Genomic DNA, 44,737 nt, shown 5'->3' with positions numbered 1-44,737 from the left:
GCTACCGCTTTCGGTCGTGCGATGATTCGCTTCGAAGCTTTCCTTATCCTGTGGCTGGCGGGTCTAGCACATCGTGTGCCTCGGAGGGCCTGACAGTGAAGTCGTTCTTTGACTTCATTGGCAGGAACGAAGCGTCTCGAGGAGTTAGGAGCCGCAGCTAGACAAGCGACTCGAGGGGCTAGGTGCTGGAGCTGGATTAAGAAAACTTCATAGAGTTATCCACAACTTAAGAAATTTTATAAATTCCTTAACAAAAATAAAACCCAGCCCTGCAAAAGCAGGTGCTGGGTTTCTACTAGTCTTAATTTTTTACCGAGAGTATTGCTTCCCAATCGATTGTACCGTTTTTGACTTGCTCACGTTTTTCTTTATCCATGATGTCTGCCGGTCTCCCCCCTTTCGGCCAGTCTCCCTCATGTCCTTTGAATTCTGGTCGGTCATGCGAAAGGATAAATGCGGCCAAATCGATCGCTTGCTGGTCAGATAAAGTTCCTCCCTGTCCTTTAGGCATGTTCTTCTGAACGTATCCCGCCATTTTGGTCATTCTTGACATACCTGCACCGTCGTTGAAAGAATTTTCTCCCCATACAGCAGGTCCTGTGTTTGTTCCAGTACCTGAGCCATCAGCAGCATGGCAGCTTGCACAAGATTGTGCGTAAAGCTTTTCTCCGTCCTCAACGCTAGGAACGGGATATTGCTTTGGCTCTTTAGGCGCTCTCCACGGAAGGTCTGCCCCAGCAGGGACACCTTCTGACATGTATTGCAAATAAGCAATCATCGCGCGCATTTCTTTGCTGTCAGTCGGGAACATTTTTCCATTCATGCTTCGGATCATACATCCATTGATACGATCTTCCAGAGTGTAAACCTCACCTTCGCGCGGCCTGTATTCTGGATAGACTGCAGCAAGCCCGACCATCGGTGCCTCTTCTTTCACTGTACCCCCATTTGCGTGGCAGCTTGCACATGAAAGATTATTGCCAACGTACTCATCGGCAACTGTATTCGTTTCCATGACTAGCTCATGTCCATATTTTATACTTTCGCCTAGAGGACCATCGGGTACATCCTCCATGCTTGGCGGGTTAAATTCAATTTCTTTGCTTGCACTCTCAGTTTGCGGCTGAGGCGCTGTTGCTGTTTCAGCCGGTCCCAGGTCCTGGCTGATTTTCCAGCCAACAAATAATGATCCTACGATTAAAAATCCAATAATAATAGCAAGACTGTTTTTCATAATGATTTCCTCCTTATGTAGATTATTCAAATTGCTATCCAATTTCCCTATACCCATTCTAGTATATATAACACAACTATTTTTATATTAAATATGTAGAAATAGTGAAAACTATAAGAATAGGAAAAAGGAGCTGGATTTCTCCAGCTCCTACTTTTCCATTCCTAAATAATATAGAAACCACACGGCATGGTTCTGCTCATCATAAGCTGCACGCCTGAAAACTTCTTTTACGACCGGGTCTGCAGCTTCATCTGCTACTTCATGATAAAAATCAGTTGTTTTTTGTTCATCCTTAATAGATGCTTCGAGGCCTTCAAGATACGTGTCACCGCATTCTTCAGTCATTTGCAGCTCCGGCCGCTTCCCTGTCAGTGTTGTATAAATCTGAGTAAACTGACGCAAATGCTTTTTCTCATCATTCAGAATTTCATGGATTTGGTTCCGCTGATCCTCATTCGGCGCCATCTCTGCAAGCTTAGCGTAGCATTGTGTCGCACTGTATTCTCCATTTATAGCTTTCGTCAGGTCACTGACAAGCTTTTGGTTCTGTCTGTAATGGTCATAATATGGATACATGTCAATCCTCCCCAAATTCTTTGTATCAGTGTATGGAGAGGAGTGAAGGGTGTGCTTGCGTCCGTTTATTCTGGATTAAGCCCCTCATACTCAACAAAAATACCCTTTAAATACTTCTTTTCTTTTATCACTTTGATTCCAGATTCCCTCATATAGCGACCTGTATCACGATTTAAGTGGCAGCCATCACACAGCCGTTTCCACGCGGGTGTCAGGACATCCTGCAGGGCCGCAAGCGCTTTGGATTCCGTTCTGACATGCTCAAAAAGGACAATTTTCCCGCCTTTTTTACACACTCTTCGCACTTCCTGAAAAACCTTTTGCGGCTCACTTACGGAACAAAGAACAAGCGTGGCCACAACAGTATCAAACTCACCATCCTTGAATGGAAGTGTCTCTGCCATCCCCTGATGGAACTCGACTGGCAATCCTGCTTCCTTCGCTCTAAGAATTGCCTGACCAAGCATATGAGGAATGGGCTCCAGTGAAACAACATTTTCAACCTTTTCCCTGGAATAGTAAGGGAAATTTGCTCCTGTACCTGCACCAATTTCAAGGACATTTCCCTCTAAATCTGAAATTATTTTTTTCCTGACCCTCGCGATCCATTTCTTCTCAAGTGGTCCCATGAGTTTATCATAAGAAAAAGCAAATATTTTTCCCAAAATTAGTGCTCCTAACTATTACCGTTTTTATCATTATAATCAAAAAGGCCCTGGAAAAGCTAATGCTTAATCCAAGACCTTTCTATATGACTCCAAGGTTAACTATTGCCTCTATTGAGCTTTGGTTATGCACACCCAAGTACCTTAAGGCTTCAAAATCACCTTGATACAGTCGTCTTTTCGATCATTGAACATTTCATACCCTTTTGCCGCATCTTCGAGCGGAATTTTGTGAGTGATGATGTCAGTTGGATCGAATTCTCCGTTTGAGACCATATCAAATAGTTTTGGCATGTAATGAATAACTGGAGCCTGCCCCATTTTCATCGTAATATTGCGTTCAAAGAAACGGCCAAGCGGGAACATATTGTATCTTAAACCATAAACACCTGTAATTTGCACGGTTCCGAATTTCCTTACTGCTGTATGGGCGATTTCCAGCGCGGAAAGAGTTCCTCCCTGAAGCTTCAGTTTTTGTTCTACCTTTTCCACGACGGATTTCTTTCCATCCATTCCTACACAGTCAATTACGACATCCGCTCCGCCGTCAGTCAAGTTTTGCAGGAACTTTCCTGGATCATCTTCCTGTGTAAAATCAAAGATTTCAACATTGTTGTTTTTTTTGGCATGCATCAGCCTGTAGTCGAGGTGGTCGACAGCGATGACACGTTTCGCCCCTTTCATCCAGGCAAATTTCTGCGTCATCAATCCAATCGGTCCGCTGCCAAGCACAATAACAGTATCTCCTTTTTTTACACCAGCATGCTCTACACTCCACCATGCAGTCGGGATAACATCTGACAGGAACAGCAGCGACTCATCCTCCAGCTCACATGATTCAGGCACAACAAATGATGTGAAATCAGCATATGGCACCTTTAAGTATTCTGCCTGTCCACCAGGATGGTTACCGTATTGTTCGGTGTATCCGAAATACGCCCCCGTATCCTTGTATTCATTTGTGTTATCACATTGACTTTCCATCTGATTCTGGCAGTAAAAACACTCACCACATGAAACGTTGAAAGGAATGACCACACGATCTCCCTTTTTCAATTTTTTCACTCCAGGTCCCACTTCTTCGACGATCCCCATTGGCTCATGTCCGATGATATAGCCTGGACGGAGAGGCATATTGCCCTGATAAAGATGCAGGTCTGATCCGCAAATTGCCGTTGAGGTAATTTTCACAATCATATCTTGTTCATGTTCTATTTTTGGAGCTTCTACATTTTTTACTTGTACATCCTTTGAACCTTGATAAGTAACTGCTTTCATGATTCTCCACCCCATTCCTATTAACTACATTTTATTTTTCCCTGCAAGTAATCAGAGAAAACACTTATGGAAGAGTTTCCAATAATTAGCTTTGTACATAAATTACTCTTCAATAATGCAAGTTATAAAATGGAGGTGTAGAAAAATGGAACCTAAACAGCCCGGAAATAAAAAACTCCCTGATTTCAAGGAAATGACTGACCGAGTTATCGCCGAGCCTGCCAATGGGCCGCAGCTGGTGATCAAAACAAATCTGGATCCAAGTGATGCAACTGAGGAAAATCCTTATTTCAAAAATGATCAAATGACTGATTCCGAACAATTCAAAGAGTACTTTAAGGAGTAGACAATGGAAAAAACACAGGCTTATCTACGTGAAATCATATCCAATTACACAGAGACCTATCCGCTTAGCAAGAAAATCTATCATCGGTTAGAACAGGGCGATTACCCGTCTGAGGGTGAATTTGTCAAAGACCTGACTGCCGAAGAAATTGAGTTTTTGAACAAAATTCTGCCTGATGCCATTGAGTATGCAAAAAATGAACTGGACGATAAACGTGCTCAGCAATTGAATGAAGTATACGAATTACTCTATTGAACATCGGAGGGAATTTTCCCATTCCACTATAAAGAGAAACAAAAAAAACAGCAGATAATCTGCTGTTTTTTTACTATGATCCTTTTCACAAACTGTTTTGCTGTCTCTAAAAAAGTACAAATGATAATCTGCGTTAACTATTCACTGATGCTGCATGCTCTTCGACTGGCTCTTCACCCGTTTTGTCCCTGTGGTAAATCGCATTGATTTCTCCTCCAAGTACAAGGGCAAGCCCTGTCAGGAATAGCCAGAGCATCAAGACGATTACCCCGCCGATGCTTCCATAAGTGGCTGAATAGTTTCCGAAATTGCTAACGTAAAAAGAAAATCCCAATGAAATCAGCTGCCATACGATTGTTGCGAAAATAGCCCCTGGAATTACATGCTTGAATGGATAATGTTTATTTGGAGCTACTCGATATAAGCCAGCCAAAACTGCGGCCATAACGACAATTGCTACAACCCATCTTACAATGTTGAACACAATATCAAAAGGCTCTGGAATGTGGACGATTGATTCTACAGCATCCAAAATCACTTTACCGAATACCGGCAAAAGAAGCGCCACTACAAACGCCAGAATCAGACCGAATGTCAGCATTATCGAAACAAGCCTTGCTTTAATGAATGATCTCGTTTCCTTTACATCAAACGCAATATTCATTGCTTTTATAAACGCGTTCATGCCGCTCGATGCTGACCATAATGTTCCTATGATACCAAAAGTAAGCAGACCGCCGTTTCGTTCACTTACCAATTTGACAACATTATCTCTTAATAATTCGGCTGATTGCGAGGGTAATAATGTATTTACAACATTTATAGCTTTCTGGGGATCGATATTCAAGTAAGGAACAATTGCTATCATTAGAATCAGCAATGGGAACAGCGCCAGCATATAATAATACGCCTGTTGAGCAGCCAAACCCGTTGCCCGGTCTTTTTTCAATTCCCCCAGCAGGCTTTTACCATAGTGTTTAAGTTTCTCTTTCAATTAGGACTCACCTCTCATGGACATTTAATTATGCTTGTCTTTTCCCCGCCAAGAGAGTTTTTAATCATGACAGGAAATCCTGTATAATCACGCAAACAAAAAAGACCATCTCTGGTCTTTTTCATCGAATTACTTATCGTCCTCTACATATGGGTCATGTTCGTAAGCAGGAAGGTCGCCAAAGGATGTCATAATCCCCTCTTCATCCAGCTCATTTTCGTATTTCTCATGTTGTTTATTTGGGTAAACGGTGATTTCTGTGCCGGTGATATCGTTGCCTACAAAATTCTCGAAGTCCTCAACATAACCTACATTCTCTTCTGACTCAATATAGACGTCATTATAATGATTCTGTGGCGTCATAAAATCAGATGGAGTTTCTGAAGTTCCCCAGCTCGAAACCTCCTGCCAGGAATCTTCTGCGTCAAAAGCGACATTTTCATCCTTGTTGTCAAGATCAAATTTTCCGAAAGGCGGCATCAGCACCCCTTCTTCAATAGGCCGATTATGGGAAACCGTACGGTCAGGTGTATGTTCAATACAAAATGTCGTTTCGGGTACGGCTTGAAGTCGCTCATATGGAATCTCGCGCCCGCAAACCTCGCATTTTCCATAAGTTCCTTTCTCAATTGCCTGAATGGCTTTATCTATGCTTTGGAGTTGATATTCTACGTGGTCATTCAGTGCAATATCTTTCTCTCGCTCATATAACTCTGTTCCTTCATCCCCTGGATGGTTATCATAGCTTGAAAGCTCCCCTGTTGACTCATGCGCATGTCCACTTTTTAGATCAAAATGGTCATTTGCGTCAAGGTGGGAATTGAGATCTTTTTTATTTTTGAGAAGCTCTGCCTTGAATGCCGACAGCTGGCCTTTTGTTAGCATATCAGCTGCTCCTTTCTTAGTGCAGTTTTTATTAGCTTGCTGCAATCTGCCCCATTTAATAAAAGGTAATAAGTGTTATCTAGCCGCAAGTACCATTATTGCGGCACAAGTCATAGTATATATGACAACTTATTATCAGGAGTGATGCCTATGTCTTTATTTGTTAATGGATATGTTTCTCCACAGGTTTTTTGCAACACCGACGATCTCAAGGTACAGAGCAACCAGGAAAAATTCCACCTCAATTATTTACAAGAAATACTTAATGAGCAGCAAAAGCTTAATAAAGATTTGACAGGCAGCGTAACAAAATTCGATCAAACGTTGGAGCACAACCGACAAGAACAATTTTCACAATTTCAGGAAATGGTTTCGTTTCTCTCTAAACAGGAAAACCTTTCAGAAAGGGTCATGGAAAACATCTCTGAGCAGAAGGAATCCACAACAGAAATCGATGATAAACTGATTAAACTTGAAGAGATGCACGAACAATTTTCGAAGGCTCTTTTGAATCGAGAGCTGACAAGCGAGGCAATACTAAATCAGCTGGCCCATCAGCAATCAATGATACAGGACTTGAACCGCAAGCTTCTCCAATACGAAGATGTCACGAAAGCTCTGGTCATACAGGCTCAAAAACAGGAAGAACTGCAGGATATGCTGGCAAAACATGCCGATTTGCAGGGTATTTTTCATGAAACAGTCATGGAACGACTCGGAAAACAGGATGCCGTTGGTGAAACAATTAATGACCAGCTAGGCGAAATCAAAACTTCATTATCGACAAAAGCTAACGCGATCCTTGAAAAAGTTGAAGAACAATACTCCAGATTCACACAATTTTTCTTAAGTCTTATCATGCCCAATATCACTCAAAAGAAAATTATCAGAGGTAAAACGTTTAAGACAAAAGCAAAACAGGAAAAATAAAAAAAAGCGCAGCGCCTTGGTCAGCCCCGACGAGCGTTGCCCGCCATAAAGCGCCACGTCCTGTGGCTGGCGGGTCTAGCACGGAGGGTCGACCGAAGAAGTCGCTCTTTGACTTCATTGGCAGCACCGAAGCGACTCGAGGGGCTAGGCGCTGGAGCTAGACACTCATCTAAGTGGAAATATTTATACTTTCTTATCCAGTAAAAAAAGCATTGGCAAATTGCCAATGCTTTTCCAGACACCGTTTAGTCCAAAATTGTCACTTTCACTTGCTTTCTTCCCCATTGAAGGGCCCCGCTTTGAGTAGGGATAAAGACATCAATGCGGTTTCCTTTGATGGCTCCGCCAATATCTTCGGCAGTGGCATAGCCATAGCCTTCAACATATACCTTAGATCCAAGAGGAATAACTGTTGGATCAACAGCAATTACTTTTGCATTTGGATTAGCTTTCAGGTTCACACCTGTCTTTGTAATTCCAGAGCATCCTGTACAAGATGCTGTATAAGCCGTCGCTTCAACGGTAATCTGGTTTGTCGCTGCTGCTGGCTTTGCTGCAGCGGGTTGGGCTTTTACTTGGTTAGCAGGCGCTGCTGCTGGTGTTGCTACCGGAGTTGCAGCCGGTTGTGCAGAGTTTGTTTTTTCCACTTTCATTTCAACTGGCATATTTGTGTAAACTGCCAGACTCATCCCTGGATGAATAAGGTCAGATGATAATTTATTCCAATCTTTTAGATCATTTACTGTTACACCATAAGCTTTGGCAATACTCCAAAGTGTATCTCCTTTTCTTACTTGCGCATGCTTAATAGGAGATACTTCTAGTAAATCGTTCGGATGAATGACATCACCAGTTAAGTTATTCCATTTTTTTAGTGAATCTACTGTTACGCCGTATTCCTTTGAAATACCCCAAAGTGTATCCCCCTTATGTACGACGATTTCCTCTGCCTGTGCTTGTGTGCCGGCAGCTCCAGAAATTGCCGCTGCTGCAACCAAAGATAATAATGACTTTTTCATTTGTTTGCCTCCCATCGGCTAATTTTTATCACGTGAATTATCGTAACATAGAATTTCGGTACAAAAAGAACAAGCATATTTAAATTGGATTACGAGAATAACAGAAATATAACGAGAACATGTCATATATACTGAATATTCAGTTAAAATAAAACTTTCGTAGGAATAATTTCTAATTGATTTGAAAATTATTCTAGTATTTTCATGTCTACCCATAATTTTCTTGCACCCTCGAGTTTCACCTTTTAAAATTTTCGCTTTTCATGACATTAAACTTTAGTAGGTCAATCACGAGCAGGAAATGGATTGTTTTATTTCAACATGCAAAAAAGCTAAAATCCCTGAGCGGGATTTTAGCTTTTATACTTCCTATCCGATTGTTTCAATTTTCACGGCACAAGCCTTGAATTCGGCGGTACCGGAAATTGGGTCATATTCATTCAGTGTAAGTACATTGGTCGGAACCTCGGACCAGTGGAAACTCATGAACACGAGTCCAGGAACAACCTGAGCAGTTATTTTTGCTTTTACGTCAAGCGTGCCTCGTCGTGAACTCACCCTGACGAGATCTCCATCATTGATATGAAGGCGAAGTGCATCTTCTGGATGAATATCAAGGGTTTCCTCTGTCTGTTTAATTTTCACCCCTGCTGTGTAGTGTCGGGTTTGTGTATGAGTATTGTATGACTCATACCGTCTGCCGGTTGTCAGGGTAAAAGGATAATGTTCATCGGGCTGTTCCAAGGGTGGTGTGAATTCAACTGGTACAAAACTGGATCGTTTTTCATTTTCACTTTCAACATGGAACCTTTCGTGAAGGATTTTCGTGCCTGGATGAGTCTCATCAGGACACGGGTAGTGGATGCCATACTCTTTTTCAAGGCGTTCATATGATATGCCCCCATACATCTCCCAAGCAAGTTCCCTTACTTCATTCCAAATTTCTTCGCTTGATTGATAACCCATCGGGTAACCCATTTTCGCCGATAGTTCACACAATATCTCCCAGTCTTCTTTCACTCCAGGCTGGGCATTGACTGCAGTGCGTACACGCTGGACTCTCCTGTCTGTATTGGTGTAAGTCCCGTTAATTTCGCCCCATGACTTGGCTGGCAGCACTACATCTGCCATTTCGGCCGTTTCTGTCATGAAAATATCCTGGACGATGAGTAAATCGAGTTTTTCCAATAGGCTTCTGGTATGGTTCATATGAACGTCTGCGACTAGCGGATTTTCCCCTATACAATATAATGCTTTGATTTCACCTGTATCAATTTTATCGAAGGTCCTCGTCTGGGTGTCACCAACTCTTTTGCTGATTTCAATATTCCATAATTTCTCGAAACGTGCACGGTATTCGCCGTCCAATATGCTGACAGCACCTGTAAGCTGGTTCGGCAGGCATCCCATGTCCCCGGCTCCCTGGACATTATTCTGTCCTCTTAAAGGCATGATGCCTGAACCTTTTTTGCCAATCTGGCCAGTCAGCAGAGCAAGGTTAGCGATATCGAATACATTGTTCACTCCACAGTGATGTTCAGTAATACCGAGTGTGTATGCAATCATCCCCCTGCTGGCCTTTGCATACAGGTGAGCAACCTCAATGATATCTTCTGGCGCCAAACCGGTGATTTCTGCAGAATATTCTGGTGTATAGCGTTCGACCTTTGACAGCAATACATCAAAATCCTCAGTATGCCTGCCAATGAATCCTTGGTCATACAGCTTTTCTTTGATAATGATTCGAATTATCGCGTTGATCAGCGCAATATCTGTACCGACGTTAATTTGCAGATGTTTATGAGCGAACTTGACCATGTCGATTTTTCTTGGGTCAATGACAATTATTTTGAGACCGCCCTTGGCAGCTTTTTTTATTCTGTTTCCTATGATTGGATGTGCTTCCGTCGTGTTGGAACCCATAAGTAAAAGCACTTCTGCCTCATCGATATCTTCCAATGTATTTGTTGGGAAACCGCTTCCAAAAACAGTCGCCAGACCGGCGACACTAGGAGCATGTCAGGTTCTGTTACAGCCATCAATATTATTGCTTCCGATAGCAGTCCTCATGAACTTCTGGGTAACGTAGTTCGACTCATTGGTAGTCCGTGCGCAGGCAAACATCGATATGGATTCTGGACCAAAATCCGTCTTGATTCCAGTCAATCGGCCTGCTATGTAATTATACGCTTCCTCCCAGGTAGCCTTTACCAGCTCTCCTGCTTTCTTGATCATAGGTGTATTCAATCTTTTCGGAGCATGGACATATTGATAGGCAAAAGCACCTTTTATACATGTTTGTCCTTTATTTACAGGTGCGTCCTTATCTCCTCTGATTTTCACAATTCTATTATCTTCTACATCCAATATTAAACCGCAGCCTGTTCCACAATAACCACAGACCGTCTTTACATGGCTAATCGATGACATAGCTTCCCCTCCGGCATTCTATTTAATATTCCCCTTAGTTTCATAGTAGTCTAAATTATCGTTGCAATGTGAAAAAATCATCATATTTCTTGTCATATTTCTGACAATTCACCGACAAATTTAGCTAATCAGACAAGAAGTTGTTAATTAAAGGCTCTTTTCTCGAACTTTGTTGCTATTGACTGCAAAATAGGGTTGAATGACCAATTTTTCTTCGCTAAGTTGACTCTTTTATGAGAAGAGCATACAAATTTAATACCGACCAGCAAATGGCTTTATATTACGTTAAAATTGGCTTTAGGATTTTAACAATCTTTACGAAAACAGCTTAATTATAAAAAAATAAGGCAGGAGTTAACTCCTGCCTTATTTTCGTAATGAACGCTATGCAGTTTTTGCCGGGAGCATAATTTTGAAAGTTGTTCCTTTGTTTTGCTCGCTTTCGATATAAACCTTGCCATTGTGGCTTTCAATGATCTTGAAGCTGACCATCAAGCCGAGTCCATTTCCATTTTTCTTGGTGGTATAAAACGGCTCACCAATCTTCTTCAAAGTTTCTGGAGGAATTCCTACACCGGTATCTTTGATGGAAATGAGGACATTGTCATCCTGTATTTCAGTTCTTACTTTTAAATCTCCGCCTTCAGGCATTGCTTCGATTCCGTTCTTTATAAAATTCAGGAATACTTGCTTCAATCGGTTTTCATCACATTCGATCTGGATAATTTCCTCGGTAGCAGCAAAATCCAGTTTGACATTCCTTTTTCTTGCTTCGAATTTCAGCATAGAAACTACATTTTGGACAATCGGTATGATATTATGTTCCTCAAGCTCCACAGCCTTAGGTTTTGCAAGTACCATGAACTCTTCAACAATATTATTGACTCTGTCAATTTCGTCAAGGATGATTTCAATAAACTCCTGGCGTTGCGGGTCTGTTTCATCAAGCTGCAGGAATTCTGCATATCCTTTCATCGATGTCAGCGGATTTCTGATTTCATGGGCAACACCAGCCGCGAGCTGGCCAACAGCAGCAAGCTTATCCTGGCGGTGAAGCATTTCCTCAGATTTTTTCTTCTCTGTGATATCATTACGTATTGCAAGGTACTGATATGGCTTCCCATTCTCATTTAAAAAAGGAACAATGGTGGTAGCCACCCAGTAAAATGAACCATCTTTTGCCCTGTTTCGGATATCCCCTTTCCAAACCTGACCAGATCCAATGGTTTTCCACAGGTTTTTAAAGAACTCTTTGGAATGCAATCCGGAATTCAATATGCTGTGGTCATTACCAATCAATTCTCCCCTGGTGTATTTAGAGATCTCACAGAATTTATCATTCACACTTTTGATAATCCCCTTTTCGTCAGTAAAAGCAACAATAGAGGATTGGTCGAGGGCAAAATTGATATCACTGACCTCTTTCAGCGTTTCTTTTAGGCTCGCCTCTGCCTGCTTCCTTTGAGTTATATCTGAACGAATAGAGACATATTGATATGGCTTGCCTTTACTATTCAAGAATGGAACAATCGTGGTATCAACCCAATAATAAGAACCATCCTTCTTCTTATTCCGGATTTCACCCTTCCATACCTCACCGGAACCAATTATTTTCCACATATCCTTAAAAAATTTCTTCGCATGAAGTCCAGAATTCAAGATCGAGTGATTTTGACCTAATAGTTCTCCTTCACTGTAACCTGAAATCTCAATAAACTTTTCATTAACATAGGTGATATTACCTTTAGGGTCTGTAATGGCAACAATCGCCGATGAATTAAGAGCATCCGTAATATCTTTTAAGTTTGTATCAGAAACTGCCAGCCTTTTGCTGATCAACGCACTTGAACCGATTAGACCAGCAAGGATGAGCACAGAGATAAAAACAATTAAATAACTGATTAACGACTCTGGGATCCCGGTCTGTTCTACTACCCCGTCCCTCATATTAATTGAGGAAGCCCTTGTTAGGAGAAAATGACCTTCAACAATTGCAGCAGTAACGACAAGAGCGCTTAATGGTTTAATCCATCCATGATCTCCTTGAGTGAAGCTTTTCGAAAAGAAAAGCATCCAAAAGGAAAAATAGAATGATCCAAATACAAGAAGGAGGGCAATCAGTAAAATGGAAGGCTCATAACTGAAATCTAATTTCATTGAGTACATTCCCAGGATATGGACAACCAGGACTGCAAGCATCATGAACAAACTTCCTGCAATCAAATTGATCTTGTTTATTGTCTTGCCAGTCATTGTATAGAACGCCATTGCTGTGAAAGAAATAACCAGGATAATCGATAAGACTGTTATTGAAATACGGTAAGAGACCGTGCCATTGAGATTCAGAGCAAGCATTCCAAAGAAGTTCATAACCCAAATCCCTATACCAAGCGAAAATGTCCCGCCTAAAAACAGAAATCGTTTATTTCGATCGGAAGACTTGATCAGACTGAATAAATCGAGTGCTGTATAAGATGACATGACTGTCAATAAAATGGCTACTAGCAGCAGTATTGGATTGAAGGATAATTCCGGATTATCCATTTAGGCATCATTCCCCATTTAAAGTTTCATTTCGATTGTATGTTAAATCAGAAAAGAATAAAAGGATTTATTAAATAAAATGTAATAATTTTGTCACTTTTATCTGTTGACTCTTGAATTTTTTGGAAAAGCCTCTTCTGTGACTGCTCATGGCGCAGAATTCCAAATAAATATTTGATTTGCCTTTTATTAACCAATACCCCCATTTGATTATATGAACAAACACCTATTTTTTAGTTTTTTCAAAAAAAGGCTACACAATTTTTCAAATTATGTTTATACTGTACTATAACAGGTTAAGTAAAACATAAATTGTACTATAAAAGGAGGAGTTTTATATGATGAGTCCGGTTGAGTTTTTTCGTAAGTTACCAAAGAAGGTGTGCCCTGAATGTGGTGAGGGAATGCAGGAACAAGCAGAATCATATTTAATGGAATGCGACCGTTGTTTATCGAAAAAAGAGGAGTAATATGAAAAGGCACCTTCAAAGCTGAAAGGTGCCTTTTTATATAATCCAGAAAGGACTGCAAAGAAAAAAGAAGCTCATATCGAGCTTCTTCTTTAACATCTTAGGAGACCCAACCAGCATCAGCCCAAAACATTTTTGGAACTATTGAGTTGTATGATCCTCTTACTATAGCCGATGAGTGCTTGTTCCGCATTAAGGGTGTCTTTTAAAAAAGGTTTCCCTGTTTTATGACGTCCCTTTACAAACACATTTTTCGGTATAATCACCGAGAGACTCATTATTCGCTAGTGTGTTTGCGTCTTTTCTCCAATTAGGTCATGCATCCCTACTGACCACTCCATTTGAATGGCAGCTGCTATGAAGGAAATATTCTACTACGACTGTTTCACCTGAAACTTGTTGACTTCCTAATAAGCTGGCACCTTTCCAAGTAACTATTGATACTCTGTTGGTAAAAAGCTTCTTTCCAACGTACATTTACTATAGGCTGGACTCTTGCTTTTTCCCTTTTGAATTGAACCATCGGAAGGTCAAGAACTTTCTTTAGGTTAACTTCGTGAACAGGTCCTTTTCCCTTTAGCTGGTGATGCTGACTTTTTGAAGATCAGCTTCAAACACTTTAGGAATAACCACTTTTCGTTCACTACGGAACGAACACAATTGGTTGAGCCTCCTAAGATGTTAATCACTTTCTTTCTACACTTTTATTATACCACCATATCCAAATGTAAACCCTTTCATTTGTGACAGATTAGTGTCCTTTCCAATAATTATCACTCAATTAAATTCCCAGTATATCCTCACTCTCAATACAAAAACTACCCTTATCAGGGGGTGAGAAAATGGACATTCATAAAGATGATTTAAAAAGGGATAAAGATTTACTCAGCTCGACATATACTCCAAATCAACGGTATGTACCCGGCGGATCAGTTGACGAGCACAGAGATTTTGAAGCGGGAAATATCATTCTGACGGGCGATGAAATAAAACAGCAAAATGAAAATTTATAGCTTGCCTACTTTATTTAAACTATAGTCCCTGCAATATCAAGATTTTTACGGTTCATAAAACCCTCGGTTCTGGATAAAACCGAATTTTGAATAAGGTAAGCATAACCACTTATAAGACTCATCGAAAGGGGTATTCAATTGGATTTAATCGATCCGAAAAATTTGAAGTTTGGTGATGAAGTTTTCGTTATCTACCGTAACCCGCATGTACCATCTGTATCTAACATTAAAGCAGGTGAAATTGTCCAGCATCCTAAAGATCCTAACGCGTTCGCCCTGTTCCTGAATGATACCTTGCATGTAATTGAAGATGATGATGCACTCTTTGCTACTCAAGAGGCGGCCGAAAATGCATATTTTGATGCAATGGATCCGTATCATTCTTAGCCATCATCCTTTTTATATAAGGTTTTAACAGCTTTTCATACGGGTAAATTCAATTACGCAAGCCAATTCCAATTAGGAGGGATGAAGATGAGGGTTTTAACAGCATCTTCTAAGCTCGTCATTGGCTCTGCACTCGAAGGAGGATTTGTCTACCTAAAGAAAGGCACCCTTACCCCCAACAAAGTGATACGACGCGGAAAGCTTTAAATGAGCAAATCCTCTTTCCTCTAAAAGCACACCCACAAAGGGTGTGCTTTTTTGCAATTTTTAGAAATTTAAAGGGTTTTACCTTTCTTTACTCGAATTTAGTAAGCAATAAAAATGTTTGGGGTGACTGTATTGCTTCAATTAGAAATTGAACCTGCAATAAAACTCAATGAAACCCGCTTGCAGCCTTCCTACAGAATGGACCTCAGGAGTTTTTCCGAAAAGGAATACAATAAGTTCGTAAAAGTGAATACAGTTAATGATTGGAGCCAGCTTCGCTGGAAAGATGCAGGAAGGCCATACGAGGTAACATCCTTTGCGCAGGAAAAAAAGGAATGGGAGCAAGTCAATCAACAAAGTCTGCCCGCACACACCTCCTGGCAAATGTTCAACAAATCGTTTCACGAGTGGTTTGTTAAGGATGTTCCTGCAGAAATGGACAATTCGAAACAAAATTTCATGGAGAGCTTAAAGGGTTTCAAACTGAATGAAACAAAGTCTGCATTAGGTGAACTGATCAGAATCCACCTGTGGAACTACGCTCACCGGATTGAGGACGGCATCTGGGACCCAAGGGGCAAACGCGCATTGTTCGAAGGACTTGATTTAATAAAGCCAAGAATCCTCTTCCTGGGAGCCGCTGAAGGTTACGAAGCAATGCAGCTAAGTGCCATGTATCCAGGCGGTGACATTGTGTTTGTGGATTATGATCCTTTCTGCAAGGATACGAGGTTTAGGGATTTTCCTGACACTTATCCCTTTCTCGGAACAAATCCCTCAACAGGAGGCAATAAAGTCTATCATAAAAGTGATTTTGAGACTGAATACATTGTTGAAGACATTCGCAACCTTCCTTTTGGCCATGAATTTGATATCGTCCTCAGTGTAGGGTTGCTTGAGCACTTCCCGGATACATTAAAAAGCGAAGTCGTGGATTGGCATAAGAAGTTCCTGAAAACAGGTGGATATATTATCATGACCACGCCAAGAGCTCAGTTAAAATCCAAACTGTATTATGAAATCATGGCCGATGTCATGAACCACACTTACAGGGAACTGATGACCGTAGAGCAGATGGGGCTGTATTTATACGAGAATGGTTTGGATATCTTAAGACATGGTTATATAAAAGTCCATAACGGGATTATCGCACGTCCCAGATAAAAACAGGCCCTTTTCCAAAAGGGCCTGTACGATTTACAAATCTGATCTCTTGACCGGTTCTTCTTCGTTATTCGTCTGATTGCCAGTGCTAGAAGTATAGCCAACTCGATAGACAAAATCCTTCTTTTGTTTTAACGCATCCGGCATTTTGTATTGATCTCGATTGGATTGAAATTCACCTTTATTCGACACTTAGGACACCTCGTTTCCTGCTTACTGATAACCTCTGTTGTTCAGTTCATCTTCAGCTCCGGATGAGCGCTCAATTTTTCCGCCGACTTCCCCTTCTACATAACTGTCACTAGCCTGCTCATGTGTCATTGCAAGCCCTTGCGAAAGTTCGTCATTTTTATGATAATCCGATGTATCATACATCCGCCCTGCAAGCCCATTACTTTTACCTTTATTCTCTCTCATGAAAGTCCCTCCTTTCGTACTTAGATTATTTTTTGATATAAATCCTAAATCCATACTTCTGTTTTCAATACTTATAGAAACAAAAAACAAACCCTGCCCTTCTATAAGGAAGGACAGGGTTTCTGGAATACTCTATAACAAAATTTTCAGTTTGCAGCAACCTGTTTCGAATGATCTCTTTTTTCATCCTTTATTAACCAGACTGTCAGCAAAACTCCCATTAAAGTCAGTGCAGCAAAAAATAAGTACACCCCATAAATACTGAATTCTTCAAAAATGATGCCGCCGAAGAATGTGAAAAACCAGTTGCCTAATCCGTTGCCGACTGCCGAGTATATCGTTACTGCCGTTGCAGTAATATGCAGGGGAGTAATATCCCGAATATACTGCAAACCTGCAGGAATGAACAATCCAAGAGAAAAGCCCTGGATAATAGCTGAGGCGTAAACAAGAGATAAAGAAGGTTCTGTAAAATAGAAAATCCATCGAATTAATGAAACGATCGCTGCAATAAAAGCGACCTGAAGCAGCCCTAATTTACGAATCCAGCTTCCTGCAGCCCTCATAAATGGAATTTCAGATAACACTGCAATAAGAAAGGCGATACCAATCCCAGTATACGTGCCGCCACGGTCCTCCACAAACAGACTGAAGTAAAAGTTATTGGCCAAATTAGGACCGAAAATCATGAATGTGACTCCAAGGAAAATTAGAAACTTCTTCATCTGCATTAAATCCTTCATGCCTGCGAATAGCCCTATTGGCCGTCCTGAAGGTTCTTTGGGCATTTTCAATGAAAAAGATGCCGAGATCAATAATGTCAGGAAAAAAGCGTAAAATATCACTTGTGGATTCCACTCGGACAACCGGCCCATTACAAAAACCGCCAGTCCGAATCCCAGTGAACCAAATAATCGGACATTTCCATAATTGACTCCTGCTTTGCTAGTGTACTTCAAGGAAATACTGTCTGATAAAGGTATGATTGCACTCTGAAAAATCGCGAGGAGCGTTGCGATGATCAAGAACGAAATAAATCCATCGAAGAAAACATAACCCAAAGCGGCAACACCTGTTATCAAGGTAGTTAAAGTCAGGAGCATATTATGGGCATTTTTCATGTCAGCAAGCATTCCCCAAAACGGCTGGAAGAAAATCATAATGACTGGACCAATGGACAGGATGATCCCAATCTGATATCCATTTAAATTTTCAACTTCACTTAAGTAAACACTTAATAAAGGAAATAAACTGCCTATGCCAAAAAAAACAAAAAGATAAAAGCCTTGCAAAGTAAAGATATTGCGCTTAACGTGCATGTCCATTTGTATCCTCCGTACTGACGCGTTATTGAGTTATATTTTACCACTATTTTAATATAAGAATAGATCATTTTGTTTCATGCATTATAAAAGAATGAATAAAGCGTTTTCATTTCATCAACCTCATGTTAAAATAATGTTGCTATGTGATCAGACGTCTGCTCACTGTAAAAATTCATTAACCATCTTGCCAAAAGAGGCGGTGAAAACATGAAAGAAATCATCTTAAGCTTAGTTGCTGGTTTAGTAGTAGGTATCCTTTTTAAATTCCTGAAGCTTCCTCTTCCAGCACCTCCAGTTCTTGCAGGTGTACTTGGAATTGTAGGAGTTTATTTAGGCGGAGTTGTTGGAGAGTGGATTCTGAATTCCTTTAAAGGTTGATAGGCTGCTTAAGCATAGGCTCTTTCTGTAAACCTCACTTCAGGCACTTCAAATCACATATCCGTATAGGCCCCAAGCCAAGAGGAATAAGACTGCATGAATATGCTTAAATTGAACTGTCAATGCAGCGAAAAGCGAAAAGCGAAAACAAAAAATCCACGGACAGCTCCGCGGATTTTTTATTGTTTTTACATTCGCTTTAAGGCATTTTGTCGATATACTGTCCGGTCTGCAGTTTGGCTTTCCTCTTTCGCCGTCCCTTTCGCATTAAGGTATACATAGAGAGTGCCAACGAAAAAGCCTCCGCCTATTATATTTCCCAAGGTTACAGGCACGAGGTTGTACAAACTGCCGGCAATACTGATTGTTTCAGGATGCGGTACGAGAAGCGCAATCGAAAAGAGGACCATGTTTGCCACGCTGTGCTCGAATCCTGAGACAACAAAAGCAAAGACCAAAAGCATTATGACTCCGATTTTTGCTGCATCTCCTTTTATACTAAATGGAACCCATACAGCAAGGCAAACAAGCCAATTGCACAGGATAGCACGAAAGAACAATTGATAAGCCGGTGTATTCATTTTCATGCTTACAGTTTCCATCATATATTGTGTTTTTTCTGGTGATAAAAATATTCCCGACAGCATGACTAGAATGCCAAAGAAAAATGCTCCAATTAGATTTCCGGAATAACATGCTATCCAGTTTTCTATGGTATCCTTCCACGTCGTTACTTTTTTCAAAGAGCTGATTGTCATCATCATTGTGTTGCTTGTGAACAGTTCTCCACCGCCGTACAAAATCAGGACAAGTGCCAATCCGAAGAAGATCGAGCTGGCGATAGGTGTTGCTGCTGAATGTGCATCAAAAAAATATTCACCCAACCGGTAAGAGACCATGATGCCAAAGCCGATATACACACCAGCAAGCGCTGCACGCATGAGGTACTTACCCTTTGATTCACTGAGATACTCTTTCTTTTTTAATGCAGTGTTGATGGCTAGTTCCATTGGCTGTTCACTCATTGTTAAGACTCCTCTATTTGTGAATAAAGTCACATTTTTTACTGATAGATTAATCTTAAACCCGAAATCAGAGTTTGTTAATAGCTAACACCATGAACTGTTTATGTCCATTTTCGAAGCGTTTTCATTTGCATTATAGAGGGTTTCTTTGAAGAGCAGGCTTTTAACCCTATAAATGAATAGGGGAAACCCCTTAGGTGTTTGGCATAATCTATCCTTATACCAGAATTGTGCTAACGTTAAAAGAGCCCTTCTGTTAAAAAGGCCCTTTTAGCAGAGTCTATATATAAATTCCCCCGGTTGGATTCAAGTATCTTCACGTATAACACTTTCTTCGATATGTTTTTTATCCATTCTGTTCAACAGCTTCCGGTTCTCTTTGGACTCAAAAATAATATTGAAATCATAGTCTTCCGGATAAAGCTGAGACGCAGGCAAGTTCAGCTTTAGGCGTTTATGATTCACCTCGACTTTTCGCTCCCTGACCTGGACGAGGTAATTCCCCTGAATGTCTGGTCCACTATAAATAACGCCCAGTTCCCCAGTGTTTAATACATGAACACTATCACCCATTTCAAATTTTATCACTTGCTTCTTTGAAACCTTGGAAGACTTCTGTCTTTTATGTCTGTTTGCTGTGATTTGCTGCTCTCTTTCTATCAAGGCAGCAGGATCATCCACAAATAACGAAGTGTAATCATGCTCTGCTTTGTAGGTTATTTCATGAGCCCGTTCAAGCAGCTTGGGGTGAATGCCCAGTTTTAGCGCAATTGCAAAAGCCTGGCTTTCCCCACCCTTTCCGATCCGCAGACGATAAGTAGGCTTAAGTGTATCAAGATTAAATTCCATTGAACCATTCATGAAATCCTCATGATTGTCAGCGAAGTCTTTAATCTCGCTGTAATGCGTTGTCGCAAATATAGTCGCCCCCTTATTGTTCAGGCTCTCAAGGATGGCTGTAGCTAGTCCCATCCCTTCTCCCGGGTCAGTCCCTGAGCCCAGCTCATCAAGAAGGATAAGTGACTTGTCATTGGCGTCCTTCAAGATCTCTTTTATATTGACAATCCTGGAACTGAAGGTGCTCAGATTTTGCTCGATGCTTTGCCCATCTCCTATATCGACAAGCACTTTATGAAAAATTCCCGCAGTGCTCCCCCCGCTTACCGGCAGAAGCAGTCCGCTTTGTGCCATTAGTGAAAGCAGCCCCGCTGTCTTGATGGATACGGTTTTCCCGCCTGTATTCGGTCCGGTAATGACAAGAGCATGATAATCTGTTCCAATTTCAATATTCAATGGAACCGCTTTTTCACCAAGCAGCGGATGGCGCGCTTGATTGAATAAAATGACAGGGTCATCAATAATTGCAACTTTTTTTGCGTCAATAGACCTGCAATATTTTGCTTTTGCAAACAGGAAGTCATAGTGAACCATCGTCTCCATGGCCATCCGGATTTCTTTCTCTTTTCCCTCAGCCAGACCAGTCAAGGCAAACAGTACTTTCTCCACTTCAGCTTGCTCGTCTAAATAAAGCCACTCCATCTGGTCCTGGAATGAGCCAATTTCTTCTGGTTCGATAAAAAGAGTTGAGCCTGATGCCGATATATCAAGGACCGCTCCTCTTACCTTGCCGCGATATTCCTTCTTTACAGGAACAACATACCTTCCGTTTCTTTGGCTGATAACAGCTTCTTGAAGAAGTGGTTTTATTTTTGCAGATTTCAACAACTGGTTAAGCCTCTCTTTTAAACGTTCTCCCTGGATTCCTATTTGTTTCCGGACCCTCAATAGTTCCCTAGATGCGTAATCATCAATCTGGCCGTTCCGAATACACCTTTGTATCTCAGCAGCAAGTTCAGGCAGTTCTTCGATTCCCTGGACATATTGAGAAACTCTTGGAGCGGCAAACTCCTTATCCTTCATGAAACGGCGGATCTTATTGCAGGTTTCCAGGAAGGAAAGCAGCAGCGCCAGTTGCTCTGTCCGAAGCGGGATTCCTTTGTTAAATCCCTTAAGAACTGTTTCCATCCCTTCAAGACCGTGGATCGGAACACTGGTACTAATCCTGAGAATTTCAACTGCTTCATAAACTTCCTCCTGCCATGATGTGATCTGCTTCAGATTGGCGGAAGGCTGCATTTCCGTTACTTTTATTCGGCCTGATTCAGTTAAAGCAAATCCAGCGATTTCACCCTTTATTTTGTCGTAACCAAGAACTGTAAATGTTTGTTCGTTCAAGTTAGTTTCCTCCTTTAAAAATATAAAAAGCCGCTTTGGAACAAGTCCACAGCGGCTTCTAAAATGCCTCGCAGACACGGCTGCAGGCACTCCTTTCCAAAAGAAAAAGCTGTGTACAAAGACACAGCTTCTGCTTACGGATATCAAGCATGCTTTACTATGTTCATTGTTCTTAACATTCAATCCCGCGCATAGTTAAATAAACCCATTGCAGGCCTATTAAAAAATCCGGATTGACCGTATGAAATTAACGGTTTAGTTAAGAACGGCACCTAACATAAAACATACTCCCAAATATAAAAAAATTTTCTTCTACAATAGAATACTTCCATTTCATCAGGATAGTCAACCACATTTATCCAATTAAGTTATAAATATAGAAACAATAGGTCCAAAAAAGATTGTTCACATTTTCTCTATTGACCTATTGTTTATATTTCATTTTAAATTAGGTTTAAACAACGGACGGAAAAGGTGGAGATTGCGTGGCCAGCCAGGAAAATCAAAATAGCCTTACTTATGAGATGAGCGAATTAATAAAAGCATCCGAAAAAATCATTAAATTCAAGAAAGGAACTTTTTTATTCCGCGAGGGGCAGGAAGCAAAGGAGATGTATGTTATTCTGTCTGGCAAGGTACAAATCTCGAAAATGAACGCCGAAGGAAAAGAATTGTATTTAAGATTATGTAAAAAAAACGACATTGTAGGTGAGCTAACTCTCTTTACAGCAGGCCCAAGATACTTATTCAATGCACGAGTAGTTGAAGATGGTGAAGCAGCAGCTGTTAATATTGAAAATCTGGAACAAATATTATTCAATAACAGCCAGCTTGCGTACCAATTCCTTAAGTGGATGAATGACCATATTCGAAGAACCATCACTAAATTTCGCGATCTTGTCTTGAACGGCAAAAAAGGAGCGTTGTATTCTACATTGATCAGGCTAAGCAATAGTTATGGCACTAAACAGGAGGATGGCATCCACATTAATGTACCAATCACGAACCAGGATTTAGCTAACTACTGTGGAACCGCGCGGGAAAGCGTCAGCCGCATGCTCGGTGAACTGCGGGATGAAGGAATCATCTCGATACACAAGAAAAGAATTATCATCCATAACCTGAACTACTTAAAACAACAAATCGACTGTGAAAATTGTCCAATCGAGTATTGCAATATTGAATAAATGTGAAAAAGGAAACCAGAGGAGGTTTCCTTTTTCATATGCATCCTTACAAAAATACCGGGAGAATTATTGGCAGGAACAACGAAGTTATTATAGCGGCCATTCCCATTGCTGCACCTGAAACTGCGCCCTGCAGCTCTCCTTCCCTGGCGGCTTCTGCTGTTCCAATTCCGTGAGCAATGGTTCCGATGGCTAACCCTCTTGAAAAAGGGTCATCGATTTTCATGATGTTCATAAGAAACGGGCCAATCATCGCCCCAAGCATGCCTGTAATCATGACGAACGCAGCAACCAAAATTGAGTCTGCCCCGATGATCCTGGCAACCTCTGAAGCTACAGGTATTGTAATAGACTTGATTGTCAAAGAAACTAGGATCAAATCCGATAAGTTAAGCAAATAAGCTATGAACACAGCTGAGAGTATGGTCGAGACGATACCTGAAATCAGACCGGACAAAGCCGGAACTGCGTAAGCAGAAATGACTTTTCTTTGGCGATATAATGGTACTGCTAATGCCACAGTAGCAGGTCCCAGAAAATAGGTCATAATCTCACTTGCTGGTTCATAATCCTTATAAGATATGTTCAGCAACAGCAGCACGGTAATTACAATCGCTGTACTCAAAAATACCGGGGAAGTCAGCGGAGATGGATATTTGCCAGCAGCCTTCCTGGCGAGAAGGTATGCAAGCAATGTTATGAGAATACTAAAGATCGTGAGCAGAGTTCCCAGCTTTCTCCCCCCCTTTTCGCTTTACCAGGACATGTGAAGTGCCTCCCGCAAACACCATGCCTACAATAGCGCTCAAAACTAAAATAACCGCAAGTTGAATCCCATTTTCTGCGATAATTCCCCCGAGAGTCATCAAACCAACTGAAATCGGTACAAAAAAGAAAGATAGATGCCTGACGAGAAAATCCGCCGCGCCTTCAAACCATTCAAGCCGGACTACCCTCGTCCATAACAGCACGAAAAGAAGGATCATTCCTAAAACATTCCCTGGAATACGCAGTTCGAAAAACTCTACAATATAAAAACCAGTTTTATTAATCAGGATCAACCCTGCAATTTGCAATAGGTATTTTAAAATTTTATCAGCTTTCAAGTTTTATTCCCCTTTGTATTCCCATAGACATTGAAAATGTTTTTACATTTCATTATAAATCTCATTCATCACATTTCAAGAATATTCACTTATTTATTTTTGAAAGTGCCATATTAAACATAGTTCACACAATGTCCATATGATTTTCCTCATATTTTTTATATCTTTATAAGGGGGAGGATTGTGTTATGAAAAAAATCTATCTTATCAGTTCACTAATTGTATTAATAGGCATTACATCGGGAATTTCATTCTTTCTAATCAGGGATGCCAATGCACAGATTCCAGAGGACATCACGCTCGTAACCATGGATGAAGAACACTATACTTTTGGAGAAGAAACAGAGACCATCAAACTTGTGGAATTCATCTATACTCATTGTCCTGATATCTGCCCAACGACAACACAAAAAATGAACCTGCTGCGCAAAGACTTGAACGAAGAAGGAGTATATGGTAAGGAAGTTCAGTTTGTTACTGTTACAATTGACCCGTACCGGGATACCCCTGAAGTTTTAAGAAAATACATGGACAATTTCGGACTTAAAAATGATGGGAATTGGATTTTCTTGACAGGCGATCCAGCCGACATTTTAGAAGAGCAACAGAAAATCAAACAGGTTGCCGATACATTCCAGTTCCAGTATCGTGATCCAGGGAACGGGTTCTATGTCCATAGTACATTTACTTACCTGATTGATAAAAACAATAAATTCATAAAAAAATTCCCGATGGGGGAAGATTTCAATAAAGATGAAGTTTTCGAAGATATAATGGATGAGTTATAGCACACAAAAAAAGCGGTTGAATGCACCGCTTTTTTTGCTGTTCAATTTAGTTTAATTGTTTACTTTTCATTATATCTGTCTTAATACTTCTTGAAGGCCGAATCTGTATAATGATAAGCACGCCTATCTCTTAATGCGAATTCACTGTTGTGGGATGTTTCTCTGTTTTTTGCAGGGAAAAAAATTCTGATTTTGGCTTAGTGAAGCTGACTTTTATCCCTGATTCCTTTAGACGGTTAACAAAATCAACCAGCTGCTTTTTAGCCATTTTCAAAAACTCCTTTTACCATCTTTATCTAATATTATTTTACATGAAAAATATGAAATATGTGTGAAAATGAGCAAAAAAATTGACAATAGCTATAAAAAATAATCGCATATTTCCCAATAGACACTACGGATACATTTTGATAAATAAGAAACAAATTTTCTCATTAATTACTACACTCGCCTTTTCCCATTTTGTTCCCTATAAAAACACCATTAAACAAAAAAATGTTCCATTCATTCGCTCATAGCATTTAAACATGTTATAATCTTTGGGATATATATTAATGGAGGCTACTAAATAAATGATTACAGTTCAAAATGTTGGCTTGAGATATGGTGACCGCAAGCTCTTTGAAGATGTTAATATTAAATTCACACCGGGAAATTGCTATGGCCTGATTGGAGCCAATGGTGCAGGCAAATCGACTTTCCTTAAAATCTTATCAGGAGAAATTGAAGCGCAAACAGGAAATGTTTCAATGACACCTGGTGAGCGGATGGCAGTACTGAAACAAAACCACTTTGAGTACGAAGATGTGGAAGTGTTGAAAGTCGTCATTATGGGACATGCCCGTTTATATGAAGTCATGCAGGAAAAAGATGCAATTTACATGAAGGCAGACTTCACAGATGAAGACGGCATGAAGGCCGCCGAGCTTGAAGGTGAGTTTGCTGAGCTTAATGGCTGGGAAGCAGAATCCGAAGCAGCGATTCTTCTTAAAGGCCTTGGAATCGGCGAGGAGCTTCATGATAAAAAAATGGCTGATATCGGCGGCGGAGAAAAAGTAAAGGTCCTTCTTGCACAGGTACTATTCGGCAAGCCGGATGTTCTCCTTCTCGATGAACCTACCAACCACCTTGATATCGCTGCGATACAATGGCTGGAAGAATTCTTAATCAACTTCGAGAATACAGTTATCGTTGTGTCCCACGACCGTCACTTCTTGAATAAAGTATGTACCCATATTGCCGACCTTGACTTTGGCAAGATCCAGCTTTATGTCGGCAACTATGATTTCTGGTATGAATCAAGCCAGCTGGCTTTGAGAATGCAGTCCGATACTAATCGCAAGAAAGAGGAAAAAATCAAGGAATTACAGGCGTTCATTGCGCGATTCAGTGCAAACGCATCTAAATCCAAGCAGGCTACTTCCCGTAAAAAACTGCTTGATAAGATTTCTCTGGATGATATCAAACCATCATCCCGTAAATATCCATACGTTGGATTTACTCCCGACCGTGAAATCGGCAATGACTTATTAAGAGTTGACGGAATTACCAAGACGATTGACGGGGTAAAGGTTTTGGATAATATCAGCTTCATTATGAACAAAGATGACAAAATTGCGCTTGTTGGGAAAAACGAAATCGCGATTACGACATTGTTCAAAATCCTTACCGGTGAAATGGAGCCAGACAGCGGGACTTTTAAATGGGGTGTAACGACATCTCAGGCGTATTTCCCTAAAGACAACTCTGAGTTCTTTGAAGGCTGCGACCTGACCCTGGTTGACTGGCTCCGCCAGTTCTCACCAAAGGATGACAGCGAAAGCTTCCTTCGCGGATTCCTTGGACGTATGCTTTTCTCCGGTGAAGAAGTATTGAAAAAAGCAAGCGTACTTTCCGGTGGCGAAAAAGTCCGCTGCATGCTGTCAAAAATGATGCTATCTGGAGCAAACGTCCTTCTATTGGATGAGCCAACTAACCACCTGGATCTTGAATCCATCACTGCCTTGAATAATGGCATGATCAATTTTAAAGGTTCAATGATCTTTTCATCCCATGACCACCAGTTCGTTCAAACTGTGGCGAACAGGATCATGGAAATCACTCCTTTAGGGTTGATTGATAAGCAGATGACTTATGATGAATACCTTGAAGATGAAGAACTGCAAAAGCAAATTGCTGAAATGTACGCATAATATAAACCCTCGGGAATTTCCCGAGGGTTTCTCTGTTTTAAAGCTTGGACATTAACTTTCTTAATCTTTTTTCTGTTTCTTTCTTGAAGAAGCAGCGGTTCTGCTGCCTGTCTCACTCACCGTTGTCCCCTGCCCTTCAACCTGGGATGAATTCAACCCTATTGTCGATGGATCCTTTTTTCTTTTATTGCTCATAAATACCCCTCCACTTTACAAATAGTCTTCTTTAATATTGTCTTGCGAAAAGAATATTTTATACTGCTGGCGGACAACTTAGATTAGTGAGGAGGTGTTATTGATGGCAAGAGTAGGTGTAGAACAATCACTAACAAACATTTCTGAAGCCTTGCGTGAAAGAGGACATGATGTCGTCGAGTTACGCTCAGAAGCAGATGCTCAAGGCTGTGACTGCTGTGTTGTAACTGGAATAGACTCAAACGTCATGGGGATGCAGGATGTTTCAACACAAGGATCAGTCATTGAGGCAAACGGGCTTTCCGCAGATGAGGTTTGCAGGCAGATTGATCAAAAAACCGGACAGAATCAATAATACTTATGAAACTGCCGATCAGGCAGTTTTTTTTTGCCCCTATTTTCTTTTCCTACCCCTAATTCATGATATTTTCACCAACTTGTGATATTTTCTGTATGTAGGATGATTCTAATTTCGATATAATCAGTTATATCTATTGTATATGTTTAAAAAGGACTGTTTGAAAGGATGTCAGGATTGAGGAAATTACATATTGTTCTTCTCACAGCCCTCTTACTCTTCATTTCAGGATGTGCAGATGCCAGTAAACCAAGGAAAATTGAACTGACTATCTCTGCCGCAGCAAGCCTCCGGGAAGTCATGGAAGAAGCCGGGCAACTATATATGGAACAGAATCCAGGAATTAAAGTGGTCTACAATTTTGGCGGATCCGGTTCCTTGCAGCAGCAAATCTCCCAGGGTGCCCCGGTAGACTTGTTTATTTCCGCGGCTGAGGATAAATTCGATTATTTACTTTCCAAAAAGCTTATAGATCAACAACACAGCGTAAGACTGCTCAGAAACGAACTTGTAATGATCACACAGAAAGAAAACAAGGATATAGATTCAGCTGAATCGCTGACTAGCGTTAATATTGAAAGAATTGCCATGGGCACTACCGAATCTGTGCCTGCCGGCATGTATGCGAAACAAGCATTGCTATCGTTGCACTTATGGGAAAAACTTGAGCAAAAAGTTATTCCTGCTAAGGACGTTCGCCAGGTTCTTTCCTATGTTGAAACAGGAAATGTCGATGCTGGCTTTGTTTATAAAACAGATGCACTGATTTCCGATAAAATTAGGATTATCCCTTTGAATGAAAAAGCACTTCACGATCCTATTGTTTATCCAGTTGGTGTAGTTGCAAGGACTCAGCATCCTAATGAGTCCATCGACTTTTTCAATTTCCTAAATGGACAAGAAGCAATGAACATTTTTAAAAAATATGGCTTTAAAGCAGCATTGGATTGATTTTTATGAGCAGTGATTTCTGGAGTCCGATTAAACTTTCCCTTGAGGTTGCTTCGGTGTCGGTAGTATTCGTGTTCTTATTCGGCATATTTGCTGCAAAGTTTATGGCAAGGAGGCGTTTCATTGGCAAAACAGCTGTAGAGACGCTGTTGACATTGCCTTTAGTACTCCCTCCAACTGTAGTGGGATTTCTACTGATTGTCGTCTTTGGCATAAATAGTCCAATCGGAAGAATGATTGAACATGTTTTTGGCAGTCCCCTTATCTTCAGCTGGTGGGCAGCTGTTATTGCTGCTTCTGTCGTTGCGTTTCCATTGATGTATCAATCAGCCAAGACAGGCTTTCTGTCAATTGACCCTGGAGCGGAGGAAGCGGCAAGAGTAGATGGAGCAAATGAGTGGAAGGTTTTTTTATATGTTACTCTACCCCTATCAGCAAAAACATTGATCACGGGGCTCATTTTAAGCTTTGCCAGGGCCCTAGGGGAATTCGGAGCAACCCTTATGTTTGCCGGCAACTTGCCCGGCAAGACTCAGACCGCCCCAACAGCAATCTATGTAGCGCTTGAGTCAGGAAATATGCAGTCAGCCTGGCTATGGGTAATTGCCATGGTGGGAATATCATTCCTTATGCTCCTTTCGACTTCATTATTAAAACAATGAAAGAAGCATATCGATAATCTGGTTTAACGAAAAGATATACCCTCTGATTGGTGGTTTCCAATCCCTTCAAATTGTATAGAAAAAGCCATGGACCTTCCATGGCTTTCTTGCATTCTATTAGACTCTAAAGCAGTATATAAACTCTCCGTTTAGAAAAAAACAGGGTATATTATAAACTATTAACCTTTTAATCAAAAGTTACAACAAGGTTGATAGGTTCCCCGATTTTCTTTTTGTCCTTATCAGCCAGGTCGCCTGAGAGGATTTCCACTTTATCAAGGTTTTCAAGCTCCTCTACGATAAACCCGAGATTCCCTTGCTTCGTTTGTCCGGATAAAATCTCTCCATGTAGTTCTTCCAGGTAAAAATCGTCTTCCCACGTCTTGTGGATTCTATCATTGATATTCACCATTGCCACAGGCCCAAAATGATAGCTTTCATTGGAATGATTTTTTACTTCTACGCCAATTTTTATAAAATCAAACTCCTCATGATGTGTGTATGCATGGAAGAAATCGATCAGGCTGTAATCAGGAATAAAATGCATTAACTTAATATCTTTAATTTTATATTCAATTCCATTAAGATTGAATGTTTTATTGACTTCTTTTACCGCCTTAAGTGTTAATTCTCCCTTATCGTCAATCAAATAATCCCCTGCTTTTTTCAGTTCCCTGTCATCCGTAACTTGCGGATTCGGTACATATACTTCTGTCCTTTTCTTTATTGGTTTCTCTGCAATAGTTTCAACAGGATTCAACTCCTCATTTGAATCAGCCTGTGCGAATGAACAGCCTGTCAGCAGTGAAACAGCCAGCATTAACTGCAAATATTTTTTCATTTTGAAAACCCCTTTTCAGTAAATCACCCGCAGATCCAGGGTTCCGCGGGAGATTTTCAAATTCATTATTTTTTTTTGCCGTTTGCAAGGATATCAAAAATGTTTTTCGCATTGTCAGTATTGTCGATCTGTCCGTAGAAGCGCTCTTTCCCAGGACCAAATGCATATACAGGCACGTCTTCACCAGTGTGTCCGCCAGTTGTCCAGCCAGTGTGGGAACGTTTATCGAAAATCTGTTCAATAGCGTTGTCAATGTCTCTGGCTTTCTTTGTTGAAGTTGCGTCTTTTACGGTCTGAATTTCTTCCGCAGTCAACTCAGGCAGGCCAACAGATTTAAAGTCAATATATTTCTTTAATGTTTTTTCTGCATCAGCACCGTTAGCAATTTCTGCAGCCATGTAATCTGGTGTGCGTTTTGCAGCTTTGATTGGCGCTCCAAACCAGTTATAGATTCCATCAGCACCAATTGAATATCCGCCAGTTGAATGGTCAGCAGTCGCAACAACTAATGTGTGCTTGTCTTTCTTTGCAAATTCGATTGCTGCTATGTATGCTTTTTCGAAATCCTCCATTTCGCTCATGGCAGCCACAATATCGTTGTCATGTCCAGCCCAGTCGACCTGGCTGCCTTCTATCATCAGGAAGAAACCATCCTTATCCTTGTTCAGACGCTGTATTGCTGCTTTTGTCATATCTTCGAGGGATGGAGTTTCTTGATTGCGATCGATCATCTTATCCATTCCACCTGGTGCAAAAAGGCCAAGTACCTTTTCGTTTTTGTTATTTAGCAGGTCTTGCTTGTTCGTTACATAGCTATAGCCATCTTTCTGGAATTCCTCTGCAAGGTTTCTGTCATTACGAACAAAGTTACTTACTCCCCCGCCAAGCATTACATCGATTTTATGCTCGCCTTTAACCAATTCATCATAATAATCATCAGCAATAGCATTCATATTCTTGCGGCTTTCATCATGCGCTCCAAAAGAAGCTGGAGTGGCATGTGTAATTTCAGAAGTAGCTACAAGGCCAGTAGCTTTGCCATTTTCCTTGGCAGCTTCCAAAACTGTCTTTACTTCTGTTCCGTCATTGTCTACTGCGATTGCATTATTGTAAGTTTTGATCCCTGCTGACATCGCTGTTGCAGCTGAAGCAGAATCAGTTACGTTTTGTTCAGGGTCTTCCGGGTAAGTCATCTGGCTGCCTACAAGGTATTTGTCAAATTCTGTCTTTTCAGCTTCAGCAGTTTCAGGGTTGTCCTTCAAATAACGGTAAGCCGATGTATAGGAAACCCCCATTCCATCACCAATTAAGAAAATAACATTCTTGATTTCAGCAGAGTTTTCCTTTGCTTCATTTTTTGCTTTAGCGTCAAACGTTCCTGCTAAACTGCCGAACGCTACTGTTGATAGGACAGCGATCGGGAGTATCTTCTTTTTAAAGTTTGCTTTAATCATTTCAAGACCTCCAGAAAATTTATATACTACGCCTCTTAATATAATGGGAATCTATTAATCTCATATTAATAGAATGTAAAAAAACATTGAATTTTCGTTAATGTCATTTCACTTTTTCGAAAAAACAAAAAAGCAGGCGATATCTCACCTGCTTCGAAATCTTCTGCTCTTTTTTTGTTTCCGATTGACCATCCACACTCCCGCTGCCGCCACTAACACTACAGCTCCTATTAAAGTATTGATGGAAAGCAGGCCGCTTTGTTTCGGCTCTGGTGCGGCCTCCTTTTTCACTTCAGGTTTTTTTCCAATCAGGGGTTTAAGTTCGATAGATTGGATTATTTCCCCATCCTTATTATGAATCTTTAAAATTCCGTCTTTGTCCACGACTCTCTTGCCATTTTCAATCGGTTCAGTAAAAAGGAGGTTTTCACTTGCTTTGAACTTCAGATTTCCGCTTGCGAAGGTTTCCCCTTTTTTGATTTGTGAGGACTTAAAAGCAGCGAAACCATAGTCGAATAGCTTGGCAGTATCCTCATAAATTTTCCGTTTGTATTCTGATTTCAGCAGGATGGCCGTCAATTTCAACTGGCCGTTATCAGCTGTGGTGGCAAGCGTTTGTTTGGATTGGTCTACAAAGCCCGTCTTTCCCCCTGTTATTCCATCATATGGTATTTCACCTTTTAGCATACGATGGTGAGAGTGAATGGTCGTATCCCATGACTCTCCATCCCAATCTACTTGCTTAGTGCCAAAAATCTCCCGGAAATCCGGATTGTTCATCGCATAGTTTAAGATCAAGCCAAGGTCCCTGGCTGTTGTATAATGATTTTCATTGAACAAACCATGCGGGTTGACAAAATGAGTATCCTCTACGCCAATATTTGCCTCCAGGAACTGATTGATCTTTTTTGAATAGCTCTCCATCGAACCATCCAAATGGATGGCAATTGCCAGTGCAGCATCATTTCCTGAATTAATAAGCATACCCTGGATCAGCTGTCTCAATGAAACCTGTTCTCCCGGGTTGAGATAAACCCTTGTTCCATCGATATTCTCTATTTCCTCACTTACTATGACTAGCTCATTAAGGTCAGCTGTTTCAATTGCATAGATGGCTGTAGCAATCTTCGTCAAGCTCGCAGGATACATCTTTGTTTCTTCATTTTTTCCGAATAATAACGCACCCGTCTGCGTATCCATCAAAACGGCGGCTTCAGAAGTTAAAACAGGATTATCTGCCTCTGCCTTAACGAATCCGGCGGAAAGATACACGCTAAACAATAACAACATAAATAGGGCCAAAAACTTCCTCATCATACCACTTCCAGTATCCTAATCTCTCCCTTATTTTAGCAGAATTCTGTCGAAAGATGTTTAGTGTTATAATTTTTTAATTAAACTGGAATAATCTGAAAAGATTGTAAACATAAAAAAACTCCGGGTCTGCTCCTATGAACCAATGAAGCTTACTGGCGCAGGGGAAATGAAGATTTTTAAGAATTACGTCCCTAAACCATTAAAACAGGTCACCATAAAAAGTCATCGGTGACCTAAATGTAACTATAATTCATTACCACTGACTGAGGTTTTGAGACCCTCTCCCCCTCAACTCCTTCCGTTGAAAACGATATTTTCCAGATAGGAAATATATACATCATCCCTGGCAAGAGCGGCTCCATACTCCCTTTTTACAAACCGTTCAGCTAATTCAAAACCGTCAAAGGGCCCATGCCGTTCCTTGCTCTCCTGTTGAACGAAATAATGGGTACCATCCGTATAAATCAGATATAAGTCCCTGTCTCGATTCTCATACAGACATCCATTTTTGGAGTCCTTTAAATTATAAGTATTTCTAAAGGCGTCCGGCTTGATTGGATCCAGCGGAAAAGCCTGTTCAATATAGCGGTTATAAGCTTCTTTGTTCATGGAGCATCCAGATGCTTTAGCGTGTCCGCCCCCGCCAAATTCGCCTGCTACGGCAGAGACATCCACATCATCATGTATTGTCCGGAAGCTTATTTTCTTTCCTCCTAAATTCATAATCGCTATATAATCAAGATGTGGATATTCCTTGCCGAGCTCGTTCCCCAATTCCGAATGATAGGATTCCGCGTGAACGACGCCTCCATATAGTCCATCTGTTTCAATCTGGATAATTTCCCGTTTTTTCCTCCTGATGTATCGCTCGATTTTACCTTCTTCCATCTCAAGCAGTTTTGTTTCAAAATCATCATAATCAAAACGATCTCCAGATGTCAGACGAGGTACCATCCGGTCTTCAAATTCTTCTATCGAAACCATAAAAAACAGGTCGTTCAAATTCTTTGCCTTGTAATTCTTAAGGATATCCCAGTCCCAGGTATCGTATTGCCTGACAAGCTCAACAAACTCGTCGAGAGATCCATTTTTAACCAGATGATTTTCCTGGACTAAATAGTCATATACGAGTGATGCTGCACTAGTCAGCGTCCCGGATTCATCCTCCACTTTTACCCTGCCCCAGCTGTATTCATTGAAATGCATGGCAGTTTTGTGGTGGTCAATCAACTTCGCCTTTCCACCTTCATTAACAAACTGATTGATTTTTTTAGTGTTTTCATGGTTAACAGATAAATCGGTTATGTAAAGGTGGTCCTCCTTTTTCATGCGCTCATTCATTCTGTCAAAATATTTCTCCACCTGGAAGTTAAGTCCAGAGACAGAATTATAACGGACATCGGCCTTTTCACCAAACGCAAGCCTGAATAAAATCCCGCAGGCCACTCCATCTAAGTCATTATGCGTAAATAAACGGTACATACTTTCCTCCTTGGTTCGTATCTAATCTATAGTTTGTTGTTGTCCAGTTAATCTATACAAGAGAAATTCAAAAAAAATTAGACAAGTTCAGCTAGGGGACGAGCATAGATATTTAAAGAGGATCTTAAGGAGGTGAAAACATGCATTTCTTTGTGTTTAAAAGAAGAACATTATATTTTTTGGGACTAATCGTATTTATTGCCATCGTCGGTACTCTATGGTTGAGCCTAAAGCCTGATGCCACTCCGGCAATTGGCGGACAGAATGAACAAATCCGCGAAATCCATATGGTGACCGGCGAGTTCAAGTCTACTACAGATGATGGCAAGGAAATTGAAGCATACCGATGGGACCCAGGAACAATCTTTTTGGAAAAAGGAGAAAAGGTTCATTTGAAGATACTGGGGGTCAACGGAAAGGAACATCCTTTCATCATTGAAGGAACCGATATTAAAGGTGTGGTAAAGAAGGGGGAAGAAACAGTTGTCCCTTTACAATTTGAAAAAGAAGGGACATACAGGCTGATTTGTCTGACTCATCCTTCAGCTGAGCATAACGGACCTATGATCGCCTATATCGTCGTCGATTAAGCCAAACGGTGAAACAGGATATTGCATCCTGTTTTTTCTTTTGGTTCCATTTCTGAAATTGACACAAAACATCCATAACACTATAAACACGGTACTAAATTTCCTGATAGAATTATAATAAAGAAATTCATATATAACAGCGCCAGAAAACCTCCGCACAATTATAGAACAGTTTTTAAATTCAGATCCATATTCAAGAGTGAAACACATATTAATATTGTATTGTTCATAATTTCACAAATATGTCACACTCAATCTGTTATATCCGTAGTATGATAAAAGTGTGGTAACTGTTATATAAACATCTACTTTAGAGGTGAATTAAAATGGAACAATGGAAAGGCTTTAAAAATGGTGCTTGGCAGGAAGATATCAATGTTAGGGACTTTATTCTAAAAAACTTCTCTGAATATACCGGTGATTTCAGTTTCCTTGAAGGTGCAACAGATGAAACGCTTCAATTATGGCAGCAGGTAATGGAATTGACAAAGCAGGAACGTGACAACGGCGGTGTTTTTGATATGGATACGAAAGTCGTATCCACTATTACATCCCATGGGCCGGGCTATCTTGACCAGACCAAAGAAAAAGTCGTAGGCTTCCAGACTGATCAGCCATTTAAACGTTCTATGCAGCCTTTTGGCGGCATTCGTATGGCGAAAGCAGCATGCGAGGCATATGGTTATGAATTGGATAAAGAAGTAGAAAAAATCTTTACTGACTTCCGTAAAACTCATAACCAGGGTGTATTCGATGTTTATACAAAAGAAATGCTCCAGGCTCGTAAAGCCGGAATCATCACTGGCCTGCCGGATGCTTATGGACGCGGCCGCATCATTGGCGACTACCGCCGTGTAGCTCTTTATGGTGTAGACTTCCTGATGGAGCAAAAGAAGAAAGATCATGGAATGACCAGCAGTGTCATGACAGAGGACACAATGCGCCTAAGGGAAGAAATTTCTGAGCAATACCGTTCATTGAATGAATTGAAGCAGCTTGCCATGAGCTATGGCTATGATATTTCCAAGCCAGCATCCAATGCAGTTGAAGCCTTCCAGTGGGTCTACTTCGCATACCTTGCTGCAATCAAAGAACAGAATGGTGCAGCAATGAGCCTTGGCCGTGTCGCAACTTTCCTTGATATCTATATTGAAAGAGACTTGCAAAATGGAACACTTACTGAAAAAGAAGCACAGGAGATTGTCGATCATTTCGTCATGAAGCTTCGCCTCGTGAAATTTGCGCGTACTCCTGACTATAACGAGTTATTCAGTGGTGACCCAACCTGGGTAACTGAATCAATCGGCGGTATGGCACATAATGGGCAATCGCTTGTAACGAAGAACTCTTTCCGCTTCCTTCATACACTTGATAATCTCGGACCGGCTCCAGAGCCAAACCTGACAGTGTTATGGTCACCTGCGCTGCCTGAGAACTTCAAAAAGTATTGTGCAGAGATGTCAATCAAAACGAGCTCTATCCAATATGAAAATGACGATTTGATGCGCTGCGAATACGGTGATGACTACGGAATTGCATGCTGCGTATCAGCAATGGAAATCGGCAAGCAAATGCAGTTCTTCGGAGCACGCGCCAACCTGGCGAAAGCGTTGCTTTACGCAATCAATGGCGGAGTCGATGAAAAACTCAAGGTGCAGATAGCTCCAGGTTTTAGCCCGATTACTTCCGATGTGCTTGACTATAAAGAAGTGATGGCCAAATTCGACAATGTGATGGAATGGCTTGCCGGCCTATACATCAATACATTGAATGTCATTCACTATATGCATGATAAGTACAGCTACGAAAGAATCGAAATGGCGCTGCATGATACAGAAGTCCTTCGCACAATGGCAACTGGAATTGCAGGCTTAAGTGTAGTAGCGGATTCATTAAGTGCAATCAAGCATGCAAAGGTCAAAGTAATCCGTGACGAAAACGGCATTGCCGTAGATTTTGAAACAGAAGGCGACTTCCCTAAATACGGAAACAACGATGATCGTGTTGACAGCATCGCAGTTGAACTTGTGAAAAACTTCATGACTAAGCTGCGCAAACACCCGACATATCGCAACTCTGTCCATACAATGTCAATCTTAACCATTACTTCAAATGTCGTATATGGAAAAAAGACAGGTAATACACCGGATGGAAGACGCGCTGGCGAACCATTCGCTCCAGGTGCTAACCCAATGCATGGACGCGACACTAAAGGAACTCTCGCTTCCCTGTCATCTGTAGCAAAGCTTCCATACAGCTATGCACTTGACGGGATTTCAAACACATTCTCCATCGTGCCAAAAGCACTTGGAAAAGATGAAGACAGCCGTACAAATAACCTTGTTTCCATCCTTGATGGCTATGCGATCAAAGACGGCCACCACTTAAACGTCAACGTGTTTAACCGTGAAACTCTATTAAATGCTATGGAGCATCCTGAAGAATATCCGCAGCTGACAATCCGTGTATCTGGATATGCAGTCAACTTCATCAAGCTTACACGTGAGCAGCAGATGGATGTCATTAACCGTACTTTCCATGAAACAATGTAAATAATTCAAGTGTACCGAAACAGGAGTTGCCCCTCTCCCATGGCGGGAACTCCTGTTTTAATGAAAGGAGAAATCATCATGATCGGAAACATCCATTCTATTGAAACCTTTGGAACCGTAGACGGACCTGGGATTCGCTATGTCATCTTTACACAGGGGTGCCTGCTGCGGTGCCAATTTTGCCATAATGCAGACACCTGGGAGATCGGCACGGGCAAACAGATGTCTGTTTCCGAAATTGTTGATGATTTGAAAGCCTATCTGCCTTTTATTGAAGCTTCTGGCGGCGGCATCACAGTAAGCGGCGGTGAACCGCTTTTACAGATTCCTTTTATTACTGAGCTTTTCAAGGAGTGCAAAAAACTCGGAGTGCACACCACTATTGATTCTTCAGGAGGATGTTATTCAACTGCTCCCCTTTTTCAGCAGCAGCTGACAGAGCTTTTAAATTACACTGACCTGATTCTATTAGATTTAAAACATATCAATAGGAAAAAACATATTAAACTGACAGGAATGGCCAATGATCACATTTTGGATTTCGCCCGTTTTTTATCTGACCATGAAGTTCCAATTTGGGTTCGCCATGTACTGGTCCCTGGAGTCACAAATGAAATTGAGGACCTTACCAAATTAGGTGAGTTTATCGGCACACTGGAAAACGTAAAAAAGCTTGAGGTATTGCCGTATCATAAGCTTGGCGTTTATAAATGGGAAGCATTAGGGCTTGAGTATCCCCTTAAAGATGTCGAACCTCCGTCCGACGATGAAGTGGAAAATGCCTATAAGCTATTGACAGCCCATATTGCAGTGAATTAACAGCAGGATTCATTCCTGCTGTTTTTTCCTGCATACTATTTTGATAATTTTCTAGTATCATAGTGGTAATAGTTTTTGTGGAGGTTCTTTATGTATCAACTATTTACAGAGATCAGCAATTTTTTGAGCGGACCATTTTTCACCCTTGTGAACCAGACTGAACAAATCCCCTTATTGGCAAGCTTCCTCTTAGGACTTGTCGGGGCTCTTGCTCCTTGCCAGCTGACAGGAAATCTCGGTGCAATCACCTATTATGGCAACCGGAGTCTGCAGACAAAAAACCAGTGGATCGAAATTGCCTTTTTCATCTTTGGCAAAATACTCGTTTTCACACTTCTCGGACTTGCAGTCTGGATAGTAGGCCAGAGCTTCCAGCAGGCCTTGCCAGGCTTCTTTTCCTGGTTCCGTAAACTTATGGGCCCCCTATTCATCCTGATCGGTCTGTCACTTATCGGGCTCTTCACATTTAATTGGATCAATCGTTTCACTTCAATTTTGCCACAATGGACTGGCAGCGGAAAAACAGGATCTTTTTTAATGGGGGTAAGCTTTTCAATCGCATTCTGTCCTACGATGTTTTCCTTATTCTTCTTTACACTTATGCCGATTGTCCTGAGTACCTCATACGGAGCAGTCCTTCCGTCTGTTTTTGCCATTGGCACATCCATCCCGCTGATTATCTTTGCAGTTATAATTTCATATATCGGCCTGAATGGGTCATTATTGAAAAAAGGTCGCAAGCTGGGGTCATTTGTACAGAAAATAGCAGGATACATTTTAATTATTGTTGGAATTTTTGATACAGTCACATACTGGGGGGTGTAAATTTGTTTCTCTGAAAAGCTGTCACAATAACGCGCTTTTCTTGACAGCTTTGCCTTCGTATCCCTGATAAGCTGTCAATATACAAGCAGTTTCATAATAAGCCATGTCGTAGCTTTGTTGTTTGCTTAACTATTGTATATGACTGAGCGATTTCCTGTTCAGGAAAAGCAAACTAACTATGAAATGAAGATAACAATATCTTTTTCATAACTAAATAGCCATGAACCTTGAGTCCATGGCTATTCGACTTAGGCTATATTCATATTTTCCTTGTATCCCGGCTCACAGTTGATGCAAACCGCTTCGTCGTAATCATCGGTGTTTACGTCCTCTGGGTTATACTCGATCCCACAAAGTGAACACTCTACCATTTTTTCCTCGTCATATTCCGCCACTTCTGGGATAGGATCGTTGACCTTCAGCTCTCCTGCCCAAACCCCGCTGATCGCAGACATTTCATTTTCAATGTATTCATTCGCTGCTTCTTCTGTTTCCCATATACCATGGTCCCACAGCATTTCGTCAGCGTCACCTGAATTGATCATTAATCCGTATACTACTTTTTTCAAGATTTCCACCCCTTTTCGGATTGGGAAGTTTGTTTTATATACATAGCCATTATTCTATTTTTTGAAACCCCCACTATTTGGGAATTGAAACTTTTTCAATTTAATTCCGTATATATTGTAGAGTTGCTCGCAGTCGATTTTTCAAATATAATTGATCAATGCATGAAAAGAGGTGATGACATGCTTTTGGAACTTTATGCTCAGTCCGTCGATGCAACAGCTGTTTATACTGCTTATTTAACTTTGCTCATCAGCATGTCGATGTCCGCCTTCTGGATTTTGCGTGACGCCCCCATTATCCGGTCGTGTTTATTGCGGCTCAGGCTAAAGCCATCGGTTTCTCAAACAGCTTTTAAAAATAAAGCTGAGCTTGGAATGAGGTTTCACCTTCAACTCCTTAAACGAATAAAAATAAAAATCGATCCTGGTGATGAAGACAGCCATTTTTCTCCTTTAGTTAATTACTAAGCTATATTTTAGGAGGAGAAAAATGAAGAAGCTTTTCACCATGATTATTATTCTATTTATACCAGGATTATTAACTGGATGCCAGGCATTGACAAACGAGGGATCCTTCTTCCAGACAACATTCATTGATCCCTTTACCTGGCTCATCAAGCTGTTCGCCGGCCTTACAGGCGATAGCTATGGCCTGGCGATTATTTTGATCACAATGCTCATCAGGCTTGTGTTAATGCCTTTGATGTTAAAACAATATAAGAACCAGCAGAATATGAAAGAGAAGATGGAATTACTCAAGCCTGAAATGGATGAGATCCAGAAGCAGCTCAAAGGAACAAAAGATGCAGCTGAGCAAAGGAAATTGCAGCAGGAAATGATGGGGCTCTATCAGAAGCATGGGGTCAACCCCCTTTCTGCAGGCTGCCTGCCGATGCTTGTACAAATGCCGATTTTGATGGGCCTTTACTATGCGATTAGCGGCTCTGCCGACATTGCCAGCCACACCTTCCTCTGGTTCAACCTGGGACATCCTGATATATGGATCACTGCTGCTGCCGGCCTGATTTACTATCTGCAGTTTAAAGTTTCAATGTCTAACGTAACAGCGGAACAGAAAAAGCAAATGAAACTGATGGGACTGCTGTCACCAGTGATGATTGTCATATTTTCATTGAATGCCCCCTCAGCCCTTCCGCTTTACTGGACTGTTGGCGGGATTTTCTTGATTGCACAGACATTACTGGCAAAAAGGGTCTATGTACAAAAAAAAGGTCAAATCAAAGTTGAAAACCAAGCTTAACCTGGGAGTTTGCTTCCCAGGTTTTTTAATGAAAGTTTATAATAACTGCGAGAATCAGGAGCAGCGCTTATCGGAGCTAACCAAAACGCATGGCATTTCCAAGTGGAATATTATGGTTGACATCGAACTTTTCATCAAGTTATACTGTGAATTAATGATATTCGAAGGGAATGGTAAAGAGCCGATGAAATACTAATCTTATTTTCTGCCCGATTTTTCTAATATGGAAAAAACGTGTTGCCCGGAAATAGGATTAGTCTGCCCTTTTAGCCATTCCAAGTCGATTTATAGCCTTTCAACGAAAGCATGTTGCCATTAGGCAATATAATGCTTGTTTGGTGGCGTTTTGAATCTATTGTGAGTGCATTGCAGAACCTTCCGGGAAATCACCTGGGAGGTTTTTTTGATGGATAAAATACTCGCCTTCATTCAATAGTCATTAAACGAAAGGTGGAAATTTTTATGACGATCATGAAAATAAGAGGTATTCAGAAGAGCTTTAATGAAAAGCAAATATTAATAAATGCGGAAATTGATTTAAAACAAGACAGCCGTATTGGACTGGTCGGCAATAATGGCGCCGGTAAGACTACATTGGCGAATATTATGTCAGGAGGTCTTTTACCTGATAAAGGTTTCATCGATACTTTTAACAGAACCTTAAACATCGGATATCTAAAACAATCAACGGAATATTCCATTCATGAACTTGAGAATATTGATTCTCTGACGGGTAATGATCTATTTCAGATTTCAAGACAGTTAGGGCTTAACAAGGATATTGATTGGGCTAATCCTGATTGGAGTAAGTTAAGCGGCGGCGAAAAGTTGAAAATTTCACTTTCAAGTGTATGGGCAAGCAGGCCGGAACTTCTCATACTCGATGAGCCCACAAACCACTTGGACTTGCAGGGTGTAGAGTGGCTGATAGACGAATTGAAAACTTTTAAAGGCGCCGTGATCATTATTTCCCATGATCGATATTTCCTTGACCGGACCGTGACAGAAATTATTGAAATCGAGGATGGTACAACAAAGTTATTTAAAGGCAACTACACTTCTTACCGCAAGGAAAAAGAAAGACTGTATGAAATTCAGCTTCACCATTATGAAATACAGCAAAAACATAAACAACAAATCGAACAGCAAATGGCTAATCTTAAAAACTGGTCGGAAAAAGCCCATCGTGATTCGACGAAACAGGGTTCTGCCTCTGAAAGAAGACAAATTGGATTCAAGGAATACCATCGTATGAAAGCAAAGAAGATGGATAATCAAGTAAAGTCGAAGATGAAACGACTGACTCAGGAACTTGAAAAGAATGAAATTAAGCAACCTAAGGAAGAAGCTACCGTCCGTTTCGAGTTTCAGAAAAGCCGCAAGAAAGGGAAACGCATCTTAGAAGCCAGCGAGCTCTCAAAATCCTTCGGCAGCCGCTGTTTATTTGATAAGAGCCATTTTTATATGAACCACGGAGAAAGAATGGCCCTGTTGGGTAAAAACGGCAGCGGAAAAACAACCCTTGTCAAGATACTGCTTGGTGAAGAAACAGCTTCATCTGGTGAGGTTTGGGTCAGCGAAACCATAAGGATCGGTTATCTCAGCCAGGATGTATCAGACCTCCCTCCCGATAAAACGGCACTGGAGTATACTGGACTTACAGATAGAGAATCGATCGGCAGAGTGAGGACGATTTTTGCTAATATTGGACTCACAGAAGAAAAACTAATGGTCCCAATCAGCCACCTAAGCCTTGGCGAGAGGACGAGAGTGAAGCTTGTGATGATGCTCTTGGATGAAATCGATTTGCTGATTCTAGACGAACCCACCAACCATCTCGACTTGGCCAGCAGGGAAAGTCTCGAAAAAACTTTGTTGAATTTCCGGGGTTCGATACTGGTGGTCTCACACGATGTTTATTTTCAAGAGAAAATCAGTGATAAACTTTTATTGATCGATGACGGAAAAATTAGCAGGAAAGAATTTGGCATGAAAGAATATAACACCCGGAAATCCAGGCCTGATCAAGGCAGTAAGGAAAGAGCCGAGCGAATGATGGTTCTCCAATATGAAATCAATGCCATCATTGGCAGGCTGTCTTTCATGACTAGGGATGAACCTGGTTATGAGCAGCTCGACAAGGAGCTTTCCGAGCTATTGAAAAAGAAAAGAGAATTAGAATAACCTATAATTCATGAAAAAACACCAGAATTTGAACTGGTGTTTTTCCATTTAAAATAATCTGCCAATAAACAAACCTGCCGCTGCACTTAAGAGACCGCCGATATATGTACTTGCAACATATACCACCACGGCTTTACTTTGTTTGTTGTTGATAAGTTTTACTACATCAACATTCAGGGTGGAAAAGGTAGTAAATGACCCCATAAAACCTGTTGCAGCAAAAAGGTATAGATTCCCCTGGATTCCATGACCAACAATCCATCCGAGCAAAAAAGATCCAATAAGGTTCACCGTGAGCGTAGCAACCGGCAAAACGGTTTGGGGCATTAACTTTTGGACACCCAATCTTGAGAGGGCTCCGGCCATTCCGCCTAAAGCTACCAATAAGAACCCAATCATTTTCCCGCCTCCCCGTGAGGTCCTCCGCCAAGCTTATAGCCTGCTGCTGCAAGGAACAACCCGCCAACAGCACTTAAAAGCACATAGAAGATTGCCACCCCTATACTGCCGTTCTCTACCATTAACAGGGTTTCCATACTGAAGGTTGAAAAAGTCGTGAATGATCCTGTTATACCAGTACCAATTGTTGCCGACAGTACAGGATTTAGATTACTTCTAGTTAAAATACGGGCCGTGAACCACCCTAAAAACAATGAGCCTGCTAAATTGGCAATCAATGTGCCCGTGGGAAACCCATTATTTAAGAAATTGCTTGTGCTAAGACTGACTAAGTAACGCAGGAGGCTTCCGATCATTCCCCCAAGTCCTACTCCTAGATATACCAAAAAAATAACCTTCCTTTTGCACCGCTATACTCGATTCAATTTTTCCTGTAAACCTGTTTTAACCTTAGGCCATTCTTCTTTCAGAATGCTAAAGACGACTGTATCTCTTACATAGCCGTCAGCGATTATTCGATGTTTCCGCAGCACCCCTTCTTTTTGGGCACCGAGACGGGCGATTGCCGTTTGCGAGCGTACATTCCTGGAATCTGTACAAAATTGCACCCTGTTCACTCCCATTTCTTCAAAAGCATATTGGAGCATGAGCATTTTCGTTTCTGTATTAACGCTTGTTCTCCAGTATTCAGGACTGTACCAGGTCCAGCCTATCTCAAGTGATCTATGTGGTTCTGAAATATCAAGAAATCTTGAACTGCCTACTATTTTACCTATTTTCTTATTAAGGACGGTAAATGGTATTTGCGTTCCTTTTTTTCTCTCTGCCATCGCTGCTTCAATGACTTTTTCCATCTCGTCTTTATTCCTGACCTTCGAAGATGTAAATTCCCAGATTGACTGGTCTTGCCCAGCTCCCCACAAACCATCAAGCTGACTGGATTCCATAGGCATCAGGTTTACTGTATTACCTTCCAGAGTGACCTTCTTATCCATCTTCCCAACTCCCATTTCGTCGTATAACCCTTATCATACCACCGGCGAATATAGTCTGGGAATGCCCTAATTGATAAGGCTGCTTTCTCACTTGGATTCCCGCTTTTTATATGTAATTCTGCATACTTAAAGGCAACAGGACGAAAAAGTGCCTTCAAAAATGGAAATTTTAGTTGGCCACTAAAAAAAAAAAACAGGCTGCACGGTCTTCCGGGCAGCCTGCGAACTTA

Annotated in this window: 48 protein-coding genes and 1 pseudogene (1 of these 49 cut by a window edge); 21 read left to right on the top strand and 28 right to left on the bottom strand. The window is 41.1% G+C overall.

Annotated elements, in window-relative coordinates:
- Positions 1-301 precede the first annotated feature (301 nt).
- The 4 genes from J7E37_RS16625 to J7E37_RS16610 form a co-directional block, all read right to left on the bottom strand.
- Positions 302-1,234, bottom strand: a complete 933-nt coding sequence (locus J7E37_RS16625; RefSeq protein WP_215025269.1) for a c-type cytochrome — start codon at positions 1,232-1,234, stop codon at positions 302-304.
- A 150-nt stretch (positions 1,235-1,384) separates the two neighbouring features.
- Positions 1,385-1,813, bottom strand: coding sequence for a ferritin-like domain-containing protein (locus J7E37_RS16620; protein ID WP_215025266.1), 429 nt, complete (start codon positions 1,811-1,813; stop codon positions 1,385-1,387).
- A gap of 65 nt (positions 1,814-1,878) precedes the next feature.
- On the bottom strand, positions 1,879-2,478 hold the full coding sequence (locus J7E37_RS16615) for a class I SAM-dependent methyltransferase (RefSeq protein ID WP_215025263.1): 600 nt from the start codon (positions 2,476-2,478) through the stop codon (positions 1,879-1,881).
- Positions 2,479-2,622: 144 nt separating this feature from the next.
- Positions 2,623-3,756, bottom strand: coding sequence for a zinc-dependent alcohol dehydrogenase (locus J7E37_RS16610; RefSeq protein WP_214781401.1), 1,134 nt, complete (start codon positions 3,754-3,756; stop codon positions 2,623-2,625).
- A 145-nt stretch (positions 3,757-3,901) separates the two neighbouring features.
- Here J7E37_RS16610 and J7E37_RS16605 point away from each other — a divergent pair, with 145 nt between their 5' ends.
- Together J7E37_RS16605 and J7E37_RS16600 are read left to right on the top strand one after the other, a co-directional pair.
- Positions 3,902-4,102 (top strand): hypothetical protein, encoded by a 201-nt coding sequence (locus J7E37_RS16605; RefSeq protein ID WP_214736726.1) that lies wholly within the window; start codon positions 3,902-3,904, stop codon positions 4,100-4,102.
- Positions 4,103-4,105: 3 nt separating this feature from the next.
- Positions 4,106-4,357, top strand: coding sequence for a sigma-G-dependent sporulation-specific acid-soluble spore protein CsgA (locus J7E37_RS16600; RefSeq protein WP_214781399.1), 252 nt, complete (start codon positions 4,106-4,108; stop codon positions 4,355-4,357).
- Between the two features lie 133 nt (positions 4,358-4,490).
- Here J7E37_RS16600 and J7E37_RS16595 read toward each other — a convergent pair whose 3' ends face one another.
- Together J7E37_RS16595 and J7E37_RS16590 are read right to left on the bottom strand one after the other, a co-directional pair.
- Positions 4,491-5,351 carry a YihY/virulence factor BrkB family protein gene (locus J7E37_RS16595; RefSeq protein ID WP_214781397.1) on the bottom strand — a complete coding sequence of 287 codons (861 nt, stop codon included), beginning with the start codon at positions 5,349-5,351 and terminating at the stop codon, positions 4,491-4,493.
- A 129-nt stretch (positions 5,352-5,480) separates the two neighbouring features.
- Positions 5,481-6,236, bottom strand: coding sequence for a TraR/DksA C4-type zinc finger protein (locus tag J7E37_RS16590; protein WP_215025260.1), 756 nt, complete (start codon positions 6,234-6,236; stop codon positions 5,481-5,483).
- A 150-nt stretch (positions 6,237-6,386) separates the two neighbouring features.
- Between J7E37_RS16590 and J7E37_RS16585 the strand changes: the two genes are divergently transcribed.
- Positions 6,387-7,166 carry a hypothetical protein gene (locus tag J7E37_RS16585; protein WP_215025257.1) on the top strand — a complete coding sequence of 260 codons (780 nt, stop codon included), beginning with the start codon at positions 6,387-6,389 and terminating at the stop codon, positions 7,164-7,166.
- A gap of 245 nt (positions 7,167-7,411) precedes the next feature.
- Here the strand turns inward: J7E37_RS16585 and J7E37_RS16580 are convergent, their stop codons facing one another.
- From J7E37_RS16580 to J7E37_RS16565, 4 genes and pseudogenes are all read right to left on the bottom strand, one after another.
- On the bottom strand, positions 7,412-8,185 hold the full coding sequence (locus J7E37_RS16580) for a 3D domain-containing protein (RefSeq protein ID WP_215025253.1): 774 nt from the start codon (positions 8,183-8,185) through the stop codon (positions 7,412-7,414).
- Positions 8,186-8,554: 369 nt separating this feature from the next.
- Positions 8,555-10,432, bottom strand: a complete 1,878-nt coding sequence (fdhF, locus tag J7E37_RS22520) for a formate dehydrogenase subunit alpha (RefSeq protein ID WP_353050031.1) — start codon at positions 10,430-10,432, stop codon at positions 8,555-8,557.
- 24 nt (positions 10,433-10,456) lie between these two features.
- A pseudogene (locus J7E37_RS22515) lies at positions 10,457-10,615 on the bottom strand (hypothetical protein); the annotation flags it as partial.
- 384 nt (positions 10,616-10,999) lie between these two features.
- Positions 11,000-13,159, bottom strand: a complete 2,160-nt coding sequence (locus J7E37_RS16565) for a PAS domain S-box protein (protein WP_215025245.1) — start codon at positions 13,157-13,159, stop codon at positions 11,000-11,002.
- Between the two features lie 338 nt (positions 13,160-13,497).
- Between J7E37_RS16565 and yhfH the strand changes: the two genes are divergently transcribed.
- From yhfH to J7E37_RS16545, 4 genes are all read left to right on the top strand, one after another.
- The gene (yhfH, locus tag J7E37_RS16560; RefSeq protein ID WP_214781383.1) at positions 13,498-13,629 is read left to right on the top strand and encodes a protein YhfH; all 132 of its coding nucleotides are present in this window, start codon (positions 13,498-13,500) and stop codon (positions 13,627-13,629) included.
- Between the two features lie 842 nt (positions 13,630-14,471).
- Positions 14,472-14,642: a hypothetical protein gene (locus J7E37_RS16555; RefSeq protein WP_192471715.1), complete on the top strand. Its 171-nt coding sequence runs from the start codon at positions 14,472-14,474 to the stop codon at positions 14,640-14,642.
- Between the two features lie 138 nt (positions 14,643-14,780).
- On the top strand, positions 14,781-15,029 hold the full coding sequence (locus J7E37_RS16550) for a transcriptional regulator SplA domain-containing protein (RefSeq protein WP_215025242.1): 249 nt from the start codon (positions 14,781-14,783) through the stop codon (positions 15,027-15,029).
- 339 nt (positions 15,030-15,368) lie between these two features.
- Positions 15,369-16,400, top strand: coding sequence for a class I SAM-dependent methyltransferase (locus J7E37_RS16545; RefSeq protein WP_251009717.1), 1,032 nt, complete (start codon positions 15,369-15,371; stop codon positions 16,398-16,400).
- 33 nt (positions 16,401-16,433) lie between these two features.
- Here the strand turns inward: J7E37_RS16545 and J7E37_RS16540 are convergent, their stop codons facing one another.
- The 3 genes from J7E37_RS16540 to J7E37_RS16530 all read right to left on the bottom strand — a co-directional run bounded on the left by J7E37_RS16540 (position 16,434) and on the right by J7E37_RS16530 (position 18,142).
- Complete coding sequence (locus tag J7E37_RS16540; RefSeq protein WP_214781585.1) at positions 16,434-16,592, bottom strand: hypothetical protein; 159 nt, start codon at positions 16,590-16,592, stop codon at positions 16,434-16,436.
- 21 nt (positions 16,593-16,613) lie between these two features.
- A complete protein-coding gene (locus tag J7E37_RS16535) occupies positions 16,614-16,817 on the bottom strand; it encodes a YozQ family protein (protein WP_214781378.1) in 204 nt (67 codons plus the stop codon).
- Between the two features lie 146 nt (positions 16,818-16,963).
- Positions 16,964-18,142, bottom strand: a complete 1,179-nt coding sequence (locus J7E37_RS16530) for an MFS transporter (RefSeq protein ID WP_215025236.1) — start codon at positions 18,140-18,142, stop codon at positions 16,964-16,966.
- 207 nt (positions 18,143-18,349) lie between these two features.
- Between J7E37_RS16530 and J7E37_RS16525 the strand changes: the two genes are divergently transcribed.
- On the top strand, positions 18,350-18,520 hold the full coding sequence (locus J7E37_RS16525) for a XapX domain-containing protein (RefSeq protein ID WP_192471710.1): 171 nt from the start codon (positions 18,350-18,352) through the stop codon (positions 18,518-18,520).
- Positions 18,521-18,708: 188 nt separating this feature from the next.
- On the opposite strand, the gene J7E37_RS16520 is transcribed toward J7E37_RS16525, so the two are convergent.
- On the bottom strand, positions 18,709-19,545 hold the full coding sequence (locus J7E37_RS16520) for a formate/nitrite transporter family protein (protein ID WP_251009716.1): 837 nt from the start codon (positions 19,543-19,545) through the stop codon (positions 18,709-18,711).
- A gap of 306 nt (positions 19,546-19,851) precedes the next feature.
- Complete coding sequence (locus tag J7E37_RS16515) at positions 19,852-21,780, bottom strand: endonuclease MutS2 (protein WP_215025233.1); 1,929 nt, start codon at positions 21,778-21,780, stop codon at positions 19,852-19,854.
- 524 nt (positions 21,781-22,304) lie between these two features.
- On the opposite strand from J7E37_RS16515, the gene J7E37_RS16510 reads away from it, so the two are divergent.
- Positions 22,305-22,967 carry a Crp/Fnr family transcriptional regulator gene (locus J7E37_RS16510; RefSeq protein WP_215025309.1) on the top strand — a complete coding sequence of 221 codons (663 nt, stop codon included), beginning with the start codon at positions 22,305-22,307 and terminating at the stop codon, positions 22,965-22,967.
- A 46-nt stretch (positions 22,968-23,013) separates the two neighbouring features.
- Here the strand turns inward: J7E37_RS16510 and J7E37_RS16505 are convergent, their stop codons facing one another.
- Together J7E37_RS16505 and J7E37_RS16500 are read right to left on the bottom strand one after the other, a co-directional pair.
- On the bottom strand, positions 23,014-23,661 hold the full coding sequence (locus J7E37_RS16505; RefSeq protein ID WP_251009715.1) for an LrgB family protein: 648 nt from the start codon (positions 23,659-23,661) through the stop codon (positions 23,014-23,016).
- A 13-nt stretch (positions 23,662-23,674) separates the two neighbouring features.
- Complete coding sequence (locus tag J7E37_RS16500) at positions 23,675-24,073, bottom strand: CidA/LrgA family protein (RefSeq protein ID WP_251009714.1); 399 nt, start codon at positions 24,071-24,073, stop codon at positions 23,675-23,677.
- Positions 24,074-24,261: 188 nt separating this feature from the next.
- Between J7E37_RS16500 and J7E37_RS16495 the strand changes: the two genes are divergently transcribed.
- Complete coding sequence (locus J7E37_RS16495; RefSeq protein ID WP_215025229.1) at positions 24,262-24,861, top strand: SCO family protein; 600 nt, start codon at positions 24,262-24,264, stop codon at positions 24,859-24,861.
- Positions 24,862-24,991: 130 nt separating this feature from the next.
- On the opposite strand, the gene J7E37_RS16490 is transcribed toward J7E37_RS16495, so the two are convergent.
- A complete protein-coding gene (locus tag J7E37_RS16490; protein ID WP_023627787.1) occupies positions 24,992-25,129 on the bottom strand; it encodes a hypothetical protein in 138 nt (45 codons plus the stop codon).
- Positions 25,130-25,433: 304 nt separating this feature from the next.
- Here J7E37_RS16490 and J7E37_RS16485 point away from each other — a divergent pair, with 304 nt between their 5' ends.
- Positions 25,434-27,053, top strand: a complete 1,620-nt coding sequence (locus J7E37_RS16485; protein WP_215025226.1) for an ABC-F family ATP-binding cassette domain-containing protein — start codon at positions 25,434-25,436, stop codon at positions 27,051-27,053.
- 60 nt (positions 27,054-27,113) lie between these two features.
- On the opposite strand, the gene J7E37_RS16480 is transcribed toward J7E37_RS16485, so the two are convergent.
- Complete coding sequence (locus tag J7E37_RS16480; RefSeq protein ID WP_192471704.1) at positions 27,114-27,248, bottom strand: YuzL family protein; 135 nt, start codon at positions 27,246-27,248, stop codon at positions 27,114-27,116.
- 103 nt (positions 27,249-27,351) lie between these two features.
- Between J7E37_RS16480 and J7E37_RS16475 the strand changes: the two genes are divergently transcribed.
- From J7E37_RS16475 to modB, 3 genes are all read left to right on the top strand, one after another.
- Positions 27,352-27,603, top strand: a complete 252-nt coding sequence (locus J7E37_RS16475) for a YkuS family protein (protein ID WP_192471703.1) — start codon at positions 27,352-27,354, stop codon at positions 27,601-27,603.
- A gap of 180 nt (positions 27,604-27,783) precedes the next feature.
- Positions 27,784-28,557, top strand: coding sequence for a molybdate ABC transporter substrate-binding protein (modA, locus tag J7E37_RS16470; protein ID WP_483297220.1), 774 nt, complete (start codon positions 27,784-27,786; stop codon positions 28,555-28,557).
- A 5-nt stretch (positions 28,558-28,562) separates the two neighbouring features.
- Positions 28,563-29,219 (top strand): molybdate ABC transporter permease subunit, encoded by a 657-nt coding sequence (modB, locus tag J7E37_RS16465; RefSeq protein ID WP_215025220.1) that lies wholly within the window; start codon positions 28,563-28,565, stop codon positions 29,217-29,219.
- 187 nt (positions 29,220-29,406) lie between these two features.
- Here modB and J7E37_RS16460 read toward each other — a convergent pair whose 3' ends face one another.
- From J7E37_RS16460 to J7E37_RS16445, 4 genes are all read right to left on the bottom strand, one after another.
- On the bottom strand, positions 29,407-30,060 hold the full coding sequence (locus J7E37_RS16460; RefSeq protein ID WP_215025217.1) for a DUF4352 domain-containing protein: 654 nt from the start codon (positions 30,058-30,060) through the stop codon (positions 29,407-29,409).
- Positions 30,061-30,125: 65 nt separating this feature from the next.
- Complete coding sequence (locus tag J7E37_RS16455; RefSeq protein WP_214781362.1) at positions 30,126-31,514, bottom strand: alkaline phosphatase; 1,389 nt, start codon at positions 31,512-31,514, stop codon at positions 30,126-30,128.
- Between the two features lie 144 nt (positions 31,515-31,658).
- Positions 31,659-32,828 (bottom strand): D-alanyl-D-alanine carboxypeptidase family protein, encoded by a 1,170-nt coding sequence (locus J7E37_RS16450; RefSeq protein WP_215025214.1) that lies wholly within the window; start codon positions 32,826-32,828, stop codon positions 31,659-31,661.
- A 291-nt stretch (positions 32,829-33,119) separates the two neighbouring features.
- Entirely contained in the window at positions 33,120-34,313 is a 1,194-nt protein-coding gene (locus J7E37_RS16445) for a DHH family phosphoesterase (protein WP_215025211.1), read from the bottom strand.
- A gap of 140 nt (positions 34,314-34,453) precedes the next feature.
- Here J7E37_RS16445 and J7E37_RS16440 point away from each other — a divergent pair, with 140 nt between their 5' ends.
- The 4 genes from J7E37_RS16440 (at position 34,454) to J7E37_RS16425 (ending at position 39,099) form a co-directional block, all read left to right on the top strand.
- Entirely contained in the window at positions 34,454-34,903 is a 450-nt protein-coding gene (locus tag J7E37_RS16440; RefSeq protein WP_215025208.1) for a cupredoxin domain-containing protein, read from the top strand.
- Between the two features lie 326 nt (positions 34,904-35,229).
- Complete coding sequence (gene pflB / locus J7E37_RS16435; protein ID WP_215025206.1) at positions 35,230-37,455, top strand: formate C-acetyltransferase; 2,226 nt, start codon at positions 35,230-35,232, stop codon at positions 37,453-37,455.
- 78 nt (positions 37,456-37,533) lie between these two features.
- Complete coding sequence (gene pflA / locus J7E37_RS16430; RefSeq protein ID WP_214781355.1) at positions 37,534-38,274, top strand: pyruvate formate-lyase-activating protein; 741 nt, start codon at positions 37,534-37,536, stop codon at positions 38,272-38,274.
- Between the two features lie 90 nt (positions 38,275-38,364).
- Complete coding sequence (locus J7E37_RS16425; protein ID WP_214781354.1) at positions 38,365-39,099, top strand: urease accessory protein UreH domain-containing protein; 735 nt, start codon at positions 38,365-38,367, stop codon at positions 39,097-39,099.
- A gap of 248 nt (positions 39,100-39,347) precedes the next feature.
- Here the strand turns inward: J7E37_RS16425 and J7E37_RS16420 are convergent, their stop codons facing one another.
- Positions 39,348-39,668: a hypothetical protein gene (locus J7E37_RS16420; RefSeq protein ID WP_251009713.1), complete on the bottom strand. Its 321-nt coding sequence runs from the start codon at positions 39,666-39,668 to the stop codon at positions 39,348-39,350.
- Positions 39,669-39,848: 180 nt separating this feature from the next.
- Here J7E37_RS16420 and J7E37_RS16415 point away from each other — a divergent pair, with 180 nt between their 5' ends.
- The 3 genes from J7E37_RS16415 to abc-f all read left to right on the top strand — a co-directional run bounded on the left by J7E37_RS16415 (position 39,849) and on the right by abc-f (position 43,113).
- Complete coding sequence (locus tag J7E37_RS16415; protein WP_215025204.1) at positions 39,849-40,136, top strand: hypothetical protein; 288 nt, start codon at positions 39,849-39,851, stop codon at positions 40,134-40,136.
- A gap of 22 nt (positions 40,137-40,158) precedes the next feature.
- The gene (gene yidC, locus J7E37_RS16410; RefSeq protein ID WP_215025202.1) at positions 40,159-40,929 is read left to right on the top strand and encodes a membrane protein insertase YidC; all 771 of its coding nucleotides are present in this window, start codon (positions 40,159-40,161) and stop codon (positions 40,927-40,929) included.
- A gap of 462 nt (positions 40,930-41,391) precedes the next feature.
- Positions 41,392-43,113 (top strand): ribosomal protection-like ABC-F family protein, encoded by a 1,722-nt coding sequence (gene abc-f, locus J7E37_RS16405; RefSeq protein ID WP_215025200.1) that lies wholly within the window; start codon positions 41,392-41,394, stop codon positions 43,111-43,113.
- 48 nt (positions 43,114-43,161) lie between these two features.
- Here the strand turns inward: abc-f and J7E37_RS16400 are convergent, their stop codons facing one another.
- From J7E37_RS16400 to J7E37_RS16385, 4 genes are all read right to left on the bottom strand, one after another.
- Entirely contained in the window at positions 43,162-43,512 is a 351-nt protein-coding gene (locus tag J7E37_RS16400) for a fluoride efflux transporter FluC (protein ID WP_215025198.1), read from the bottom strand.
- Positions 43,509-43,898, bottom strand: coding sequence for a fluoride efflux transporter CrcB (gene crcB / locus J7E37_RS16395; protein ID WP_215025195.1), 390 nt, complete (start codon positions 43,896-43,898; stop codon positions 43,509-43,511). The genes J7E37_RS16400 and crcB overlap by 4 nt, the downstream gene beginning before the upstream one ends.
- 24 nt (positions 43,899-43,922) lie before the next feature.
- The gene (locus J7E37_RS16390; RefSeq protein ID WP_214781343.1) at positions 43,923-44,507 is read right to left on the bottom strand and encodes a GNAT family N-acetyltransferase; all 585 of its coding nucleotides are present in this window, start codon (positions 44,505-44,507) and stop codon (positions 43,923-43,925) included.
- 227 nt (positions 44,508-44,734) lie between these two features.
- Positions 44,735-44,737, bottom strand: partial view of a DUF6501 family protein gene (locus J7E37_RS16385; RefSeq protein ID WP_214781341.1) — the final stretch only. It continues 204 nt past the right edge of the window; the window shows 3 of its 207 coding nt (coding positions 205-207); its start codon lies off the right edge, out of view; its stop codon occupies positions 44,735-44,737.

This window comes from Bacillus sp. ISL-39 (assembly GCF_018613295.1).
In the GTDB taxonomy this organism is placed as follows: Bacteria; Bacillota; Bacilli; order Bacillales; family Cytobacillaceae; genus Mesobacillus.
The sequence above is the reverse complement of the archived record's forward strand: the minus strand, read 5'-3'. Positions and strand labels throughout refer to the sequence as shown.

Excerpts from the sequence above, each read along its gene's own strand:
- J7E37_RS16625 (WP_215025269.1), bottom strand. The coding sequence starts at position 1,234 with ATGAAAAACAGTCTTGCTATTATTATTGGATTTTTAATCGTAGGATCA.
- J7E37_RS16620 (WP_215025266.1), bottom strand. The coding sequence starts at position 1,813 with ATGTATCCATATTATGACCATTACAGACAGAACCAAAAGCTTGTCAGT.
- J7E37_RS16610 (WP_214781401.1), bottom strand. The coding sequence starts at position 3,756 with ATGAAAGCAGTTACTTATCAAGGTTCAAAGGATGTACAAGTAAAAAAT.
- J7E37_RS16605 (WP_214736726.1), top strand. The coding sequence starts at position 3,902 with ATGGAACCTAAACAGCCCGGAAATAAAAAACTCCCTGATTTCAAGGAA.
- J7E37_RS16600 (WP_214781399.1), top strand. The coding sequence starts at position 4,106 with ATGGAAAAAACACAGGCTTATCTACGTGAAATCATATCCAATTACACA.
- J7E37_RS16590 (WP_215025260.1), bottom strand. The coding sequence starts at position 6,236 with ATGCTAACAAAAGGCCAGCTGTCGGCATTCAAGGCAGAGCTTCTCAAA.
- J7E37_RS16585 (WP_215025257.1), top strand. The coding sequence starts at position 6,387 with ATGTCTTTATTTGTTAATGGATATGTTTCTCCACAGGTTTTTTGCAAC.
- J7E37_RS16580 (WP_215025253.1), bottom strand. The coding sequence starts at position 8,185 with ATGAAAAAGTCATTATTATCTTTGGTTGCAGCAGCGGCAATTTCTGGA.
- J7E37_RS16565 (WP_215025245.1), bottom strand. The coding sequence starts at position 13,159 with ATGGATAATCCGGAATTATCCTTCAATCCAATACTGCTGCTAGTAGCC.
- yhfH (WP_214781383.1), top strand. The coding sequence starts at position 13,498 with ATGATGAGTCCGGTTGAGTTTTTTCGTAAGTTACCAAAGAAGGTGTGC.
- J7E37_RS16555 (WP_192471715.1), top strand. The coding sequence starts at position 14,472 with ATGGACATTCATAAAGATGATTTAAAAAGGGATAAAGATTTACTCAGC.
- J7E37_RS16535 (WP_214781378.1), bottom strand. The coding sequence starts at position 16,817 with ATGAGAGAGAATAAAGGTAAAAGTAATGGGCTTGCAGGGCGGATGTAT.
- J7E37_RS16530 (WP_215025236.1), bottom strand. The coding sequence starts at position 18,142 with ATGGACATGCACGTTAAGCGCAATATCTTTACTTTGCAAGGCTTTTAT.
- J7E37_RS16525 (WP_192471710.1), top strand. The coding sequence starts at position 18,350 with ATGAAAGAAATCATCTTAAGCTTAGTTGCTGGTTTAGTAGTAGGTATC.
- J7E37_RS16520 (WP_251009716.1), bottom strand. The coding sequence starts at position 19,545 with ATGAGTGAACAGCCAATGGAACTAGCCATCAACACTGCATTAAAAAAG.
- J7E37_RS16510 (WP_215025309.1), top strand. The coding sequence starts at position 22,305 with ATGAGCGAATTAATAAAAGCATCCGAAAAAATCATTAAATTCAAGAAA.
- J7E37_RS16495 (WP_215025229.1), top strand. The coding sequence starts at position 24,262 with ATGAAAAAAATCTATCTTATCAGTTCACTAATTGTATTAATAGGCATT.
- J7E37_RS16490 (WP_023627787.1), bottom strand. The coding sequence starts at position 25,129 with ATGGCTAAAAAGCAGCTGGTTGATTTTGTTAACCGTCTAAAGGAATCA.
- J7E37_RS16485 (WP_215025226.1), top strand. The coding sequence starts at position 25,434 with ATGATTACAGTTCAAAATGTTGGCTTGAGATATGGTGACCGCAAGCTC.
- J7E37_RS16480 (WP_192471704.1), bottom strand. The coding sequence starts at position 27,248 with ATGAGCAATAAAAGAAAAAAGGATCCATCGACAATAGGGTTGAATTCA.
- J7E37_RS16475 (WP_192471703.1), top strand. The coding sequence starts at position 27,352 with ATGGCAAGAGTAGGTGTAGAACAATCACTAACAAACATTTCTGAAGCC.
- modB (WP_215025220.1), top strand. The coding sequence starts at position 28,563 with ATGAGCAGTGATTTCTGGAGTCCGATTAAACTTTCCCTTGAGGTTGCT.
- J7E37_RS16460 (WP_215025217.1), bottom strand. The coding sequence starts at position 30,060 with ATGAAAAAATATTTGCAGTTAATGCTGGCTGTTTCACTGCTGACAGGC.
- J7E37_RS16455 (WP_214781362.1), bottom strand. The coding sequence starts at position 31,514 with ATGATTAAAGCAAACTTTAAAAAGAAGATACTCCCGATCGCTGTCCTA.
- J7E37_RS16450 (WP_215025214.1), bottom strand. The coding sequence starts at position 32,828 with ATGAGGAAGTTTTTGGCCCTATTTATGTTGTTATTGTTTAGCGTGTAT.
- J7E37_RS16445 (WP_215025211.1), bottom strand. The coding sequence starts at position 34,313 with ATGTACCGTTTATTTACGCATAATGACTTAGATGGAGTGGCCTGCGGG.
- J7E37_RS16440 (WP_215025208.1), top strand. The coding sequence starts at position 34,454 with ATGCATTTCTTTGTGTTTAAAAGAAGAACATTATATTTTTTGGGACTA.
- pflB (WP_215025206.1), top strand. The coding sequence starts at position 35,230 with ATGGAACAATGGAAAGGCTTTAAAAATGGTGCTTGGCAGGAAGATATC.
- pflA (WP_214781355.1), top strand. The coding sequence starts at position 37,534 with ATGATCGGAAACATCCATTCTATTGAAACCTTTGGAACCGTAGACGGA.
- J7E37_RS16425 (WP_214781354.1), top strand. The coding sequence starts at position 38,365 with ATGTATCAACTATTTACAGAGATCAGCAATTTTTTGAGCGGACCATTT.
- J7E37_RS16415 (WP_215025204.1), top strand. The coding sequence starts at position 39,849 with ATGCTTTTGGAACTTTATGCTCAGTCCGTCGATGCAACAGCTGTTTAT.
- yidC (WP_215025202.1), top strand. The coding sequence starts at position 40,159 with ATGAAGAAGCTTTTCACCATGATTATTATTCTATTTATACCAGGATTA.
- abc-f (WP_215025200.1), top strand. The coding sequence starts at position 41,392 with ATGACGATCATGAAAATAAGAGGTATTCAGAAGAGCTTTAATGAAAAG.
- J7E37_RS16400 (WP_215025198.1), bottom strand. The coding sequence starts at position 43,512 with ATGATTGGGTTCTTATTGGTAGCTTTAGGCGGAATGGCCGGAGCCCTC.
- J7E37_RS16390 (WP_214781343.1), bottom strand. The coding sequence starts at position 44,507 with ATGGATAAGAAGGTCACTCTGGAAGGTAATACAGTAAACCTGATGCCT.